The 57,671-nt window shown below is 32.0% G+C and carries 44 protein-coding genes, 5 tRNA genes, 3 rRNA genes and 2 pseudogenes (1 of these 54 cut by a window edge); 14 read left to right on the top strand and 40 right to left on the bottom strand.

Going from position 1 to position 57,671, the window contains the following annotated elements; all coding sequences use genetic code 11:
- The 3 genes from AB6T46_RS01360 to AB6T46_RS01350 form a co-directional block, all read right to left on the bottom strand.
- Window positions 1–1,093 carry the 5' portion of a Na+/H+ antiporter gene (locus tag AB6T46_RS01360; RefSeq protein ID WP_370931640.1) on the bottom strand. It extends 560 nt beyond the left edge of the window, so only the first 1,093 of its 1,653 coding nucleotides appear in the window; it begins with the start codon at window positions 1,091–1,093; the stop codon falls past the left edge of the window.
- 52 nt (window positions 1,094–1,145) lie between these two features.
- Window positions 1,146–2,510: a cation:dicarboxylate symporter family transporter gene (locus tag AB6T46_RS01355; RefSeq protein WP_370931648.1), complete on the bottom strand. Its 1,365-nt coding sequence runs from the start codon at window positions 2,508–2,510 to the stop codon at window positions 1,146–1,148.
- Between the two features lie 102 nt (window positions 2,511–2,612).
- Window positions 2,613–3,056 carry an RbsD/FucU family protein gene (locus AB6T46_RS01350; protein WP_370931638.1) on the bottom strand — a complete coding sequence of 148 codons (444 nt, stop codon included), beginning with the start codon at window positions 3,054–3,056 and terminating at the stop codon, window positions 2,613–2,615.
- A gap of 416 nt (window positions 3,057–3,472) precedes the next feature.
- Between AB6T46_RS01350 and AB6T46_RS01345 the strand changes: the two genes are divergently transcribed.
- Together AB6T46_RS01345 and AB6T46_RS01340 are read left to right on the top strand one after the other, a co-directional pair.
- Entirely contained in the window at window positions 3,473–5,242 is a 1,770-nt protein-coding gene (locus AB6T46_RS01345; protein WP_370931647.1) for a YcaO-like family protein, read from the top strand.
- A gap of 6 nt (window positions 5,243–5,248) precedes the next feature.
- On the top strand, window positions 5,249–6,373 hold the full coding sequence (locus AB6T46_RS01340) for an MFS transporter (protein ID WP_370931646.1): 1,125 nt from the start codon (window positions 5,249–5,251) through the stop codon (window positions 6,371–6,373).
- A 475-nt stretch (window positions 6,374–6,848) separates the two neighbouring features.
- Here AB6T46_RS01340 and AB6T46_RS01335 read toward each other — a convergent pair whose 3' ends face one another.
- The 3 genes from AB6T46_RS01335 to AB6T46_RS01325 all read right to left on the bottom strand — a co-directional run bounded on the left by AB6T46_RS01335 (window position 6,849) and on the right by AB6T46_RS01325 (window position 10,474).
- Entirely contained in the window at window positions 6,849–8,042 is a 1,194-nt protein-coding gene (locus AB6T46_RS01335; RefSeq protein WP_370931645.1) for a hypothetical protein, read from the bottom strand.
- A 356-nt stretch (window positions 8,043–8,398) separates the two neighbouring features.
- Window positions 8,399–8,475 (bottom strand) — tRNA-Met (locus tag AB6T46_RS01330).
- Window positions 8,476–8,872: 397 nt separating this feature from the next.
- Window positions 8,873–10,474, bottom strand: coding sequence for a peptide ABC transporter substrate-binding protein (locus tag AB6T46_RS01325; protein ID WP_370931644.1), 1,602 nt, complete (start codon window positions 10,472–10,474; stop codon window positions 8,873–8,875).
- A gap of 151 nt (window positions 10,475–10,625) precedes the next feature.
- On the opposite strand from AB6T46_RS01325, the gene AB6T46_RS01320 reads away from it, so the two are divergent.
- Window positions 10,626–11,399 carry an ABC transporter ATP-binding protein gene (locus AB6T46_RS01320; protein WP_370931643.1) on the top strand — a complete coding sequence of 258 codons (774 nt, stop codon included), beginning with the start codon at window positions 10,626–10,628 and terminating at the stop codon, window positions 11,397–11,399.
- Window positions 11,400–11,432: 33 nt separating this feature from the next.
- On the opposite strand, the gene AB6T46_RS01315 is transcribed toward AB6T46_RS01320, so the two are convergent.
- The 6 genes and pseudogenes from AB6T46_RS01315 to AB6T46_RS01290 form a co-directional block, all read right to left on the bottom strand.
- Window positions 11,433–12,716: an L-fuconate dehydratase gene (locus AB6T46_RS01315; RefSeq protein ID WP_370931642.1), complete on the bottom strand. Its 1,284-nt coding sequence runs from the start codon at window positions 12,714–12,716 to the stop codon at window positions 11,433–11,435.
- A gap of 27 nt (window positions 12,717–12,743) precedes the next feature.
- Window positions 12,744–13,590: pseudogene (locus tag AB6T46_RS01310) on the bottom strand (fumarylacetoacetate hydrolase family protein).
- Window positions 13,591–13,628: 38 nt separating this feature from the next.
- Complete coding sequence (locus tag AB6T46_RS01305; protein ID WP_370931641.1) at window positions 13,629–14,369, bottom strand: SDR family oxidoreductase; 741 nt, start codon at window positions 14,367–14,369, stop codon at window positions 13,629–13,631.
- A 78-nt stretch (window positions 14,370–14,447) separates the two neighbouring features.
- On the bottom strand, window positions 14,448–16,100 hold the full coding sequence (locus tag AB6T46_RS01300) for a Na+/H+ antiporter (RefSeq protein WP_370931640.1): 1,653 nt from the start codon (window positions 16,098–16,100) through the stop codon (window positions 14,448–14,450).
- 52 nt (window positions 16,101–16,152) lie between these two features.
- Entirely contained in the window at window positions 16,153–17,520 is a 1,368-nt protein-coding gene (locus AB6T46_RS01295) for a cation:dicarboxylate symporter family transporter (protein WP_370931639.1), read from the bottom strand.
- A 102-nt stretch (window positions 17,521–17,622) separates the two neighbouring features.
- On the bottom strand, window positions 17,623–18,066 hold the full coding sequence (locus tag AB6T46_RS01290) for an RbsD/FucU family protein (protein WP_370931638.1): 444 nt from the start codon (window positions 18,064–18,066) through the stop codon (window positions 17,623–17,625).
- Window positions 18,067–18,482: 416 nt separating this feature from the next.
- Here AB6T46_RS01290 and AB6T46_RS01285 point away from each other — a divergent pair, with 416 nt between their 5' ends.
- The 4 genes from AB6T46_RS01285 to AB6T46_RS01270 all read left to right on the top strand — a co-directional run bounded on the left by AB6T46_RS01285 (window position 18,483) and on the right by AB6T46_RS01270 (window position 21,384).
- Window positions 18,483–19,589 carry a YcaO-like family protein gene (locus tag AB6T46_RS01285; RefSeq protein WP_370931637.1) on the top strand — a complete coding sequence of 369 codons (1,107 nt, stop codon included), beginning with the start codon at window positions 18,483–18,485 and terminating at the stop codon, window positions 19,587–19,589.
- A complete protein-coding gene (locus AB6T46_RS01280) occupies window positions 19,517–20,008 on the top strand; it encodes a YcaO-like family protein (RefSeq protein ID WP_370932033.1) in 492 nt (163 codons plus the stop codon). The genes AB6T46_RS01285 and AB6T46_RS01280 overlap by 73 nt, the downstream gene beginning before the upstream one ends.
- A gap of 250 nt (window positions 20,009–20,258) precedes the next feature.
- Entirely contained in the window at window positions 20,259–21,026 is a 768-nt protein-coding gene (locus AB6T46_RS01275) for an MFS transporter (RefSeq protein WP_370931636.1), read from the top strand.
- Window positions 21,010–21,384, top strand: coding sequence for a hypothetical protein (locus AB6T46_RS01270; RefSeq protein ID WP_370931635.1), 375 nt, complete (start codon window positions 21,010–21,012; stop codon window positions 21,382–21,384). Before AB6T46_RS01275 ends, AB6T46_RS01270 begins: the two co-directional genes overlap by 17 nt.
- 478 nt (window positions 21,385–21,862) lie before the next feature.
- Here AB6T46_RS01270 and AB6T46_RS01265 read toward each other — a convergent pair whose 3' ends face one another.
- From AB6T46_RS01265 to AB6T46_RS01225, 9 genes are all read right to left on the bottom strand, one after another.
- Complete coding sequence (locus AB6T46_RS01265; protein WP_370931634.1) at window positions 21,863–22,261, bottom strand: hypothetical protein; 399 nt, start codon at window positions 22,259–22,261, stop codon at window positions 21,863–21,865.
- Between the two features lie 70 nt (window positions 22,262–22,331).
- Entirely contained in the window at window positions 22,332–22,907 is a 576-nt protein-coding gene (locus tag AB6T46_RS01260) for a hypothetical protein (RefSeq protein ID WP_370931633.1), read from the bottom strand.
- A 507-nt stretch (window positions 22,908–23,414) separates the two neighbouring features.
- Window positions 23,415–23,491, bottom strand: a tRNA-Met gene (locus AB6T46_RS01255).
- Window positions 23,492–23,675: 184 nt separating this feature from the next.
- Window positions 23,676–24,470 (bottom strand): outer membrane protein, encoded by a 795-nt coding sequence (locus AB6T46_RS01250; RefSeq protein WP_370931632.1) that lies wholly within the window; start codon window positions 24,468–24,470, stop codon window positions 23,676–23,678.
- A gap of 1,088 nt (window positions 24,471–25,558) precedes the next feature.
- A 5S ribosomal RNA gene (gene rrf, locus AB6T46_RS01245) occupies window positions 25,559–25,673 on the bottom strand.
- A 52-nt stretch (window positions 25,674–25,725) separates the two neighbouring features.
- Window positions 25,726–28,527 (bottom strand): 23S ribosomal RNA (locus tag AB6T46_RS01240).
- Window positions 28,528–28,852: 325 nt separating this feature from the next.
- Window positions 28,853–28,928 (bottom strand) — tRNA-Ala (locus tag AB6T46_RS01235).
- Window positions 28,929–29,136: 208 nt separating this feature from the next.
- Window positions 29,137–29,213, bottom strand: a tRNA-Ile gene (locus tag AB6T46_RS01230).
- Between the two features lie 156 nt (window positions 29,214–29,369).
- Window positions 29,370–30,854, bottom strand: a 16S ribosomal RNA gene (locus tag AB6T46_RS01225).
- Together the 16S, 23S and 5S rRNA genes with 2 tRNA genes alongside form the textbook arrangement of a ribosomal RNA operon.
- A gap of 571 nt (window positions 30,855–31,425) precedes the next feature.
- Between AB6T46_RS01225 and AB6T46_RS01220 the strand changes: the two genes are divergently transcribed.
- Genes AB6T46_RS01220 through AB6T46_RS01210 form a run of 3 tightly spaced genes read left to right on the top strand, consistent with a single transcriptional unit; the run spans window position 31,426 to window position 33,349 of the window.
- Window positions 31,426–31,569 carry a hypothetical protein gene (locus tag AB6T46_RS01220; protein ID WP_370931631.1) on the top strand — a complete coding sequence of 48 codons (144 nt, stop codon included), beginning with the start codon at window positions 31,426–31,428 and terminating at the stop codon, window positions 31,567–31,569.
- Window positions 31,527–33,035, top strand: coding sequence for a M23 family metallopeptidase (locus AB6T46_RS01215; RefSeq protein WP_370931630.1), 1,509 nt, complete (start codon window positions 31,527–31,529; stop codon window positions 33,033–33,035). Before AB6T46_RS01220 ends, AB6T46_RS01215 begins: the two co-directional genes overlap by 43 nt.
- Window positions 33,002–33,349 carry a M23 family metallopeptidase gene (locus AB6T46_RS01210; RefSeq protein ID WP_370931629.1) on the top strand — a complete coding sequence of 116 codons (348 nt, stop codon included), beginning with the start codon at window positions 33,002–33,004 and terminating at the stop codon, window positions 33,347–33,349. The genes AB6T46_RS01215 and AB6T46_RS01210 overlap by 34 nt, the downstream gene beginning before the upstream one ends.
- Window positions 33,350–33,794: 445 nt before the next feature.
- Here the strand turns inward: AB6T46_RS01210 and clpB are convergent.
- From clpB to infA, 3 genes and pseudogenes are all read right to left on the bottom strand, one after another.
- Window positions 33,795–36,378: pseudogene (gene clpB, locus AB6T46_RS01205) on the bottom strand (ATP-dependent chaperone ClpB).
- A 36-nt stretch (window positions 36,379–36,414) separates the two neighbouring features.
- A complete protein-coding gene (locus AB6T46_RS01200) occupies window positions 36,415–37,110 on the bottom strand; it encodes a nucleoside triphosphate pyrophosphatase (RefSeq protein WP_370931628.1) in 696 nt (231 codons plus the stop codon).
- 46 nt (window positions 37,111–37,156) lie between these two features.
- Window positions 37,157–37,375, bottom strand: coding sequence for a translation initiation factor IF-1 (infA, locus tag AB6T46_RS01195; RefSeq protein ID WP_370931627.1), 219 nt, complete (start codon window positions 37,373–37,375; stop codon window positions 37,157–37,159).
- A 352-nt stretch (window positions 37,376–37,727) separates the two neighbouring features.
- Between infA and AB6T46_RS01190 the strand changes: the two genes are divergently transcribed.
- Window positions 37,728–38,003: an XRE family transcriptional regulator gene (locus AB6T46_RS01190; RefSeq protein ID WP_370931626.1), complete on the top strand. Its 276-nt coding sequence runs from the start codon at window positions 37,728–37,730 to the stop codon at window positions 38,001–38,003.
- 1,523 nt (window positions 38,004–39,526) lie between these two features.
- Here the strand turns inward: AB6T46_RS01190 and AB6T46_RS01185 are convergent.
- The 4 genes from AB6T46_RS01185 to AB6T46_RS01170 all read right to left on the bottom strand — a co-directional run bounded on the left by AB6T46_RS01185 (window position 39,527) and on the right by AB6T46_RS01170 (window position 43,895).
- A complete protein-coding gene (locus AB6T46_RS01185; protein ID WP_370931625.1) occupies window positions 39,527–40,591 on the bottom strand; it encodes an MATE family efflux transporter in 1,065 nt (354 codons plus the stop codon).
- Window positions 40,510–40,755 (bottom strand): hypothetical protein, encoded by a 246-nt coding sequence (locus AB6T46_RS01180; protein ID WP_370931624.1) that lies wholly within the window; start codon window positions 40,753–40,755, stop codon window positions 40,510–40,512. The genes AB6T46_RS01185 and AB6T46_RS01180 overlap by 82 nt, the downstream gene beginning before the upstream one ends.
- Before the next feature lie 1,920 nt (window positions 40,756–42,675).
- Window positions 42,676–43,185, bottom strand: coding sequence for a hypothetical protein (locus AB6T46_RS01175; RefSeq protein ID WP_370931623.1), 510 nt, complete (start codon window positions 43,183–43,185; stop codon window positions 42,676–42,678).
- Window positions 43,167–43,895, bottom strand: a complete 729-nt coding sequence (locus tag AB6T46_RS01170) for an MFS transporter (RefSeq protein WP_370931622.1) — start codon at window positions 43,893–43,895, stop codon at window positions 43,167–43,169. The genes AB6T46_RS01175 and AB6T46_RS01170 overlap by 19 nt, the downstream gene beginning before the upstream one ends.
- 309 nt (window positions 43,896–44,204) lie before the next feature.
- Here AB6T46_RS01170 and AB6T46_RS01165 point away from each other — a divergent pair, with 309 nt between their 5' ends.
- Window positions 44,205–44,336 carry a hypothetical protein gene (locus tag AB6T46_RS01165; RefSeq protein WP_370931621.1) on the top strand — a complete coding sequence of 44 codons (132 nt, stop codon included), beginning with the start codon at window positions 44,205–44,207 and terminating at the stop codon, window positions 44,334–44,336.
- A gap of 19 nt (window positions 44,337–44,355) precedes the next feature.
- Here AB6T46_RS01165 and AB6T46_RS01160 read toward each other — a convergent pair whose 3' ends face one another.
- Window positions 44,356–44,508: a hypothetical protein gene (locus AB6T46_RS01160; protein ID WP_370931620.1), complete on the bottom strand. Its 153-nt coding sequence runs from the start codon at window positions 44,506–44,508 to the stop codon at window positions 44,356–44,358.
- An 868-nt stretch (window positions 44,509–45,376) separates the two neighbouring features.
- Here AB6T46_RS01160 and AB6T46_RS01155 point away from each other — a divergent pair.
- A tRNA-Arg gene (locus tag AB6T46_RS01155) sits at window positions 45,377–45,453 on the top strand.
- A gap of 96 nt (window positions 45,454–45,549) precedes the next feature.
- A complete protein-coding gene (locus tag AB6T46_RS01150; RefSeq protein WP_370931619.1) occupies window positions 45,550–46,737 on the top strand; it encodes an MFS transporter in 1,188 nt (395 codons plus the stop codon).
- Here AB6T46_RS01150 and AB6T46_RS01145 read toward each other — a convergent pair.
- The 11 genes from AB6T46_RS01145 to AB6T46_RS01095 form a co-directional block, all read right to left on the bottom strand.
- Entirely contained in the window at window positions 46,734–48,149 is a 1,416-nt protein-coding gene (locus AB6T46_RS01145) for an MATE family efflux transporter (RefSeq protein WP_370931618.1), read from the bottom strand. The genes AB6T46_RS01150 and AB6T46_RS01145 overlap by 4 nt on opposite strands.
- 36 nt (window positions 48,150–48,185) lie before the next feature.
- Window positions 48,186–48,908 (bottom strand): DNA repair protein RecO, encoded by a 723-nt coding sequence (gene recO / locus AB6T46_RS01140; protein WP_370931617.1) that lies wholly within the window; start codon window positions 48,906–48,908, stop codon window positions 48,186–48,188.
- Window positions 48,909–48,920: 12 nt separating this feature from the next.
- On the bottom strand, window positions 48,921–49,826 hold the full coding sequence (gene era, locus AB6T46_RS01135; protein WP_370932032.1) for a GTPase Era: 906 nt from the start codon (window positions 49,824–49,826) through the stop codon (window positions 48,921–48,923).
- Between the two features lie 39 nt (window positions 49,827–49,865).
- Window positions 49,866–50,552 (bottom strand): ribonuclease III, encoded by a 687-nt coding sequence (rnc, locus tag AB6T46_RS01130; protein WP_370931616.1) that lies wholly within the window; start codon window positions 50,550–50,552, stop codon window positions 49,866–49,868.
- 28 nt (window positions 50,553–50,580) lie between these two features.
- Window positions 50,581–51,384, bottom strand: coding sequence for a signal peptidase I (gene lepB, locus AB6T46_RS01125; protein WP_370931615.1), 804 nt, complete (start codon window positions 51,382–51,384; stop codon window positions 50,581–50,583).
- A 126-nt stretch (window positions 51,385–51,510) separates the two neighbouring features.
- Window positions 51,511–51,918, bottom strand: a complete 408-nt coding sequence (gene acpS / locus AB6T46_RS01120) for a holo-ACP synthase (protein WP_370931614.1) — start codon at window positions 51,916–51,918, stop codon at window positions 51,511–51,513.
- A complete protein-coding gene (locus tag AB6T46_RS01115) occupies window positions 51,915–52,403 on the bottom strand; it encodes a DUF2062 domain-containing protein (RefSeq protein WP_370931613.1) in 489 nt (162 codons plus the stop codon). Before AB6T46_RS01115 ends, acpS begins: the two co-directional genes overlap by 4 nt.
- A gap of 5 nt (window positions 52,404–52,408) precedes the next feature.
- Complete coding sequence (gene hemN, locus AB6T46_RS01110; protein WP_370931612.1) at window positions 52,409–53,752, bottom strand: oxygen-independent coproporphyrinogen III oxidase; 1,344 nt, start codon at window positions 53,750–53,752, stop codon at window positions 52,409–52,411.
- Window positions 53,753–54,002: 250 nt separating this feature from the next.
- On the bottom strand, window positions 54,003–54,581 hold the full coding sequence (gene pyrE, locus AB6T46_RS01105) for an orotate phosphoribosyltransferase (protein ID WP_370931611.1): 579 nt from the start codon (window positions 54,579–54,581) through the stop codon (window positions 54,003–54,005).
- Window positions 54,582–54,592: 11 nt separating this feature from the next.
- Window positions 54,593–56,854 (bottom strand): bifunctional (p)ppGpp synthetase/guanosine-3',5'-bis(diphosphate) 3'-pyrophosphohydrolase, encoded by a 2,262-nt coding sequence (locus tag AB6T46_RS01100; protein WP_370931610.1) that lies wholly within the window; start codon window positions 56,852–56,854, stop codon window positions 54,593–54,595.
- A gap of 72 nt (window positions 56,855–56,926) precedes the next feature.
- A complete protein-coding gene (locus AB6T46_RS01095; protein ID WP_370931609.1) occupies window positions 56,927–57,586 on the bottom strand; it encodes a uracil-DNA glycosylase in 660 nt (219 codons plus the stop codon).
- Window positions 57,587–57,671: the final 85 nt, after the last annotated feature.

The raw sequence follows: 57,671 nt of genomic DNA, 5'->3' as shown, positions 1-57,671 counted from the left end.
CAGCTAAAGAAGCAATAGAATTAAATTTTAGTAAAGTGGAAATATTTTTATTAACTAAAGTTAAATTGAACCAACGCAACTGTAATAAAATAAATAACCATATAAAACGGCATAACATTAATACAACAAATATTATGATTACACAAAAAATCAACCAAGAAAAATATAAATAATTATTAACACCATCAGGAATAGCAACACGCTGGATAATATAAGGTAATTGTTGTCCTAATAAAATAAAGATGGTACCATTAGCCGTAGATTGTACCGCATCCCATATCACCCCTCTTTTAATTCTAACTGAAGAATCTACAGCTGTAATACCTTCAGCATAAGTTACAGCAAAACCGGCTCCTACAGCTGCTAAAATACCAGATGCCCCTATTAGATCCCCTAAAAAATAAGCCGCAAAAGGGGTTAACAAACTTACTAATATTGGTGTACCAGCTTCTTCTCCAAATCTACTTGACCAAAAAATTACTAGATATGTCATAATATAAGTAACCAATATTCCAGCAAATAAACCAGCTATTGAAGACCAAATAAGTAACGCCACGGCCTCACTAGCCGAAAAATAACCTGTTAAAGCAACTGCTACAGCTAATTTCATTGAAACCAACCCAGAAGCATCATTTAATAAAGCTTCCCCTTCCAATATATCCATCAATCTTTTAGGCAAGGGTAATTTTTCTGTAATAGCAGAAACAGCTATTGGATCAGTAGGTGATAATATTGCAGCAAAAGCAAAACATATTGGTAAAGGCACAGCTGGTAATAACCAGTTAATTAATAAACCTCCACCTAAAATAGTCACAAATACTAAACCAAATGCTAAGGCTAATATTAACCATTTATCTTTTGATAAAGCCTGCTTAGAAATACGCCATCCATCTAAAAATAATAACGGCGGTAAAAATAAAATAAAAAATAATTCAGGATATAATAAAATTTGAAAATTTTCTACTGCTACTAATAAAGCTCCGCAAGCAATTTGAACTAATGGTACAGGTACAGGTATTGGTAAAGCATGTGCAACGGCACCACTAATTACAACTGCTGTAAGCAGAAATAAAACTATAACAACCGCCTCCACATGCCCTCCGTAAATATTAATATATTATTATATTATTATGATACAATCTATTTTATTTTTTTGCAAAAGTTTTTAGATTCATTTCCCCTAATAAGCGTCCACTAACTACTCCTGCTATCATAGAACCATTAACATTTAGAGCAGTTCTTCCCATATCTATTAATGGCTCTATAGAAATTAATAATGCCACTAAAGTTATAGGAAAGCCCAAAATAGGCAATACTATTAATGAAGCAAAAATAGCACCGCCTCCTACACCCGCAACACCCAAAGATGAAATCATTACAATGAATGCTAAGAAAAGGAAAAAGTTCGGCGACCAAACATCAATACCCATAGTAGGAGCTATCATAGTTGCTAACATAGCAGGATAAATTCCTGCACATCCATTCTGACCTATAGTGGCTCCAATAGATGCGGAAAAACTAGCGATACTAGAAGAAACACCCAGCCTTTTGTTTTGAGCTTCAATATTTAACGGTATCGTAGCCGCACTTGATCTACTACTAAAAGCAAAAGACAAAACTGGAAATATTTTTTTAAAGTAAGTTACTGGAGAAATACCTATAATCAATAACATAAGAGCGTGTATCATAAACATTACGAAAATAGCTAAATAAGATACAATGATAAAAGTACCTAATTTCATAATATCTGATAATGAAGAAGTCATTGCCATCTTAGTGACTAAAGCAAATACTCCATAAGGAGTTAAAGAAATTATAATTTGTACTAATTTCATAATCCAAGCTTGCAGAATGTCTATAGAAATTAATAGTTTTTTACCTAGTTCTTTATTATCATTATATAATCGCAAAGCGGCCAAACCAAACAAGATAGCAATAATAACCACACTAATCACAGAGGTAGGATTAACTCCACTAAATTCCACGATAGGATTTTGTGGAATAAAAGAAAGTAAAACATCAGGCACAGTTAATCCATCTAGTTTTTCAACGCGAGTTGCTAAATTTTTCAACATTTGTAACTCAGCAGGACCAGCTGTCAACCCCGCTGCAGTTAAACCAAAAATGGCGGTTAAAAATATACCTACAAAGGCTGAGATAAGAGTCGTAAACAATAATATAGATATTGTTAATATACCAATTTTACCAATAGAACGATTATCATATAACTTTGTTATTGCTGCTAAAATAGATGTAAAAACTAATGGCATCAACATCATTTCTAATAAACGAATATAGCCAACAGCTACAATATCCACCCAACCAATTAGTTGCTTTGTTACTTGAGTCTCAGAACCATAATACCAATTTAACAAAACTCCGATAATTATACCAAGCACTAACCCAGTAAATACACGTTTAGATAAGCTAAAGGATTTTGGCAAGAATTTAAATAAGACTAGCATAGACAAAATAAGAATAACCAGCCCTAGTATAAATTGAAAATTCATTTAAAACTCCTCAGGTAACATAGCAAACTCTATAATATTATATAATTTTACAATTTAACAAATTAAGCTATGTAATAACCACAACCACATACGCAGTCAAAACTAAGTTATCACACCTTTACGTAATAAAAAACACCCATAAGGACGGACGTCTCCTACTTGTATAATTGCAAAAGCTTGAGAAGCTTGCTTATAAAATTCAAAACGTTCAATACCAATAAATTGTTTCTCCTCCATACCTGCACTAAGAATTTTCTTTCTAACCTCTTCTTGCACTTCAGGTATTGACGCATTATCTTCAATAACTAACATTCTACGTACAGGATCTTTTACATAAGTATCTAAAGGATATACCGTTAAAATTGCTTCTATTACCTGTGCCATAGTCAACCCTGGCATTTGAATCAACTGCTGAGAACTAGTTAGCCGAGCGAGTTTTTCAGCTGGATGATTAGCATCGACTATAGCAAGATCGTCACCATGTCCCATAGCGGCTAAAACCCATAATAAATCTGCGGTTAAGATCGGTGAAATATTTTTTAACATATTAATTCCTTTAAATTTATTTAATTAACTGATATTACCTTAACTAAGATAATGATTATTTCTCAATGTCAATCGAAGCCAACTAACAAATTTAAAATATAATAATTTAATTATTAAATGCGTTATATAACTAAATGTGATCTAGCATCATGTATAAATTAATTGGTATAATATATATTTATAACCTATTTCCAAAACTATCTACAGTCTTTAAAATAATTTAATTATATATTGACAATAAAAAACCTTTATTTTATCATGAAATTATATAAATAAGAAAGGATACTAGAAATGACAAACAAAATATTTGTACAATTAACGAAAGAAGCAAAAGTTAATGTTTTCAAAGCGGCTCGCCAATCAAAACCTTCTTATGCTGAGCCAATTGGTACAAAATAATAATACACTGGGAGGCAGTGTTGATATATATAAGAGAAATTGACATAAACAATTATTCTAATATATGTAACGACATAGGTGTATTAGCAAATAATGATCTCATTAATAGAAAAATACAATCTATTAACCTAAACTCTGCTTCCCTTCGCTCTGATGGCTCTTGCTTAGATTTATCTAATATATATATATATTGTGAATCTGTTCATAATTATAAAAAAGATGACTTACGCGATATTTTGATATTTGATGAAAAAACTGTGTCTGCTGTAATTATAGATAAAAATTTGCTTACTGGGTGTCCCTATTGTTTTGATAGTAAACTTAAAACAAACATTGAGCTTTACGGGGTTAGAAAAGCAAAGCTTTATGACTCTACATCCGTTATATTTCTAACACTTGTGTTTCATTATTTCCATAATATTCCTATAGCTATTTGTAACATTATGCCAGAACAAAATTGGTCGCTAATGATGCCTTTAGCTAATTGCAATAATTGTAAAGATATTATAAGAACGCCTGATGATTTTAGAAATATATATGTAACAGAAAAAAATATTATTTCTGATAGCTCAGCTATTAAAAATAACATTACTACTGAACAGCAATCAAATAATTTTCTAGAAAATAACAGACTTTTTATTGGCTTTTCTGCAGTGATGTCGAATTTTGTGAAAATAGATGAAGAAAAAGAGGTTAACTTAATTGGCTCTCCTATATTCCTCAGTAATGAAGATAATAATTATGAAATTTCAGGAGGAAAAGGAAAAACCTTATGTCAAGCTGCAGCTAGTTGTTTAGGAGAGGGTCTAGAAAGATATTTTTTAAGTGGGATATTCTCAGAAAAAGAAATAAAAACCAACAAAGATAATCCTCTAATAATTAATATAGAGAAAGAATTTGGTTTCCCTTATCATCAACCAAACTACCACTTTAAAGAATATGAACCTAATTTAATAATAAGTTGGGTTAAATCTGAAGATTTAACCCATAACCAAGAAATTTACTTACCAAGTAATATAATTTTTTGTCCTGATATAAAATCTGAAACTTATATATCACCTTCTAGCACTAACGGTGCTGCATGTGGAGCTAATTTATATGAAGCCACAACAAAATCACTATTAGAATTAATCGAAAGAGATGCTTTTTATTTTTATGCACGAACTAATCAATCAGTAAAACACGTACCATTAGAACTATTACCACATGACATAAAAAATATTATAAACAACCATGATTGGGCAGATTTTCAAATAATGGTTTTACCTTCCCCTTTTGAAAATATTTTTGTTACTCAAACTGTACTTACAAATAAAAATAATAATGGTTCGCTAACATCTAGAGGTACTGGAGCAAATATAAATTTTTACGATAGTATACAAAAATCTATAAATGAATGTTTACAAATGTATTATTCACTATCATCAAATGAAATCATCAATAAAGCTAATCTAGATATGCGTTATTTATGGTACACAGGCGAAGCAAAAAATAAATTCAGCAATTTTTTTCATCCTAAACATTTTATCATGAAAATAAATGAATTTAACACTCATATTGAAGATGTTGTACAACATATAATTAATAGTGCTAAAAAACAAAATTTAAATGTTTACAGACATACTATATTAAATACTCCTACCTTTAGTGTAGTAAAAACTGCTATGTCACAAATAACTTCAATAGATGGTATATATTTAAAAAATAATATAAGATATCAACAGTTTGCGAAACTCTTAAATTTAAATCCTATCATTATAAATTATAACGGTTCCTTATTCATGTAGGCATCTATGAAAAAACTTTATTTATTACTTTTTTTAAACGGTTTAGCGATTGCTAGCTTTACTCCTTTTACTACCATCTATTTTCTAAATATTGGTTATGATCTAGCTTTCATTGCACTATCAAGCGCAATATTTAATATAGCAGTTACTATAGCAGAAATACCTTTTGCTCTTGTGGTTGATAGATATAACCCTAAATTATCTTTATATTTTGGTTTTATGTTACGTATAATAGGTTTTTATTTATTTACCGTTAATTTTGGTGTTAATTACATAATTTTAGGCTATATATTAACAGGTGTGGCGAATGCTGCTACGAGTGGTCCTCTTGGGGCAATGATAATAAATAATACACAAAACCAAACTTACGAAAATATAGCAATTGTAAAAAGTAGAATTAGTTTGTATGGCTCCATTTCTTCTTTATTGGGGGCAACTATAGGTTATTCATTATTTAATATTGAGGAATATTTTATTTGGCTTGCGGCAATAATATTTTTGTTATTAGCAATATTATTATTAGTCTTTATGCCAAAAATTAAAGCTGAAGGAGCAGATGAAAATAGCATGTTCTTTGTAAGAGGCGCTCTGAAATTATTTAAAATGCCAGTATTTTATATTCTGATATTTTTAAATATTGCTGCTTTTGGGCCGTTATTAGCTGCACCAGTAAAATTTAATGCAATTTCACCTAATATGCTATTATTTGGTCATTATGCCATAACTTTAACTAGTATCGTTGGTTCTAAATTATTCATGCATCTAAAATTTAAATTAACTTCTGCTAAATGGTTAGCTTTAGTTAATATATTAGCTCTGATTATGTTTAGCTTTGCTGATAATATGTTTACCATATTACTAACCTTCTCCTTAGTAGGAATAAGCCATTTATTCTTAACCTTACAAATAGGTGGGTTATTTTCTTCAAAAGTTGGTAATAAAATACGGGCTTGTTCTAGTTCAGTAATTTCCTTATCAGATTCCTTATTATTATTCATCATTGCGCCTATTATTGGTATGTTAGCTAATTATAATCTTAATTATGCTATTTTATCATCCACTTTAGTATATATGATTGTTGGTCTGATAATATTATTTAATAATAAACTATTCAAAGAAGCAAAAATTTAGATATAATATAATTATCAATAACCCACTCTATGGACAAACAGCAGAATAATTCATAAAGAATAGCAATAAAGATCTTGATATATTTATTAAAGAGAAGATAAAAAGTATTTACTACTAAGTTCCCTTACAAATTGGTATAGCAAAAATATCTTATTCCTCTGAATATAAAATACCTAAAATACCGCCACGCGCATCTTATATGTAACCACACACAATGAAGCTGAGTAAGATTCCTCAAAATCAAAATCCATAGGACGTAATTAGCAATCAACAGATGTTTGTGGTACTAGTCTTTACTTTTCAAATATATTCGAAAATATTCTTTCCTCTAAACAATTAATGATTAATACCCAAATTAACAACTGTTATTTATTCTTTAAAAATGATTAGAAAGTTACTAATAATTTTTTCTATAATAGTTTCCTATATTAAAATTTATAAAACCAGCATATTGTTAATAAGTTAGCAATATTTATTAGTTTCTCCAAAAATTATACCATTTTCGTTTATGACTTTTATTATTATCTTTGTAATTATATTTTTTTAATTTTTGATATCCGTTGATAATAGCCTTTCCACAAACTATAGCATTATCCTTTACTATAGCCATATCCGTTACTTGTGCATTGCCATAAATTTTTGCTCTGCCGTGAATTTTACTTTTACCACTAATAACTGCATTTTCATAGATTTCAGCCTGTTCTCCAATAACAGCTTTATCTCTTATTATAGCATTATTATATATCCAACTATGATCAGTTACTAAACTATTATCTTTTACTTCTGCATTACCACTAACTGTTGCACTTTCATTAACTTTAGCTTCATTTCTAATTATTGCATGATCATAAATACGTGCACTATCATAAACCATAGCATTATCTGCAATCCAACAATAACCTTGATGACTTAAGTTTTTCTCACTTGCGAGATAACCTCCAAGACTATGTTTTTTTACCTCTCCAAAATCACGTAAAGCTTTAATACGATGTAATTTCTGGTCACCGATAAATAAAATATCATCGGTTAAACAATATTTTTTATAAGTAAAATCTTCGCTACAAAAGAAAGAATTTGGTACATCTTCAGTATGGTTAATAATAGCATTAGCCATTAAAATAATGTTACCATCTAAAGTTACTTCACCATCAATAATAACATTATGACAAACACGCACATGGTCAGTTAAATTAGCTAGACCACCAACTTGAGCATTATGCATAAGCCAAACGTTACCTGAAAGTTTAGTATAACCAAATACTAAAACATTATGCATTAATCTACAATTACCCAAGATTTCAACATAATCAAAAATAGATACATTATGAGATAAAATAATATTACCTGATATAACAGCATGATCACACACTGTAACATTATCTTTAATTAATGTATTACCAGAAATTTTTGCATGACCTGAAATTTTAGCATTATCACTGATATAAGCATTATCACTAACCAAGGCATTATCGCTAATTATAGCATTACCGCTGACCCAACAATTACCCTTATGGCTCAAATTAAATTCACCAGTTACATAACCTCCGATATCACCAGTTTTAATATTAGCAAAATCTCGTACCGCTTTTATTCGATAAATTTTACTATTATTAAAGAAGATATATTCATTCGTTAAAATATATTTTTTTTCAAAAAGATTATTATCCATAATAACATTCTAGAATTAATAACTTAAAGATAGTTTAATATTATTAATTACAATATTAACTTTATCTTTTACACTAGTCAAAAATGTATTGTTGAAAAAATTATTTTCCGACGAGCAATTAATTTTACTTTGTTTAACAATTGGTATTATTGATTAATTTTACTTGATCTTTTAATACTGAGTTATAAAAAACTACGTCTGGCTAGATTCGCCTATTTGCTTTGGTCAGGATACTTTTATATTAAACCTAGCTACGGAATATAACAAAATATATAAGATGGAAGATGGAAGATGGAAGATGGAAGATGGAAGATGGAAGATGGAAGATGGAAGATGGAAGATGGAAGATGGAAGATTGGTTGCGGGGGCAGGATTTGAACCTGCGGCCTTCAGGTTATGAGCCTGACGAGCTACCGGGCTGCTCCACCCCGCGACAATTTACTATGCGAATTATAGAGTAATTTTAATATCATGTCAAATAATTACTTACTTATCTGACTATATCCCCAACTTTAAGTCTCCTAAAAAGTTATCTGATAACTTTTGTGGTTAATGTGTTAAGAAGATTTATTGATTAGTTAAATATATTTTTCAATCAAATGCTCAAAAATACCTGCTAAAATTTATAAATTAAAGATAATTTAATATTATTAGAAGATATGCTATCAAAGATAATATTATCTGTTGTGACCATATTATCTTTCCTAAAATTCACAAATGGCGAAAAAGAATAATTTTTAATATATAGCGGAAAATATGATTAATTGCAGAATTATCTATATATAGTAATTTAGCTATAAGCAGCTATCAATTGCAGACTTATTGTAAATTTATTCTAAATATAATAAATTTACTCTAGGCATCCCAAAAGGATTTTTACCTAATCCTTTAACCCACGGTTTAACTACTAAATTATTTATAGGATAATATAATGGAATGACGATTGCCTCATCTAGCAACATATATTCAGCCTTTTGAAGAAGTGCTCTTCTTTCTGCTAGATCTTTTGCAGTATAACTACTCCTTATCAAATCATCATATACTATATTACTATAAGTACTTACATTAGCACTATGACCAGTCAAGTAAGGATTTAAAAAAGTTAAAGCATCATTAAAACCAGCAGCACCACCAATAAACCAAGTTGCTAAATTACCAGCTATACATTCTTGTAAAAAAGTTTTCCATTCCATATGTTCAAGCTTAACTTCCACGCCAATATTTTTTTTATACATAGACTGAATAGCAACAGCTATTAATGGTCCAAGCTCACCACCACTTGCATAAGTCAAAGTCAAATTAAAAGGGCGATTTTTATTGAAACCTGCCTCAGCTAACAAGCGTTTAGCTTTAGCATAACGCTGTTTAGCTGTCCATTTCGCCCATTCAGGCTCAGCAAAATTTGCTCCCTTTATATTATATGGAACATAATTATAAGCTGGCTTTTGACCGGTAGCTAATATTTTATTTGTAATAACTTCCCGATCTACACCTAATTGTAATGCCTGCCTAACTTTTTTATTTGGTATTTTCTTAACATTCACACCTAAATAAAATATACCCAACCTAGGATAAACATCTAAATTCGCGGGATAATCTTTTTTGGCTCTTTCATATAAATTTTTAGGGGTATTTACATTAACTATATCTATCTCACCTATTTTAAATCTATTATAAGCTATATTATCATCAGAGATGACCAGATAAACAACCTTATCAATAGAGGTATTTTTATTATCCCAATAATACGGATTTTTCGATAAAACTACCTTTTCTTGCAAGATCAATTCATCTAATTTATAAGCTCCATTAGAAATAAAATTTTCTGGGCGCGTCCATCTATCACCATATTTTTCTATTATATCTTTACGTAAAGGTACTATGCCTGCTATTTCTATAAAATATGGAATAGATTTTTCTAAAGCAATTTCTACAGTGTAATCATCTAAAGCCTTAACCCCTAACGCACTAACTGGTAATTCTCCCTTAGCGATCGCTTCAGCATTTTTATAACCAATCTCAATTAAAGAACCAGCTAAGGGTGTAGCGGTTTTAGGATCTGCTATACGTTGAAAAGAATATACAAAATCATGTGCTGTAACAGATTTTCCATCTGACCATTTTGCATTTTTTCTTAATTTAAATGTCCAAATTTTATTATCTTTATTTGTCCAAGATTCAGCTACTCCTGGTACCATATTACCATTTATATCACGTACTACTAACCCTTCAAACAAATTTAGTAAAATCTCATTAGCGTGAGCATCCAAACTATAGGTAGGATCCAAAGTAGATGGAGAATCAGGTATAGATAACTTAAGAGTATTTTGATTATTTTTGCTATTTGCCAGAACAGAAGAGTTCCCGATAGCATATATAGACAATAAAATTACGCCACATAAAATTTTTATTAATTTAAAGATATATTGCATTTAACTCCCCTTTTAATATCCGCTCTCTTAATCAGGTTAACATAGATATCCCGATTGTCAAACCATTTTTAACCCTTGTGGAAAAGCAAATATTGTTATTATGATAAAAATATGATAAAAATAATCATAATTTTTAACTAAAGGCTAAAACATGATAAAAATTACAGGTGTTTCAAAAAAATTTGGTACAAATTTTGTAATAAAAGACACTTCTTTAGTTTTTCCGTCTAATAAATTAACTGCCATTATCGGCCCTAATGGAGCAGGAAAATCTACGTTATTAATGTTAATCAGTAGGTTATTACCCATGGATAAAGGTTGTATTTGTGTAAAAGACATGGATATATTAACCACTCCTTCCTCGACCTTAGCCAAACAATTGGCTATTTTAAGACAAGATAATCACCTGCTACCAAGAATTACTGTTTATGATTTAATTCTTTTTGGACGTTATCCGCATACTAAAGGAAAACCCAATAAAAACGACCAAGAGCATGTAGCTAGATCATTAAAATTTTTAGGATTAGAAAATTTAGCAACTAAATTTTTGGATGAATTATCCGGAGGACAACGACAACGTGCTTTTATAGCTATGGTATTATGTCAAGATACAGAATATATATTATTAGATGAGCCTTTAAATAATCTAGATATGAAACATGCTATTTCTATTATGAGATTATTAAAAAAAGCAGCTGAAGAATTAGGAAAAACCATTATTACTGTACTACATGATATTAATTTTGCCTCTTTATATACTCATCATATAGTTGCAATGCGAGATGGAGAAGTAAAATACACCGGTTCTCCTCATGAAATTATTTGTGCTGAAAAACTACATTCTCTTTATGATCTTAAAATGGATATCACCCAAATTGGTGGATGTCCATTTGCTATTTATTGTAGCTGTGAAGAAGAATGTTAATAAAAAAGCTAATTAGCTGCATTAATTAATGTATCATTTAGACATATTTTTATATAAATATTTTTCTCTAGATTGTTTTTTCATGGTAATTGAAAATCCCGCCTTAGAAGGAGGCATATAAGCAGCTCTTTTTATCACGCATGGATCTTCAAAATGCTCATGTAAATGATCTACATATTCTATTACTCGACCTTCTTTTGTACCAGAAATACAAATATAATCAATCATAGCTAAATGTTGTACATACTCGCACAAACCTACACCACCTGCATGGGGGCAAACAGGTAAATTATATTTAGCCGCCATTAATAACACTATTAATACCTCATTTAAACCACCTAGACGACAAGCATCTATTTGTACAACATCAATAGCACCCGCCATAATAAACTGCTTAAACATTATACGATTTTGACACATTTCTCCAGTAGCAACTTTTACTGGAGTTACGGCAACACGAACAGCCTTATGACCTAGAATATCATCCGGACTTGTTGGCTCTTCAATAAACCAAGGCTTAGCAAAGCTCAATTGCTTTACCCACTCAATAGCTTGCGATACTTCCCAAACCTGATTAGCATCTATCATCAATTGTCTATCATTGCCAATTAATTCTCTAGCAAGAGATACACGACGTATATCATCTTGTAAATTATGCCCTATTTTTAACTTAATATGTTTAAAACCCTCGTCTAGCGCTTCCTTAATAAGCCCTCTTAATTTATCATCATCATAACCTAACCAACCCGCTGAAGTAGTGTAACAAGGATAACCTTCTTTTTCTAATGTTATTATACGCTCTTTCTTACCAGATGCTTGTTGTTTTAACATTTGCAGCGCTTCATCTTTAGTTATACAATCAGTTACATAACTAAAATCTAAACATTTAACTAATTGCTCTGGTGACATATCGGCTACTAAACGCCAAACAGCTTTATTCTCTTTTTTTGCCCAAAGATCCCACACTGCATTAACTATAGCTCCTGTAGCCAAATGTATTGCACCTTTATCTGGACCTATCCAACGTAATTGACTATCTCCGGTAATATAAGACCAAAAACGTCCTATATCTTCTGTTATCCACTCAAGATCTAAACCCACTAATAAATGTTGCATGGAATTAATTGCTATACAACATAACTCATTACCTCTACCAATGGTAAAAGTAAGACCATGACCTTCTAAACCAAGATCCGTTTCCAATATCACATAAGCAGCTGAATAATCAGGGTCAGGATTCATTGCATCAGAACCAGCAAAACTCTGAGAGGTAGGAAACCGAATATCTTCAACGCGCATACCAATAATTTTGGTCATTTTATCTCCGCAGGTAATATTATTAAATTACTTTTTCGCATTAACCACTAATTGATTTTGCTCACCTAATCCATCAATAGCTAACTTAATTTTCTGTCCGGCTTTTAAAAATACTGGCGGGTTTAATCCTAACCCTACTCCAGGAGGCGTACCCGTAGCGATAACATCACCTGGTTGTAAACTCATAAATTGACTAAGATAAGATATTAAATAGTCTACTGTAAAAACCATAGCTTTAGTATTACTATCTTGATATCTTTTTCCGTCTACTTCTAACCATAAATTTAAATCATGAACATCAGCTATTTCATCTTTCGTGACTAACCAAGGACCTATAGGACCAAAAGTATCACAGCCTTTACCTTTATCCCAACTACCACAACGATTTAACTGATAATCGCGTTCAGATACATCGTTAATAACACAATAACCAGCTACATGCGTCAATGCATCTTTCTGCTCAATATATTTACCTCCTTTACCTATCACCACACCTAATTCCACTTCCCAATCAGTTTTAGTAGAATTAATAGGAATTTCTATATTGTCATTAGGGCCTATTATTGCGCTAGTCCATTTATTAAAAACAACTGGCTCTTCTGGTACTTTACAACTAGTTTCAGATGCATGAGCAACATAATTCAAACCGATACAAATAAATTTACCTACATTACCAACACATGCTCCTATTCTGACATCATTTGGAACTAATGGTAACCTAGTTATATCGATTTTTTTTAACTTTTCTAAATTTTCTGGTAACAATATATCACCAGCAATATCTTTAATATACCGATAAATCACGTATATTACCATTATTATCTAATATTGCAGGAAGCTCTTGCCCCTTAGCACCATAACGTAAAAGTTTCATTATTAATCCTTATTTTACTTACCTAAAATCAATAATATTTAATTACTCCAACCACCATCAATAATTTGTATAGTTCCGGTAGTATAGCTAGCAGCATCTGAAGCTAAATAAAGAACTAATTCAGCAATTTCTTCTGCTTTACCTATACGACCCATTGGTTGCCTTGAAACAAATTCATTATAAACATCTTGCTCAGTTTTATTCTGTAATTTAGCTTGCTCAGCTATACGTAACTTTAACGATGGAGATTCTACTGTCCCCGGGCAAATAACATTACAGCGAATATTTTTTGCCACATAATCAACAGCAATAGATTTTGTCAAACCAATCACAGCTGCTTTACTAGCAGAATAAGCAAAACGATTAGATACACCTTTAACACTAGAAGCAACAGAGGACATATTAATTATAGAGCCTGAGCCATTTTTTAACATACAAGGTAAAAAGGCTTGTATCATATGAAACATTGATTTAACATTTAAATTAAAAGATAAGTCCCAATCTTCTTCATTACATTCTAAAATTGTTCCATTGTGTACATAACCAGCACAATTAAATAGTACATCTATAGTTTTAACTTTTTCTGCTAATTCTTTTATTTTATCTACGCACATTAAATCTAAACAAAATTTTTCAGACGCATCTAATGTATTAAGAGTCGTTTGATTAATATCTACTGCAATTACATAAGCACCATGTTTAACGAATAATTCCACACAAGCACGACCAATACCTTGCGCTGCTGCTGTAATTAACACTCTTTTTCCTTTGAGATCCATATTTCTCTCCAATTACCTGTTATCACATAACATAATCTCGCAACAGCTAAATACAATAATTTATTAATAAATACATAATTAAATATTAGACATTTTAGTAACTTTTGCCTCTTGCAGATCTACTTCACGTAAAAAGTTATCCATACTTTCTTCCGATATTTTTTTATTTTTATATAACTGAAAATACATTTTTCTCTCAGCTTTTAAACCTATTACTCTTATTTTTTTTTCATATTGCAAAATTAAATTAACGTCCTGTTTTTGATCAGAAGCTGCTAACAGATCATCATGTTTTTGTTTATAACTTTCAATCACTCTCAAACTAGCTATATTGTATAAATCACCTCGACCATGTTTTAAATTCGCCCAATTTTGCACTGATTTTTCTACTGCTAAAATCGCGGCTTCTGTAGCTGCTATTCTAGCTGCTTGTTCTAATTGTGCTTCATTAGAACCTTCAATTGTAAAGTTACTATTAGCTAATAAAATAGGTAACGCAAAGGTTGCAACTATAAGTGACAAAATAATCACACCTGCCGCTAAAAAAATAATTAAATCCCTATCTGCTAATGGTAAACCATCATTCAGGACAAACGGTAAAGTTAACACACCAGCTAAAGTAATAGTACCTCTCACACCAGCTAAAGAAGCAATAGAATTAAATTTTAGTAAAGTGGAAATATTTTTATTAACTAAAGTTAAATTGAACCAACGCAACTGTAATAAAATAAATAACCATATAAAACGGCATAACATTAATACAACAAATATTATGATTACACAAAAAATCAACCAAGAAAAATATAAATAATTATTAACACCATCAGGAATAGCAACACGCTGGATAATATAAGGTAATTGTTGTCCTAATAAAATAAAGATGGTACCATTAGCCGTAGATTGTACCGCATCCCATATCACCCCTCTTTTAATTCTAACTGAAGAATCTACAGCTGTAATACCTTCAGCATAAGTTACAGCAAAACCGGCTCCTACAGCTGCTAAAATACCAGATGCCCCTATTAGATCCCCTAAAAAATAAGCCGCAAAAGGGGTTAACAAACTTACTAATATTGGTGTACCAGCTTCTTCTCCAAATCTACTTGACCAAAAAATTACTAGATATGTCATAATATAAGTAACCAATATTCCAGCAAATAAACCAGCTATTGAAGACCAAATAAGTAACGCCACGGCCTCACTAGCCGAAAAATAACCTGTTAAAGCAACTGCTACAGCTAATTTCATTGAAACCAACCCAGAAGCATCATTTAATAAAGCTTCCCCTTCCAATATATCCATCAATCTTTTAGGCAAGGGTAATTTTTCTGTAATAGCAGAAACAGCTATTGGATCAGTAGGTGATAATATTGCAGCAAAAGCAAAACATATTGGTAAAGGCACAGCTGGTAATAACCAGTTAATTAATAAACCTCCACCTAAAATAGTCACAAATACTAAACCAAATGCTAAGGCTAATATTAACCATTTATCTTTTGATAAAGCCTGCTTAGAAATACGCCATCCATCTAAAAATAATAACGGCGGTAAAAATAAAATAAAAAATAATTCAGGATATAATAAAATTTGAAAATTTTCTACTGCTACTAATAAAGCTCCGCAAGCAATTTGAACTAATGGTACAGGTACAGGTATTGGTAAAGCATGTGCAACGGCACCACTAATTACAACTGCTGTAAGCAGAAATAAAACTATAACAACCGCCTCCACATGCCCTCCGTAAATATTAATATATTATTATATTATTATGATACAATCTATTTTATTTTTTTGCAAAAGTTTTTAGATTCATTTCCCCTAATAAGCGTCCACTAACTACTCCTGCTATCATAGAACCATTAACATTTAGAGCAGTTCTTCCCATATCTATTAATGGCTCTATAGAAATTAATAATGCCACTAAAGTTATAGGAAAGCCCAAAATAGGCAATACTATTAATGAAGCAAAAATAGCACCGCCTCCTACACCCGCAACACCCAAAGATGAAATCATTACAATGAATGCTAAGAAAAGGAAAAAGTTCGGCGACCAAACATCAATACCCATAGTAGGAGCTATCATAGTTGCTAACATAGCAGGATAAATTCCTGCACATCCATTCTGACCTATAGTGGCTCCAATAGATGCGGAAAAACTAGCGATACTAGAAGAAACACCCAGCCTTTTGTTTTGAGCTTCAATATTTAACGGTATCGTAGCCGCACTTGATCTACTACTAAAAGCAAAAGACAAAACTGGAAATATTTTTTTAAAGTAAGTTACTGGAGAAATACCTATAATCAATAACATAAGAGCGTGTATCATAAACATTACGAAAATAGCTAAATAAGATACAATGATAAAAGTACCTAATTTCATAATATCTGATAATGAAGAAGTCATTGCCATCTTAGTGACTAAAGCAAATACTCCATAAGGAGTTAAAGAAATTATAATTTGTACTAATTTCATAATCCAAGCTTGCAGAATGTCTATAGAAATTAATAGTTTTTTACCTAGTTCTTTATTATCATTATATAATCGCAAAGCGGCCAAACCAAACAAGATAGCAATAATAACCACACTAATCACAGAGGTAGGATTAACTCCACTAAATTCCACGATAGGATTTTGTGGAATAAAAAAAGAAAGTAAAACATCAGGCACAGTTAATCCATCTAGTTTTTCAACGCGAGTTGCTAAATTTTTCAACATTTGTAACTCAGCAGGACCAGCTGTCAACCCCGCTGCAGTTAAACCAAAAATGGCGGTTAAAAATATACCTACAAAGGCTGAGATAAGAGTCGTAAACAATAATATAGATATTGTTAATATACCAATTTTACCAATAGAACGATTATCATATAACTTTGTTATTGCTGCTAAAATAGATGTAAAAACTAATGGCATCAACATCATTTCTAATAAACGAATATAGCCAACAGCTACAATATCCACCCAACCAATTAGTTGCTTTGTTACTTGAGTCTCAGAACCATAATACCAATTTAACAAAACTCCGATAATTATACCAAGCACTAACCCAGTAAATACACGTTTAGATAAGCTAAAGGATTTTGGCAAGAATTTAAATAAGACTAGCATAGACAAAATAAGAATAACCAGCCCTAGTATAAATTGAAAATTCATTTAAAACTCCTCAGGTAACATAGCAAACTCTATAATATTATATAATTTTACAATTTAACAAATTAAGCTATGTAATAACCACAACCACATACGCAGTCAAAACTAAGTTATCACACCTTTACGTAATAAAAAACACCCATAAGGACGGACGTCTCCTACTTGTATAATTGCAAAAGCTTGAGAAGCTTGCTTATAAAATTCAAAACGTTCAATACCAATAAATTGTTTCTCCTCCATACCTGCACTAAGAATTTTCTTTCTAACCTCTTCTTGCACTTCAGGTATTGACGCATTATCTTCAATAACTAACATTCTACGTACAGGATCTTTTACATAAGTATCTAAAGGATATACCGTTAAAATTGCTTCTATTACCTGTGCCATAGTCAACCCTGGCATTTGAATCAACTGCTGAGAACTAGTTAGCCGAGCGAGTTTTTCAGCTGGATGATTAGCATCGACTATAGCAAGATCGTCACCATGTCCCATAGCGGCTAAAACCCATAATAAATCTGCGGTTAAGATCGGTGAAATATTTTTTAACATATTAATTCCTTTAAATTTATTTAATTAACTGATATTACCTTAACTAAGATAATGATTATTTCTCAATGTCAATCGAAGCCAACTAACAAATTTAAAATATAATAATTTAATTATTAAATGCGTTATATAACTAAATGTGATCTAGCATCATGTATAAATTAATTGGTATAATATATATTTATAACCTATTTCCAAAACTATCTACAGTCTTTAAAATAATTTAATTATATATTGACAATAAAAAACCTTTATTTTATCATGAAATTATATAAATAAGAAAGGATACTAGAAATGACAAACAAAATATTTGTACAATTAACGAAAGAAGCAAAAGTTAATGTTTTCAAAGCGGCTCGCCAATCAAAACCTTCTTATGCTGAGCCAATTGGTACAAAATAATAATACACTGGGAGGCAGTGTTGATATATATAAGAGAAATTTACATAAACAATTATTCTAATATATGTAACGACATAGGTGTATTAGCAAATAATGATCTCATTAATAGAAAAATACAATCTATTAACCTAAACTCTGCTTCCCTTCGCTCTGATGGCTCTTGCTTAGATTTATCTAATATATATATATATTGTGAATCTGTTCATAATTATAAAAAAGATGACTTACGCGATATTTTGATATTTGATGAAAAAACTGTGTCTGCTGTAATTATAGATAAAAATTTGCTTACTGGGTGTCCCTATTGTTTTGATAGTAAACTTAAAACAAACATTGAGCTTTACGGGGTTAGAAAAGCAAAGCTTTATGACTCTACATCCGTTATATTTCTAACACTTGTGTTTCATTATTTCCATAATATTCCTATAGCTATTTGTAACATTATGCCAGAACAAAATTGGTCGCTAATGATGCCTTTAGCTAATTGCAATAATTGTAAAGATATTATAAGAACGCCTGATGATTTTAGAAATATATATGTAACAGAAAAAAATATTATTTCTGATAGCTCAGCTATTAAAAATAACATTACTACTGAACAGCAATCAAATAATTTTCTAGAAAATAACAGACTTTTTATTGGCTTTTCTGCAGTGATGTCGAATTTTGTGAAAATAGATGAAGAAAAAGAGGTTAACTTAATTGGCTCTCCTATATTCCTCAGTAATGAAGATAATAATTATGAAATTTCAGGAGGAAAAGGAAAAACCTTATGTCAAGCTGCAGCTAGTTGTTTAGGAGAGGGTCTAGAAAGATATTTTTTAAGTGGGATATTCTCAGAAAAAGAAATAAAAACCAACAAAGATAATCCTCTAATAATTAATATAGAGAAAGAATTTGGTTTCCCTTATCATCAACCAAACTACCACTTTAAAGAATATGAACCTAATTTAATAATAAGTTGGGTTAAATCTGAAGATTTAACCCATAACCAAGAAATTTACTTACCAAGTAATATAATTTTTTGTCCTGATATAAATCTGAAACTTATATATCACCTTCTAGCACTAACGGTGCTGCATGTGGAGCTAATTTATATGAAGCCACAACAAAATCACTATTAGAATTAATCGAAAGAGATGCTTTTTATTTTTATGCACGAACTAATCAATCAGTAAAACACGTACCATTAGAACTATTACCACATGACATAAAAAATATTATAAACAACCATGATTGGGCAGATTTTCAAATAATGGTTTTACCTTCCCCTTTTGAAAATATTTTTGTTACTCAAACTGTACTTACAAATAAAAATAATAATGGTTCGCTAACATCTAGAGGTACTGGAGCAAATATAAATTTTTACGATAGTATACAAAAATCTATAAATGAATGTTTACAAATGTATTATTCACTATCATCAAATGAAATCATCAATAAAGCTAATCTAGATATGCGTTATTTATGGTACACAGGCGAAGCAAAAAATAAATTCAGCAATTTTTTTCATCCTAAACATTTTATCATGAAAAATAAATGAATTTAACACTCATATTGAAGATGTTGTACAACATATAATTAATAGTGCTAAAAAACAAAATTTAAATGTTTACAGACATACTATATTAAATACTCCTACCTTTAGTGTAGTAAAAACTGCTATGTCACAAATAACTTCAATAGATGGTATATATTTAAAAAATAATATAAGATATCAACAGTTTGCGAAACTCTTAAATTTAAATCCTATCATTATAAATTATAACGGTTCCTTATTCATGTAGGCATCTATGAAAAAACTTTATTTATTACTTTTTTTAAACGGTTTAGCGATTGCTAGCTTTACTCCTTTTACTACCATCTATTTTCTAAATATTGGTTATGATCTAGCTTTCATTGCACTATCAAGCGCAATATTTAATATAGCAGTTACTATAGCAGAAATACCTTTTGCTCTTGTGGTTGATAGATATAACCCTAAATTATCTTTATATTTTGGTTTTATGTTACGTATAATAGGTTTTTATTTATTTACCGTTAATTTTGGTGTTAATTACATAATTTTAGGCTATATATTAACAGGTGTGGCGAATGCTGCTACGAGTGGTCCTCTTGGGGCAATGATAATAAATAATACACAAAACCAAACTTACGAAAATATAGCAATTGTAAAAAGTAGAATTAGTTTGTATGGCTCCATTTCTTCTTTATTGGGGGCAACTATAGGTTATTCATTATTTAATATTGAGGAATATTTTATTTGGCTTGCGGCAATAATATTTTTGTTATTAGCAATATTATTATTAGTCTTTATGCCAAAAATTAAAGCTGAAGGAGCAGATGAAAATAGCATGTTCTTTGTAAGAGGCGCTCTGAAATTATTTAAAATGCCAGTATTTTATATTCTGATATTTTTAAATATTGCTGCTTTTGGGCCGTTATTAGCTGCACCAGTAAAATTTAATGCAATTTCACCTAATATGCTATTATTTGGTCATTATGCCATAACTTTAACTAGTATCGTTGGTTCTAAAATTATTCATGCATCTAAAATTTAAATTAACTTCTGCTAAATGGTTAGCTTTAGTTAATATATTAGCTCTGATTATGTTTAGCTTTGCTGATAATATGTTTACCATATTACTAACCTTCTCCTTAGTAGGAATAAGCCATTTATTCTTAACCTTACAAATAGGTGGGTTATTTTCTTCAAAAGTTGGTAATAAAATACGGGCTTGTTCTAGTTCAGTAATTTCCTTATCAGATTCCTTATTATTATTCATCATTGCGCCTATTATTGGTATGTTAGCTAATTATAATCTTAATTATGCTATTTTATCATCCACTTTAGTATATATGATTGTTGGTCTGATAATATTATTTAATAATAAACTATTCAAAGAAGCAAAAATTTAGATATAATATAATTATCAATAACCCACTCTATGGACAAACAGCAGAATAATTCATAAAGAATAGCAATAAAGATCTTGATATATTTATTAAAGAGAAGATAAAAAGTATTTACTACTAAGTTCCCTTACAACAAATTGGTATAGCAAAAATATCTTATTCCTCTGAATATAAAATACCTAAAATACCGCCACGCGCATCTTATATGTAACCACACACAATGAAGCTGAGTAAGATTCCTCAAAATCAAAATCCATAGGACGTAATTAGCAATCAACAGATGTTTGTGGTACTAGTCTTTACTTTTCAAATATATTCGAAAATATTCTTTCCTCTAAACAATTAATGATTAATACCCAAATTAACAACTGTTATTTATTCTTTAAAAATGATTAGAAAGTTACTAATAATTTTTTCTATAATAGTTTCCTATATTAAAATTTATAAAACCAGCATATTGTTAATAAGTTAGCAATATTTATTAGTTTCTCCAAAAATTATACCATTTTCGTTTATGACTTTTATTATTATCTTTGTAATTATATTTTTTTAATTTTTGATATCCGTTGATAATAGCCTTTCCACAAACTATAGCATTATCCTTTACTATAGCCATATCCGTTACTTGTGCATTGCCATAAATTTTTGCTCTGCCGTGAATTTTACTTTTACCACTAATAACTGCATTTTCATAGATTTCAGCCTGTTCTCCAATAACAGCTTTATCTCTTATTATAGCATTATTATATATCCAACTATGATCAGTTACTAAACTATTATCTTTTACTTCTGCATTACCACTAACTGTTGCACTTTCATTAACTTTAGCTTCATTTCTAATTATTGCATGATCATAAATACGTGCACTATCATAAACCATAGCATTATCTGCAATCCAACAATAACCTTGATGACTTAAGTTTTTCTCACTTGCGAGATAACCTCCAAGACTATGTTTTTTTTACCTCTCCAAAATCACGTAAAGCTTTAATACGATGTAATTTCTGGTCACCGATAAATAAAATATCATCGGTTAAACAATATTTTTTATAAGTAAAATCTTCGCTACAAAAGAAAGAATTTGGTACATCTTCAGTATGGTTAATAATAGCATTAGCCATTAAAATAATGTTACCATCTAAAGTTACTTCACCATCAATAATAACATTATGACAAACACGCACATGGTCAGTTAAATTAGCTAGACCACCAACTTGAGCATTATGCATAAGCCAAACGTTACCTGAAAGTTTAGTATAACCAAATACTAAAACATTATGCATTAATCTACAATTACCCAAGATTTCAACATAATCAAAAATAGATACATTATGAGATAAAATAATATTACCTGATATAACAGCATGATCACACACTGTAACATTATCTTTAATTAATGTATTACCAGAAATTTTTGCATGACCTGAAATTTTAGCATTATCACTGATATAAGCATTATCACTAACCAAGGCATTATCGCTAATTATAGCATTACCGCTGACCCAACAATTACCCTTATGGCTCAAATTAAATTCACCAGTTACATAACCTCCGATATCACCAGTTTTAATATTAGCAAAATCTCGTACCGCTTTTATTCGATAAATTTTACTATTATTAAAGAAGATATATTCATTCGTTAAAATATATTTTTTTTTTCAAAAGATTATTATCCATAATAACATTCTAGAATTAATAACTTAAAGATAGTTTAATATTATTAATTACAATATTAACTTTATCTTTTACACTAGTCAAAAATGTATTGTTGAAAAAATTATTTTCCGACGAGCAATTAATTTTACTTTGTTTAACAATTGGTATTATTGATTAATTTTACTTGATCTTTTAATACTGAGTTATAAAAAACTACGTCTGGCTAGATTCGCCTATTTGCTTTGGTCAGGATACTTTTATATTAAACCTAGCTACGGAATATAACAAAATATATAAGATGGAAGATGGAAGATGGAAGATGGAAGATGGAAGATGGAAGATGGAAGATGGAAGATGGAAGATGGAAGATGGAAGATTGGTTGCGGGGGCAGGATTTGAACCTGCGGCCTTCAGGTTATGAGCCTGACGAGCTACCGGGCTGCTCCACCCCGCGACAATTTACTATGCGAATTATAGAGTAATTTTAATATCATGTCAAATAATTACTTACTTATCTGACTATATCCCCAACTTTAAGTCTCCTAAAAAGTTATCTGATAACTTTTGTGGTTAATGTGGTTAAGAAGATTTATTGATTAGTTAAATATATTTTTCAATCAAATGCTCAAAAATACCTGCTAAAATTTATAAATTAAAGATAATTTAATATTATTAGAAGATATGCTATCAAAGATAATATTATCTGTTGTGACCATATTATCTTTCCTAAAATTCACAAATGGCGAAAAAGAATAATTTTTAATATATAGCGGAAAATTAAATAAATATTCTAATCTTAAAAAGATATGTTCAGAAAAACCATATTCAACACCTAAACTTACTAAACCTGAAATAGTAAAATTATCAATTTTACTGCCATCTTTATTATAAGATAACATCGAAAAATTACCTCCTATCATAATAAAATTATTAAATTTTTTATAATGATAACTTAACCCACCTAATAAATTACCTGATATAATTTGATTAAAATATCCTAAACAAGCAAGATTAGATTGTTCCTCAGCTTTATCAGCAGATTTTTCTGTAAAAATTACCTTATAATCTATGTTATAAATATTAGGGACAAGCATATAATTTAATGAAACTTCTTTTTTAAATAAAATATTTTCCTTTAACGATAAATTACGGCCATATAAAAAATTTATATTGAAATTATTTTGTGATGCTCGTGGAAAAAAGTAACTACTTTCATAAGAACTATAATTATCTGTACGAGCAGATTGCAATATATGCAAACCTTTAAATGATATATTAGAAAAATTAAACCCAACCGCTATATATTTGCCACTCCAGTCAAAATTAGGCTTTTTATTAACTGCTACAACAAAATTAGCACTGAACAAAAAAAGATTAATTATAATTAAAACAATAAAGGAAAATTTAATATTAACTGATAATAATTTTATCAAAAAACTACCTTTATTAAATCTATAAGCTATATATGCTATATTAGCTAAATAAAGAAATATATAAATATCAGGATCTATTAATCTATATTAAGCATAACTATATCAATATATATTAGCAAACCGTAAGGTTAGTATTTACCATAAAATTAACAGATAATAGAAGAACAACAAGGAGATACAACCCGTTGGTATAATTATATTCAATATGCTATTAACCCAACGTAACAAATTTAAATAATAATTGCGATGAAAAAACTCAGCACGAATATCATAAAATACGGCAATTAATATTTTAAAACTCTCATTGTTATTCTTATAAGTTGAAGTTCACTATTAAGATTCTAACTTAGAATGTTAATCTTTTTATAAATCTATAATACTAAGGTTTTTGTTTAGTCAATTCATAAATATCTTTAGCTATTTCTACTGCTACAGATATAGCCTCAACTTTGCTATTTTTTTCAACAACTTTACCCCTACCAGAACACAGCTAATTGTATGTTATTAAATATTCTCTGCTAGCACGCCATCTTAAGTTACAGAATAAATACTTATAAAAAGTATAGGTATAATTAATAAAGCAAATAACTTTACTTAACTTATTAACTAACTTTTATCTAATTAAAATCAATTTTATATATTACCAATAATAGCTAACAGTTAATATAATAATGCTGTAGCAACAACCTCCTAGAAAGGATTATCTCTTAGAGGTTGTCATAAATAACCATCTATAACTTATATATCCGCGGTAGTTATCGTAACAACATTAGCTTATTGCAGATAAAATAATAATCATTCATCAGTTTTTATTACTATCTCGATGCAGAATATATTTAATTATTAAGTGATAATGATATCAAAATAATATTAATTTTAGGTAGTTTTTGTTAAAAAATTTAATCTTAAAACAGCTTAATAAGCTAACTTAAAATTTAATATTAAGTTGCTTATCTCCAAGCTAAATAAATTTTAAACCGTCTAAAGCAAATATTTTAGATAACAAAAAAGCTATTAAAGTTAACTTTAATAGCTTAATCTGTAACTAATTATCTAAATATCTATAAAAATTGATATGATATTATTAGACCTGGCAGCGACCTACTCTCCCGTGCCTTAAGACAAAGTACCATTGGCGCTGAAGCGTTTCACGACCGAGTTCGGAAAGGGATCGGGTGCAGTCACTTCGCAATAACCACCAAGTCTAAAAATATCATATAGAAGCTGATCTTAATAAAAAGATATAAGAAATGAGATGATCAAGCCTATCGAACAATTAGTACTAGTAAGCTTCATGTGTTACCACACTTCCACACCTAGCCTATCAACGTGGTAGTCTTCCACGGTTCTCAAGGGAATACTAGTTTTTAGGTGGGTTTCCCGCTTAGATGCCTTCAGCGGTTATCCCTTCCGTATATAGCTACCCTGCTATGCGGCTGGCGCCACAACAGGTCCACCAGAGATACGTCCATCCCGGTCCTCTCGTACTAGGGACAGATCCTATCAATATTCCTACACCCACGGCAGATAGGGACCGAACTGTCTCACGACGTTCTGAACCCAACTCACGTACCGCTTTAAATGGCGAACAGCCATACCCTTGGGACCTGCTCCAGCCCCAGGATGCGATGAGTCGACATCGAGGTGCCAAACAACCCCGTCGATATGGACTCTTGGGGGTCATCAGCCTGTTATCCCCGGCGTACCTTTTATCCGTTGAGCGATGGCCCTTCCACTCGGGACCACCGGATCACTATGACCGACTTTCGTCTCTGTTCGACTTGTATGTCTCACAGTCAGGCAGGCTTATGCCATTGCACTCGACGAACGATTTCCGACCGTTCTGAGCCCACCATCGCACGCCTCCGTTACTCTTTAGGAGGCGACCGCCCCAGTCAAACTACCCACCATACACTGTCCTGGTTCCGGATAACGGAACGCAGTTAGATACACATGTTAACAAGGGTGGTATTTCAAGGATGGCTCCACCTAAGCTGGCGCTTAGGTTTCAAAGCCTACCACCTATCCTACACATGCCAACACGTATACCAGTGTAAAGCTATAGTAAAGGTGCACGGGGTCTTTCCGTCTAACCGCAGGAACCCCGCATCTTCACGGGGAATTCAATTTCACTGAGTCTACGTTGGAGACAGCGGGGAAGTCGTTACGCCATTCGTGCAGGTCGGAACTTACCCGACAAGGAATTTCGCTACCTTAGGACCGTTATAGTTACGGCCGCCGTTTACTGGGGCTTCAATTCAAGGCTTGCACCTCTCCTTTTAACCTTCCAGCACCGGGCAGGCGTCAGACCCTATACGTCGTCTTGCGACTTCGCAGAGCCCTGTGTTTTTGGTAAACAGTCGCTACCCCCTGGTCTGTGCCACCTCCTTATGGTTGCCCATAAAAAGGTCACGCTTCTTCCGAAGTTACGCGTGCAATTTGCCGAGTTCCTTCAACGTAGTTCTCTCAAGCGCCTTAGTATACTCTACTTGTCCACCTGTGGCGGTTTAGGGTACGGTCAATAATGTGGGAGCTATTTCCTGGGACATCTTCACTGCAAAATCAATCCAATAAGATTTTACAATTTACGATATCCGTCACTACCCACTGGCCCACGAATATTAACGTGGTTCCCATCGACTACGCCTTTCGGCCTTGCCTTAGGGACCGGCTAACCCTGCTCAGATTAACTTTAAGCAGGAACCCTTGGACTTTCGGCGAGGGAGTCTCTCACTCCCTTTATCGTTACTCATGTCAGCATTCTCACTTCTGATACCTCCAGAACGTCTCACGACTATTCCTTCGCAGGCTTACAGAACGCTCCGCTACCATATGCTATGCATATCCACATCTTCGGTGTATGGCTTTAGCCCCGTTACATTTTCGGCGCAAAGACCCTTATTTAGACCAGTGAGCTGTTACGCTTTCTTTAAATGATGGCTGCTTCTAAGCCAACATCCTGGTTGTTTTGGGATCTTCACATCCTTTCCCACTTAGCCATAACTTGGGGACCTTAGATGGTGGTCAGGGTTGTTTCCCCTCCACGATGGACGTTAGCACCCACCGTGTGTCTGCTAATCAGTACTTCCAGGTATTCGGAGTTTGGTTAGGTTTGGTAATCCGGTGAGGACCCCTAGCCCATCCAGTGCTCTACCCCCTGGAGTATTCAATTAACGCTCTACCTAAATAGATTTCGCGGAGAACCAGCTATTTCCGAGTTTGATTGGCCTTTCACCCCTAGCCACAAGTCATCCCAATCTATTGCAACAGATACGGGTTCGGCCCTCCAGTAAGTGTTACCTTACCTTCAGCCTGCTCATGGCTAGATCACTCGGTTTCGGGTCTAATCTAACGAACTGAACGCCCTATTCAGACTCGCTTTCGCTACGCCTACACCTATCGGCTTAAGCTTGCTCGCTAGACTAAGTCGCTGACCCATTATACAAAAGGTACGCCGTCACCCAGAACGAATCTTGGGCTCCGACTGTTTGTAGGCATCCGGTTTCAGGTACTATTTCACTCCCCTTGTCGGGGTACTTTTCACCTTTCCCTCACGGTACTATGCGCTATCGATCATGCACGAGTACTTAGGCTTGGATCGTGGTCGACCCATGTTCAGACAGGATTTCACGTGTCCCGCCCTACTCTAGGAACATATAAATTATTACGCGTACGAGACTATCACTCTCTTTGGTTAAACTTTCCAGATTATTCCACTTTAATTTATATATCCACTGGCCTGATCCGCGTTCGCTCGCCACTACTAACGGAGTCTCTATTGATGTCCTTTCCTACAGGTACTTAGATGTTTCAGTTCCCTGCGTTCGCTTCTTACACCCTATATATTCAGGTGTAGATACCTTATACTAACTGCTAAAAATCTAAATAGGAGAAATCCCCTACTTAGATCTTTTAGCAATTAAAGGTGGGTTGCCCCATTCGGAAATCTACGGATCAAAGGTTATTCGCACCTACCCGTAGCTTATCGCAGCGTATCACGTCCTTCTTCGCCTGTGCATGTCTAGGCATCCACCAAATGCCCTTTTGACACTTGATCATTCTCATTTCTAATATCTTAATATTAACAAAAAGACCAGCTTCTTGAGATATATTCGGTTCTGACAGTTATACAGAAATCATGGTGCATTCCTTGAGCTCGGAATGCGACATTACTTAATTATTAAGTAATCCAAATATATCTTCTATTCAATTTTCATAGAGCTTCTACTCATAGATATGAAGTAGCCAATAATCAAATAATAACTATAGTAATCTAATTATTATTTAATAATATAACAAAACTTAAAGAATCGGTATATAACATAAATAACATATTCAAAGAAAAACTACAATAGTTATACCTAGATAATAATTTATAATTATGGTGGAGCCGGACGGGATCGAACCGACGACCCCCTGCTTGCAAAGCAGGTGCTCTCCCAGCTGAGCTACGGCCCCTAATCTTTATTTTATAATTTTCATTATAAAATTAATAAACTAAATAGCTTTAGAATAAGTAACAATATCTAATAAATAGATAAAGCTAGCTAAAATGCAACTAATATAAAATAATCAGGAAAGATAATAATTATATAAAGCATAAAGCTAGCTTACTAAATACAAGAATATTTTAAATTAGTGAGCACTATTGTTAGAACTACACTTATGGTGGGCCTGGAAGGACTTGAACCTTCGACCTCACGCTTATCAAGCGCGCGCTCTAACCAACTGAGCTACAAGCCCAAAAGCAATAAAATACAAGGCATAACATTCTTTTGATTACAGGATACTTCATCGGAAAGAGAAACGAAGACGGCATAACAGCTTTATTTGTCAGATCTTACGATCTTTGTCTAAATTAAGAAAATAATATCTAATGAAAATTATTTTCTTCCTTAGAAAGGAGGTGATCCAGCCGCAGGTTCTCCTACGGCTACCTTGTTACGACTTAACCCCAGTCGCTGACCCTACCGTGGTTGCCTGCCTCCTTGCGGTTAGCTCAGCACCTTCAGGTAAAACCAACTCCCATGGTTTGACGGGCGGTGTGTACAAGGCCCGGGAACGTATTCACCGTGGCATGCTGATCCACGATTACTAGCGATTCCAACTTCATGCACTCGAGTTGCAGAGTGCAATCCGAACTGAGATGGTTTTTGGAGATTAGCTTAGCCTCGCGACTTCGCTGCCCATTGTCACCACCATTGTAGCACGTGTGTAGCCCAGCCCGTAAGGGCCATGAGGACTTGACGTCATCCCCACCTTCCTCCGGCTTATCACCGACAGTCCCCTTAGAGTGCCCAACTTAATGATGGCAACTAAGGGCGAGGGTTGCGCTCGTTGCGGGACTTAACCCAACATCTCACGACACGAGCTGACGACAGCCATGCAGCACCTGTCTCCGACCCAGCCTAGCTGAAGAAATTCATCTCTGAAAATCATAGTCGGGATGTCAAGGGCTGGTAAGGTTCTGCGCGTTGCTTCGAATTAAACCACATGCTCCACCGCTTGTGCGGGCCCCCGTCAATTCCTTTAAGTTTTAATCTTGCGACCGTACTCCCCAGGCGGGAAGCTTAATGCGTTAGCTGCACCACCGAAAGTTAAACTTCCAACGGCTAGCTTCCATCGTTTACGGCGTGGACTACCAGGGTATCTAATCCTGTTTGCTCCCCACGCTTTCGCGCCTCAGCGTCAGTGACAGACCAGTGAGCCGCCTTCGCCACTGGTGTTCCTCCGAATATCTACGAATTCCACCTCTACACTCGGAATTCCACTCACCTCTTCTGTACTCTAGACACCCAGTATCAAAGGCAGTTCCGAGGTTGAGCCTCGGGATTTCACCCCTGACTTAAGTGTCCGCCTACGCGCCCTTTACGCCCAGTAAATCCGAACAACGCTAGCCCCCTTCGTATTACCGCGGCTGCTGGCACGAAGTTAGCCGGGGCTTCTTCTCCGGTTACCGTCATTATCTTCACCGGTGAAAGAGCTTTACAACCCTAAGGCCTTCTTCACTCACGCGGCATGGCTGGATCAGGCTTGCGCCCATTGTCCAATATTCCCCACTGCTGCCTCCCGTAGGAGTCTGGGCCGTGTCTCAGTCCCAGTGTGGCTGATCATCCTCTCAGACCAGCTATGGATCGTCGCCTTGGTAGGCCTTTACCCTACCAACTAGCTAATCCAACGCGGGCTCATCCAAATCCGATAAATCTTTCCCCCGAAGGGCACATACGGTATTAGCATAAATTTCTCTATGTTATTCCGTAGATTTGGGTAGATTCCCACGCGTTACTCACCCGTCTGCCGCTCACAGTAAACTGTGCGCTCGACTTGCATGTGTTAAGCCTGCCGCCAGCGTTCGTTCTGAGCCAGGATCAAACTCTCATGTTTAAAAGTTTAATTTGGCTATAATCTGGTCACGCTTATTAAATTGACGAGAACATTATTTACACCATATATATATAAATAACTTAATCAATGATAAATCAATGATCAAATATCAACAAATATACGTCAATACTCTCTTAAACGTGGCAGACATAATGTCTTTGCTCTAAAAATAGAGCAGCTGCTTATGCCGCCTACGTTTCTCTTTCCATATTCACTTTTCATAGAGCAATCCACCTAAATAACATTCGGTGGAAAAAAAAAGCCGAGCAATAAAGCTCGGTAATTCCAATCAGTCATTAAACAAATTATAAATTAATCAATCAACGACATACACACTTATAGCTAATTCAATAACAATTTGTCAATAAAATTATATAACTTTTTTATAAGTTTTCCACACAAGATGTTTAATTAATATTTAAACACTCCAACAAAGAACCACTTAAACCAAACAATAAAGACGAATATAATTAATATTGGGGGTTTTAATTGAAAAACTTCCTTTTTATAATATATTCCGCTATAATAACAAAACTTTGAGACATAATATAAGTTTGAGGATAGTTCTTTAATGAAAAAATATCAAAAAGATATTAATCTTTGGGATCAAAATCCTAATCAAATAAGAATTAATCAACAAAAAAATATTTTATCTCAAACTCCAGATTTCAGATGGAGCAAACAACATCCCTATCCCGATGGGCAGGAGGTATAGTTGTTGCTGGCGGAATAGCTTTAATCCTAACTTTTTTAGGCTTTTATACTATATTTAATTCTAATCCTGTAAATAATATTTATTATTCTATCTCTAAAAATATAAGCACCGCTAATACTAAAAAAAACGCGCAAGCAGTAAAAGAAAATAGAATTTTACAACCTTCTGCAATAAATAGCGGTATATTTACAAAACGTGATTTTGCTCCTCTATCGCCTTCTAAAACAATTAATAGTCAGTTATTACCACAACCATTTCAACTATTAACTCTTAATTTAAGTACACCCGTACAAACACAGTATGATTATCCTAAATATGATGCAAATAAAATATTTCGAAGAAACTCGCTAACAATTGAAAGTGAGAATTCCACTAAAGAATATGAAAATATCGATCAAAATATTACTTTAAATTTACATTCTATTGACAAAAGTCTCTTAAGTATAGCTAATTCCTATAGCTATACCAACGAATCTATAATTAACGAAATAACTGAAACTGTCTTCTCTAACGAGAATAAAACGCCTTTAGTAGACAATCTATTAAATGTTCGAATCGTACCCGAAAATGTTAGCCTTGCGGCTTCACAACTAACAGCTACTAGAAATAGTTATAAAAGCTATAATATATTTCAATCTATCTTAAGACCACAATCTATAACCAATATTTTACAACAACAAAAAATAGCTTTATCTGCAGCACAAATCACGCAAATTGAAGCTTTATTACTAAAAACAACAAAAAGCAAGCTAATCCAATCTGATACAATCGTACAAATCATTGTCGAATCATTTAATGAGAAAACAAAGACTCTAGCAAAAATTAGTTTGTATAAAAATAAAGTAAATCAAATCAACATTGCTTTAAATAAAGATGGTAATTTCATTCTAGCTAAACCTCACACTATTACACCTTTATTAAAACATGAATTAAATAAAGCACATCTATTATCTAGTAAACATAATCAGAAAACTGAAAAAATTAATCTCTATGATTCGATCTACCAACATGCCTTAGCAAGCGGTCTTTCCGTTACTGCTATTACTCCAATAATTGAAGCACTAGCTAAAAGAATTGACTTAAAAAGAACAGTACAACCTAACGAACAATTAAAATTATTTTACCAAATACCTAAATCATGGCAAGAGACTCAGAAACAAAAAAAAACTAATATATCTTTATTAGATACCAACATTTTGTATTTTTCTGCTAAGTTCGGTTCAGAAAATTTATCTTATTATCGTTATCGATTACCTGATGGAAAAGTTGATTATTATGATCAATATAGCAAAGCTATTGGTTTATCCATTTTACGCAAACCGGTTGAAAATGCCCGTTTTAGTTCGCCGTTTGGTATGCGACGCCATCCTGTATTAGGATATGTACGACTACACACAGGAGTAGACTGGGCCGCGCCCCGCGGCACACCTATATGGCCGCTGGTGATGGAGTTATTACTAGAATAGCGCCGCTTCTTAATGGTTATGGTAACCACATTGTTATTCGTCATGACAATGGCTACATCACTTCTTACTCTCATTTATCTAAATTTGCTAAAGATTTAAAAGTTGGTATGAGAGTTAAACAAAGGCAAGTTATTGGTTATGTAGGAACTACCGGACTTTCTACCGGCCCTCATTTACACTATGAAATCTTAGTAGAAGGCCGTCGCACTGACCCAATGCGAGTAAAACTGCCAGATGATAATCCATTAAGCGATGAAGACAAAAACAAATTCATCCAAGAAAAAGAAATCATAGACCAAATTTTAAATATTTAAACAAATTATAGAATATTATATTAACTTAATAGCGAATCGACATCTTTCACGTCAATAAGCCTATTTGGCTAATTTGGATTCACCATTTAATGATCTCTTACTTAATTAATTATTATGCAGAAGTTTGATGATTCTTTTCATGCTCTTAAGCAATATAAAATCACATCCTTTTGTAACTAACATATCATATACCACATGAAATAAGGTAACTTTTACATAAAACAGACTATCAATTATATAAAACCACCTATCTATCTACTTAAGCTTTTATATGGTAAATGTAGCTTAGTAGATAGAAAACACATCTTAATAATCACTGAGCGCGTCACAGCTGATAATAATTTAAATTATTAAGATAATATAAACTCATCAATGAAAAATAAATCATAGATCTAAATTTCAAGAATTAATCAACTTCTACAATATTCTATTATCTTAATAATGATTAGTTATTATTAATGGTAAAGGTCAGATCACCATCTTTGACACCAATCACCACATCTTGATTCTCTTTTAACTCACCCCTTAATAACTTTTCACTCAATGGATCTTGCACCAACCTTTGAATAGTTCTTTTTAGTGGTCTTGCCCCATATGCGGGATCATATCCTTTTATAGCTAACATATCATAAGCCTCAGGAAGTAAGGTAACTTTTATATGTCGATCATTTAATAAATTCTGTAATTTATCAAACTGAATCTTGACAATTGCACCCATATCACTTTTTCTAAGCCGATGAAATAAAATTACTTCATCAATTCTATTTAATAACTCAGGTCTGAATAGTGCCCTTACCTCTTGCATTACCTCTTCTTTAACTTCATTAGCACTCTGAGTGTCTTCTAAATTTGTTAAATAATGAGCACCTATGTTAGAAGTCATTATTATAATAGTATTTTTAAAATCTACTATTCTACCATGACTATCTGTTAATCTACCATCATCTAATATCTGCAATAAAATATTAAATAAATCCGGGTGAGCCTTTTCTATTTCATCAAATAAAATAATTTGGTAGGGTCTTCGTCTAACTGATTCCGTTAAAACACCACCCTCTTCATAACCAACATATCCTGGAGGCGATCCAATTAATCTAGATACAGAATGTTTTTCCATATATTCTGACATATCCAAACGTAGCATTGCAGACTCATCTTGAAATAAAAATTGAGCTAATACCTTTGTTAATTCAGTTTTTCCCACTCCTGTTGGCCCTAAAAACATGAACGATCCTAAAGGTCTATTAACATCTTGCAATCCAGCTCTAGAACGTCTAATCGCCTTAGACACGGCTTCAACCGCTTCATTTTGTCCTACAACTTTTGCTTCAATTATTTTTTCCATTTGCAACAAACGTTCTTTTTCACCTGTTAACATACTATCAATTGGTATTCCAGTCCAACGAGATACAACCTGAGCAATATTTTCTGACTTTACTTGCTCTTGTACCATTGCTATATCATTATTGTTATTTTCTTCATCTAATAATTCTTTTTCCAACTTAGGTATTTCTCCGTAGGCTAGCTCTCCTGCTTTTTGAAAATTACCCTCTCTCTGAGCTGATGCCAGTTGATTCTTAGCGTCATCTAACTTTTTTTGAATTTCAGCAACCTTGCCTAAACGATTTTTTTCTGCCTGCCACTTAGAGGTTAAATGATTAGCTTTTTCTTCTAAGTTAACAAGCTCCAACTGTAACTTTTCCAATCTTTGCTTAGATGACTCATCCTTCTCTATCTTTAATGCCTCACGTTCTATTTTTAACTGCATTATTTTTCTATCTAGTTCATCTAATGCCTCTGGTTTAGAATCAATCTGCATGCGAACTCTTGAAGCAGCTTCATCTATTAAGTCTATAGCCTTATCTGGTAAATATCTATCACTTATATAACGATTAGATAATACGGCTGCTGATACTAAGGCAGAATCAGAAATTTTAATTTTATGATGTTGTTCATATTTTTCTTTGATACCTCTTAATATGGATATAGTATCTTCAACGGAGGGCTCTACAACATAAACGGGTTGAAACCTTCTAGCTAATGCGGCATCTTTTTCTATATATTTACGATATTCATCTAATGTTGTCGCCCCCACACAACGCAATTCGCCTCTAGCTAACGCCGGTTTTAATAAATTCGATGCATCCATTGCTCCATCGGTTTTACCAGCCCCCACAAGAGTATGTAATTCATCTATAAATAGAATAATTTCGCCGTTTGCATTTTCAACTTCTGACAATATAGATTTAAGACGTTCCTCAAATTCACCTCTATATTTAGCTCCAGCTATTAATGCTCCTAAATCAAAAGATAATAATCTTTTATCTTTTAAACTTTCTGGAACATCTTTATTAATTATCCTTAAAGCTAGTCCTTCTACTATAGCCGTTTTACCAACCCCGGGCTCGCCAATTAAAACCGGGTTATTTTTTGTACGTCTAGATAACACTTGTATTGTTCTACGTATTTCCTCTTCTCTGCCAATAACTGGATCTAGCTTACCATCTTTTGCGGCTTGAGTTACATCTTGTGTATATTTTTTTAATGCATCATAAGAATTTTCCATGGTGGGACTATCCGCTGTTCTTCCATTACGTAAATTGTTAATCGAATCACTTAAAGCTTTATCATTATAATTTATTTGCTCTCTAATATTTTTTTATCGCTATCCTTATTTAAATTAATTAATAAAGCCTGTAATAACCTTTCTACGGTAACGAATTGATCTCCGTGTTTATTGGCTATTTCTTCTGCCTTTAAAAATGCTTGCTGTAATGCAGATGAAATATATAATTGACCGCCTGTTACCTGAGGTACTTTATCTAACTGCTGTTGAATATTTTTTTTTTAAGGATATTAACATTAATATTTGCCTCCGTAAGCAGGTTCGCTGAAAATCCTTCGTTATCATCTAATAAAACTTTTAACAAATGGATTGGTAAAATTTGTTGATGATTATGAGACAAAGCGTAATTTTGTGCAGCTTGTATAAACCCTTGGCAACGTTCTGTGTATTTTTGTAAATTCATATTCTTCTCTTATCCTCCTAGCATGATAATAGAATATCATACCTTTGTTCTAATAAAATATATAAAAATACTCAGTTGAAATAACAAGATATCATAAATCTTTATAATTAAAAAAAAAAACTGCTTTTCTAATAATTTAGCAGTTTCGTAAAGAGGCAATCCTACTACACCCGTATAAGAACCAGATATAAAAGAAACAAATTTACCTGCTTGACCTTGGATAGCATAACCACCAGCTCTAGAATACCATTCATTAGTGTCTAAGTAATTTTCAATATATTCTTCACTTAACGGCATAAAGGTTACTTTGGTTTCTACTAATTTTGAATAAATTTTTTTATTTTGCGCAATAACGCATATAGAGGTATAGACGTTGTGTGTCCTACCTGATAATATTCGCAAGCAATTTAACGCTTCTTTTTTTGTTGTTGGCTTAAATAAAATTTTTCTTTTTACTGCTACTATAGTATCAGCAGCTAACACTATTGCTCCCTGCAAATGCTCCATTTCTTGTAAATTAGCTTGCGCCACTTTAGCTTTAGCACAAGCTAATCGTAAACTTAAATTCCAAGGACTTTCAAAAAATTTAGCTTTTTCCTCAACCGCAGGAGAGTGAATGTGATCTGGAGATATTCCAATTTGTGTTAATAACTCAATTCGTTGCAAAGATGATGAAGCTAAAATTAATTTTTTATTATTTTTTAGCAAACCATTATTTTTTTCTTCAATCATCTTCTCAAGCTCCTATAATCAATATAAGGATAAGATAGTGCGAAGCTTATTTATGACGATATGTAATGCGACCTTTCGTTAGATCATATGGTGTCATTTCCACAGTAATTTTATCACCAGCCAAAACTCTAATACGATTTTTACGCATACGTCCAGCAGTATGAGCTACAATTTCATGTCCATTTTCTAACTGCACTCGAAACATTGCATTAGGCAATAATTCGGTAACCACACCTGAAAATTCTAATACTTCTTCTTTTGCCATTTATACCCTATCTAATCTATTTAATTAAACCCCGAGGTTACTTAATAACATATTTTATTATTTATAATAAGAGTTAATGTTAAAAAAAACTACTTGTTCCGCAAAAATATTACCGAATTACTAACAAATTCTTATAAATATACCCTAACTTCTTTATTCTAAGATTAAACCTTGAAAATAAAATTAATTAATAAAAATTAATTGGCTTATAAAAAGTCATAGGAGTATATTGCTTTTACATAAAATTTGTCTTATTTTGACACAAATATAAAAAATGTTTCAGTAAAAATGAATTATCTCAATAGATGTTTCGTTATTTCGGGTTAATTTTCTTATTATATGGATAGTCTATGTGAATATGGAAATAAAACAATTAAAAATCTGGCTTAATAAAAAGCTATCCGAAAAAGGTCATGGTAGCAAAAAAAATTTAGCAGAGTTTCTAGGTATCTTACCTTCTAGCTTAACAAGCATGTTGCTAGCTTCAGATTCTGGACGAAGTATAAAAGCGGATGAATTAATAAAAATTATAAAATTTCTAGGGGAGATTCCTCCATTTTTAACGGAAGAGACAGAATTTATTAGTTTATTTTATCAAGCAAACCAAGAAGTAAAAAACGCAATTTAACTATTCTAAAAAATTCCATCCCAGCAAAAGACTAAAATTACAATTTATCCACAATATTTTATAATCAAATAAAAGATTATGTACTAAAATGGATCATTAAAACCCGAATAAAACATTGGATATAAAAAAATTCTTGAATTATTTCATATAAAATGAAATAATGCCCACATTATATTATGTAATAGGATTATCATGCATATTAAAAAAAGAACCAACAAATTTTTGCACAATTTTGTAAATCCATAGATGATATGCTAGAAGAACTCAAAATAGAAATTAAAAATGGTGCAGAACCCGTAAAAGTAATTGAAGAAATTCAAGAATCTTTGGCCGCCTTAATAAAGGCTAGCGAAAACTAAGCAAAACACGCTAAGAGTGATCTTAATTATTTTAATAATTAAGTTTACCCATCCTCGCAGTAGAAATGTCCTACGCGAGGTAACAAGGTAAAACGAAATATACTATTTTTCTGAGATTAAATTAAAAAACTTTTACTAGCTTTTTTCTATGAGTCTTATTGGGAGTGCAAGTCACAGGTATAACAATAGCACCCCAATTTTACCCGCTCTAAAAACATCATAATTAAGTATAACTTAACAAAAATTTATCTCTTATAAGAGATAGTGATCAAACATAATGCTTAAAACAATTCATTACCTAAATTCATTAAAAAATATAAATATATTAAAACCAAAATTAATAACCAAGATATAAAAGAAATTTATCTGGAGCTAAAAAAATAGTTGTAAATATAATAGGTACACAATTGTAACTAATGCAAAATATTATTTAAAATTAAAAAAACATCATAGATATGCCTATTACTATGTTCTAAAAATCTAAAAGCTTAAAAGTAAACATTATTGCTACTGTCTACCATTGACCAATTGCTAACATCTATTAATAAAAAGTATTTGCCTAATTGCTGATTCCTTTCAGGAAGTTCATTAGGAAAAAAATTTATTATCCAATATTTTACTTTAAAAAGTGAAATAGAAAATTCCTTTATAAATTATTAAGAAAATCCGTCGAGACAGAAAATTGGAAATGGTCTTTTAAAATTTTATACTAAAGATCCGCATCTGAATACTGTACAGAAAATTTAAACATAAATTACATAAAATTATAACTAAAAATTCCATTCCTAATCTTTCATTAGAGGAAATAGAAATAAATGAAAGTATAGAGTTAAAATACATATAAAGTTCCTGTAACTGCCGTGGTTGAAGAAATTGTATAACAAATACTTTATTAAAATATTTTTTTAGAAAACTGATTTAGGTATTTCTTCTTCCTTAATCAAATATTTCGTTAACTATTTAGATGTTTGGAAAGTAAAATATGGATATCTTTTAATTAAAGATAGTTGTGTTTTACTAGGTGCAGGTGTATATGTTTATCCATTTTCGACTCCTAGCTAACACACGTCACGTTTTATCAAAGCGCCCACACGCATATAATTAAAAATTGAAACAATTAAACTCGCACTAATCATACCAAGCCAATAGCCAAAAAAACCATAGTTAAAAAATTGTGCTAGTAGTGCACCCCCCCACCAAACCTATCCCCCAATAGCTAGCGGTTACCACGATTGTTGCCCAAAATGTATCCAGCAACCCCACTAATATACCATTAAGCATAGTACCTAAAATACCAAATGCAATCGATAATAAAACAAACGGAAGTAGATGCCACGCAAAATCAACAACAGCAGTGTCTGAAAGAGCAAATATACGTGTGAGAAGAAAATTATAAGAAAAATATACCACGCCCGATAAAAGTAAAATATAGATAAGCGCAAATATGGTAACGCTTTTTCGCAGCTGTTGCAAAGCCGCAGAATTATTATCAGCTCTATACCACGCGGCTAGTGTTGTTGAGGCACTAGATATCCCTAAAGCGACGACAGAAATCAACATATCAAGACGCATGCCAATGCTGTGAGCTGCTAGAGCCTCTACCCCATAAACCGCAATCATAAAAGCTATAAAAGAAGGAAACCCCTCCGCAATAAAAATACGTATACCAATAGGTAAGCCTATCACCAGTAATTTAACTATACGCGCTATCTCTAGCTTTGGCCACCAATAATTAAAGCGCAAGGAGCGAAGAATAGAGCTACGCGATAAAATCATTACTGCAGCAAGTACAATCAAAACACGAATTATACTACTAGCAATTCCAGCACCCAAAACGCCCAAGCCGGAAAAGGAATTAAAACCAAAAATAAGGGGCCAAGCAATAAGAAAATTCAAAGGTATGGCCGCGAGCATAACCCAAGTTAAAGGTTTTGGATTACCAATTGCTGACATTAAGCCACGGCAATTTACATAGAGATAGAAAAACACCACCCCCATAGCAGCGCCCATATTATACTCCTGCGCACTATAAACAATTTCCTCATCTTGTCCAAACAGACGCAAAATATTCCCCGTATTGAATAAAATCACCATGCTGATCATACCAATCAACACACTAAGCCATAAGCCTTGATCAAACCATGCTTTCAAATTCTCTGGCTCTTTCCTTTGATGGCTTTCTGCAAGTTTTGGTACAACGGCAGTAATAATACCAAGCCCCAGCAACATAACAAAACTAAAAACAGGCTGAGCGCTAACATAGTGCCGCTCAGAGCCACAACACCCAAATGCGCCACAAGAGCTGCATCGGTGAAGGGAATCATCATTTGCGCAACAAACCCCACAGCCAAAGGAATACCAAGTGCAAGCAATTTCTTCATCATAGCAAACATGATGCGATATCCTTCTTGCGTAACAAGACGGTTACGTCATCAGCATTCAAAGAAAATTTATTAATTTTTTTCATCAGCGCCTGCCATTATAATCCTAAGTAAAGAATGAATAATTAGTACTCTTTACGCAAAGCGGCGAGTCCCAATTCTTAAAAAAAGCGCAATGCTCCGCTAGCCGTCCACTTCAGCACACGCATTTTTTGTACGACATTATGTCCCCAAACAACTACAGTTGTTGATAAAACGTCGAGAGCATGACTTAGTTCGTCTGGTATCTCCATTTTCAATATTTTCCACCACCGTTTTTGAAAAATTTCATGACACAAGAGTTGATACCCCCTAGGAAACCAATCTTTGGCAACAAAAAACCACTTAAATACCCTAATAAACCAGTTTAACTAACAAATAATTTTAATAAAACATTATTGATATATTATTAAATAATTATTTTAATAATATATGTCACACTTAGCTTATAATTATAAATTTAACCCTAATAGTTTAATATTTTAATTATTCTTAGAAATTTAAATATTAAACACAGCTTAAAATTAATTTAAAAGCTTGCTGAACGCTTTTTAATCTTTTTTATTATCTTTTTTTCACCAAAAAATAAAATTTGATTGCTAAAAATATGTTTATTTTAATTAAAAATAAGTTTAATGCTCTTGTAATTCTAAAAAAAAATTATAGAGCTACTTTTAACCTAACTATAATCATCTCACATCAACTTACCATTTTAAAAATATTCAATACACTATTACAATATATTCTATTAAATAGCTGTTTTATTTCACGTGTTAAAAAAGAGAAATATTAATTTAAAGTTTTGCATCATATAAGTCATAAGCTGATTGCATAGCTAACCAATATCTAGATATACTAATCCCTGCTTTTTCAAGACATATTGCTAAGTTAGGAGTTATATTAGCATGTCCATTAAAAATACGTGATGATGTTACTCTTGTTTATTTTAAATAATTGGCTACACCAGTTATTGTTAGTCATAAAGCTTCTATAACATCATATTTAAGCGATTTTCCTGGTTGCGGTGGTTTATATACCATATTATTAACTCCTTATAATTAATAATACTCAACTAGTTCAATGTCTGTCCTATAAATTTAAAGTTACCAATTTTAGCTCCCCCGAACAACATAATAATTTTTAAGTTTCCTACTAAAGAATGTGAACCAAAACCAACAAAATTCACATTTTGAAAAAAGTTAGCTTGCTCTAAAACAAAAAGTATATGTCCAATTCTATTAACCTGAGCTGGGCTGCCTTCCTCAGTAGAACCATGTCATAAAAAGAGATAAACAACACAAAAGTTGTTAATTTAATAAAAACTCTAGTAACTAAGAATTATATATGTACTATTTTAAAAATTTTCTTTTGGTATAGTTAAAAAATAATAATTTTAAACAATTTTTACACTTACTTTTTTCCATAGCGTAAGATTTAAGATGATAAACACGATAACTGTTAGTGTTAAGCTATCACCATTCTATACTATTCCACTAACTCGTTCGATAATTAATCCTATAAGAAGATTCCAAAGAAAACGCATTATATTTGTGCCAGTGATCACTCCAATTGCTAATGCCATAATCCACCAGTAAAAAAGACCCCGATCACGATTACAATGAAAGCACCTGTAAATATCTCTGAGCATTGCGCCTTTTATTAAGCCTTCAAAAGCGTCATCTATAACTTTCTGCTAACTATGATTTTAAGCATTGTTGTACTCAATATTTTGCGCCTATATATTTAAAGATAAGGCTAAAGACGCACATAGAATCATTAAAAAAATATTATATTTTTCATTATCTATTCGCTTTCAAAAATTAAACTAAATAAAAGGAAGTTTGTCTTCAAATGTCTAGAAAGCCTTGTTACTAACTTTTATAATCCTACGTTCTAAGAAACTCCATTTATTCTATGCTGAAAAGTTAGTACCGCTGAATATACCGAAAACACCAAACCAATAAGACCACTTAATATAAACACAAAACTAATAGATGTAAGTTCTGATAACATAGCACCCATTATAGGACCGGATACCAATAGTGCCATTTGCATACTGCTTATACTGGAAGTAATAGTTCCAATGCTCTCGATAGGAGATTCTATCTGCACAGTTGTACCAAATACTAGCGTAGTAACTGTATAAAAAAAACCGTTAAGTCCCCACAATAAACATAGAAAGTAAACTTGGAATGAAAATCCATTAATTGCTAAAACTCCTGGTATCAAAATAGTCAAGCTAAAACCAAATAAAGAAAATGAAGTTAGATGAAGAGCATATTTACGCTTAAAAAATTTTGGAAAAATTATACCCGCAACCATACCTCCGATAGCAGTACAACTTATGACCATACCAAATACAGAAGCGGCGAAACTTTCAGATCTTAAAAAAAGAGGAAACAAAGAATCGTAAAGAGATAATACGAGTGTCTGTACCACTGATGTAAGAAAAAGAAACTTAAATAGTTTTTTTTTTGTTGTAAAAGAGAATATAGTGCAAAGATACTAGCCTTTGCTTTTGATGACCTCATTTTTGCTATATGTCTATGATAAAATTTAATAAAATATATTTGAGGTAGACTAAGTAAGCATAGTAAAACTGATATAAGAAACGAATTCATACCCATTGATAAAATAATAGCAGCTGTGACTAAAGGAGCCAAAATCTTTGTTAATTGGAATGCAACCGTCATAAAGCTGTTGTTTGCAACTAACTGCTTATCATTTAAGATTGCCCGTAATAAAAATTGCCCTGGTGCTACCCCTAATGTATTTGCGATCCCCTTAATGAATACCATAAATATGAAAAAATATACATTCGGAGCGAACATAAGACTTATAGCAACTATTAGTTTAAGAAAAACTGAAGCATATAAGATAATAAATGGATCCCGGGAATCTGAAAAGCGACCTATAAATACCCCAAAAATTACTCCTGGCAAGCCATACAATGCAGTAGCATAACCAATTTCCATTGCACTAACTTCAAAAGTATACGTCAGAATAGACAATATTAATGTGAAATCTGTAATTGCTATCGCAAACGATAAAATATTTAGCGAAAGCAGGTGAGCATATGCTTTCACTCTAAAAGGATTTTGATCTTTTTCCATTATTTACCTATATTTTTTAACAAAATCCCTACTTAGAAAACATTTCATTAGCGACGAAACCGTACAACAAGGGTTCTTGAGAAAATTATATTAAGTCCGATGAAATATTGATAAATTGTTTTCTTTGAAGTTTCAATATACATTACATAGAACTTCGCCCGATGTTATTTATTAAAATTAGTATAACACCATAAAAAATTCTATCAAAAGTTTTTTAAAATATACCTGACTAAAATTTACCTCTTCTAATAACGAAAACTGTTAACCTAACCAAACAGCAAAATTAAAATATTAACAACATAACATAATATGTTAACATTCTCTGATTATGGCGGAATTGCTCTAGCTATTTTAATTAATGTTACACCTAGAGCAACAATAGAAGTAACGGCAACTAATTTACCTATTCATTTTGTTTATTTGTCTTGTTCACATCTATAACAATCTACACATTACAACACTACGATTGAACTTTTATTCCACGTGACAAAATTTTAAAAGTAGCGTAAATAATAGCTAATTCTCGTGGTATTGACTTCTCTTGTACTGTCAAAAATACTCTTTTATTTTTCTCTGTTATTTTACCATCACCACTTACAAACTTTAGCGTCAATTTCATTACGACTTAATAATTAAGTATCTAATTATATATTGATAACATCTAATCTTTATATTCTAAATAAATTACAGCAAATAAATACAATTATCAAGTTTAGTCATTACCGTCCCCACTTACGCCAAGCGTTACGAATATTAAATTAGATTTTATTAATGTCATTCTCGACCGTTTGACTTATTACAATCGATGTTAATGTTTCTTATCTTGCTTATTTCGTTAGTTTGTTAGGTTGGTATAGTAAATATAACTCCTAGATATGAATAAATGATAACTAAAAAATATAATTATAACTGTAATAAAGAATAGCAACAACATAAGCTAAGGTGATGATCATATTAACTATATTGTAGAACAAAATAAATTTTGATATTCATTAATTGTTTTTATAACATAAAAAAATATACTTTTAATATTTATACTATTTACTAACAATAGATTTAATTATTAGTGTAAATATATTTTTCAAATCAGAATATTAATGAAAAATATTTAAAATTATCTATAGTCATGGTAGAATATATGTTGCAAGCAATTACTATCCGCTGCACTCTATTAGTATGTAAAGTCTTTGCCAGTGTAGTGCTTTGGTTTGAATAGTACAATATAGGAGACATCTACTTTGACTAAATATCGTCGTATTATCCCCCTAGCTATAGGGGTTTTTATAATATCATTTTTTATAACCTACTGGATAACGGGTTTTATATTTGATTAAGCTTATAAAAGACCTTGGAAATATTGATCTTTGTATAATATAGCCATTAAGTCACAATTAATAAAATTAATATTTGTGGGAAAAATGATGAATATTTTACAATAATCTTGCAAAAGTATAAAAAAACCTTTAACAAGAGTAGTGTTAGCGCCCGTAGCTCAGCTGGATAGAGCACCAGACTACGAATCTGGGGGTCAGAGGTTCGAATCCTTTCGGGCGCGCCATTTTCTTATATAAATTCATTTAATTTATATTATTAGTTATAACTATAATTTTAAATAATGAATAAATTCGTTCCGTTACTGAAAAAGGCTATGTGAATGTTTACTACATATCGTAATATCTTCACCTCAAAAGGCTCTTTTTCTTTTTCCATGGCAGGACTAATAGCTAGATTGCCATCGTCTATGATGACATTATCTATCATCACTATGCTAGAAAGAGAACTAGGTAATTATACTATCCCTGGAATTATAGCTGGTATATTTGCTTTTACATTAGCTCTTTCTTCACCCGTTATTGCTCGTTTTTCAGATATATATGGACAAGGTAGAGTAGGAATAATTTTTGGTACAAGTTCTTTACTAGCATCATTATTATTTTTATTTAATCTATATTTAAATGGTCCATTATTTATCTTATTTATTCTAGTTTTTATAATGGGTTTTAAACCAAATTATGGTGCTTTTGTTAGAACTAGATGGTCAGAAATATTTCGTGGAAAAAAACAACTACATACGGCTTTTTCATTTGAAGCAGTAATAGATGAAATAGTATTTATTATAGGACCGGCTCTAGCTGTTTATCTAAGTGTTAATATGTTTTCTAGCGCTGGATTATTAGCCGCTCTATTTTTTCTTTCTACTGGAGGTTTATGGTTTTGTTTACAAACCAATAGCGAACCCAAAATAAAAAATACTTTAAAAATTAGTCCTAAGCCTTTAATATATATGCCATCTATACAAATTATATTTTTAATAACCGTAGCGGTAGGGACAATTATTAGTTCATGCGAATTAGTATCTGTAGCTTTTGCAAATAAAATAGGAGATCCAGCTAAAGCTAGCTATGCTTTAGTAGCTTATGCGGTGGCTTCACTTATTTCTGGTTTATTATTTGGTATGGTAAAATGGAAAAAACCTTTAAATGAACAGCTTATGTTATTCACGATAGCAGTTTTATTACTAGCTATACCACCGCTATTTGTTAATAGTTTATGGCAATTAATTCTTGCTTTATTTTTAGCTGGCTTTGCATGTGCGCCTTTACTTATTTGTTGTTTTTCTGTAGTTGAAAAAATATCTCCACCAGCTCAATTAACTGAAGGAATTGCCTATGAAGGATCTGGTATTGGTATTGGAGTAGCTCTAGGTTCGATTACTTCAGGTCGTTTAATTGATCTTATGGGCGCGCAATATGGATTTTTAATTGCCATTATTGCATCAGCAGCAGCATTGTTATTACTTTTTTTAACTTCAAATAAATTAAAAAAAGCTTTAGATAACTAATGTTTACCAATTTTCAATTTTTTACGCCAACCACCTGATTTATATAATATATAAGCTAATACCATTAATATAAATGAACTAACCGGAAAACTTAACCATATAGCATCAGCTTTTAAATAAGGGTAACTAATGTAATAAAATGTTAACCTCACTGGAAAAAAGGATAAAAATAAAATCAATAAAGGTCCTATTACATAACCATTAGCTCTCATAGCCGCAAAAAACACTAAAGCAGCACCAAAAAATAAAAAACTCCAAGAAGCCCATAATTGAATATGTTGCCCCATAGCTATTGCAGGATTAGCTTGTAAAGTTTTTATTCCTCCTAAAAATAATGATAAAATTTTATCATTAAAAATAAGCAATAATGATAAAAATACAGTAGTGACAAATAAAGATAAAGCTATTCCAGAGTAAGTAATTTTATTAACTCTGTCCCATGCTCCAGCTCCAATATTTTGCGCAACCATAGCACTAACAGCGGCACCTACGCCTATTGCAGGCATTTGCAAATAAGACCATAATTGTTGAGTAGCACTATATGCTCCACTAGCTATCACCCCTTCAGCATTCACTAAAGCAACCATAATTAAAGCAGAAGCCGACATTAAAATCAACTGAGCGCCCATAGGTATCCCGCGCGTGAGTAAAAACATTAATACTTCTTTTCTAGGCAACAGATAATGTAAATGCTCCCAATCAAAACTTAAATAAGATTTTTGTCTTGAAATATAAAACAGCATAAGCATTAAACTACTATAAGACGCGATTACCGTAGATAAACCTGATCCAGCTATTCCTAACTGCGGAAATCCCCATAATCCTGCTATTAATAATGGATTTAAAATTGCATCTATTAAACAACTAAAAGCCATAAAGTAAAAAGGTGTAACAAAGTCACCCCCTCCTCTTAGCCCCATAGATATCATTATAGTAATTATACTTGCAGGCAAAGCCCAAAGCATAATATGCGCATAAGTTTTAGCCATAGGCAACACATCTACTGGTGTGGCTAACACATGAAAAATATTATCTAAAAATATCTCTCCTAATATTACAATAATTACAGATAAAACCACGCAAAACCCTAGAGCAGACCCAAAAGCCTGCCGGGCTCCATCTTCATCCTTTTTACCTAAAGATTGTGCAACTAATACGGTAGCAGCTATTCCAAAACCAAATACTAATGATAAAACCATAAAGAAAACTATGTTAGTATTAGCTGAAGCAACTAAACCTTTTTCAGTCAGATATTGTCCGATCCACATAGCATTAATAGAACCGTTAAATGATTGTAACATATTTCCAAACACGGTAGGTAAAGATGATAAAATAAGCGTCTTTACAATAGGTCCACTCGTTAAATTACGACGTCTAGAAAAAGTCTTTTTCATTTGTTCAATTTCTGCCATAATTTCTCCATAGTCAAATTTATGTCAATGTCCTTGCTAATTTGTGGCTAAGATTTTAACGATTTTTTCTCTAATATCTGGTGGTTGTTTTTTCTGTCTCTGCCATTCATATTTATCTATAAAATATCCTGTTATTTTTAAAGCATTTAAAATATCTATATTAGACTTAGGGCGTAAATTAATATTTAATAAAAATTCTGGTAAAAAAAATAATTTATCTTTCCATGGCTCCCCGATATTTTGACAAACTGCATTACCAGTTTTAGGTGACACATAAGTTAAACCCTCTTTCTTACCAGTTACTGCACATTTTGAAAAAGGTAAACCAAACCCCAAATCCTCTAATAATTTTAATTCTAACCTAGCTAAAAATTCTCCTAATATATATTTCTTATCGAAAAAAGAAAAAGATGTTAAAAATAATGAATAAATAACCGGGTAAGCTTCTCGCTCAGGCAAACAACGTAAATAGATAGCTATCAACTGTACGTAATATAAATTAATAGCAGAAGACATAATTTGTCCAAAAAAATAAGTAATTGGCTCTACCGTAAAACTTCCTAGTTGTTCTTCTGTTCGACATTTATAATCTAACGAAACATAATTACCCAATTGCAATAACGGTTGTTTCTTCTTAGAAGTTCCACCAAATACTATTCCTTTATAAAATCCATTATTCTTTGTCAGCACTTCTAATAAGATATGATTTTCCCCTATAAGCTTTTTTCCTACAATTATAGCTTCATCTTGCCAAATCATACTTAATAACCCTTACAAATTTAGCCCCATTTCTTTATATCTTTCAGCATCAGATCTCCAATTTGGACGCACTTTTACAAATAAAAATAAATGTACTTTTTGCTTCAAAAACTCAGATAATTCTAAACGCGACGCTTGACCTATAGCTTTTATTGTTTCACCATTATGCCCTAAGATTATTCTTTTTTGATTTTGTCTTTCCACATAAATTACTTGTTGCACCTTAACTGAACCATCCTTTTTTTCTTCCCATATTTCAGTTTCCACAGTAGCTGCGTAAGGTATTTCTTCATGAAGTCGCAACAATAATTTTTCTCGAGTTATTTCAGCTGCCAAATAGCGCAAAGGTAAATCAGATATTTGATCTTCTGGATAATAAAACGGACCTAAAGGTAAATGCTCAGCTAGATATTTAATTAAATCTTCACAACCTTCGCTAGTCAAAGCAGATATCATAAAAGTATCTTGAAAATTTACTTTTTGATTTAACTCATTAGTTAAAGCTAATAATTTTTTACGATCTATTTTATCAACTTTGTTTAATACTAATAATTTTCTTTTTTTATTATTAACAATTCCTTGTAGAAGCTCTTCCACATTAGAAGTTATACCTGTAACAGCATCAATTAATAATAAAATAATATCAGCATCTTTTACTCCTTGCCAAGCAGTAGAAACCATAGCTTTATCTAGATTTTTACCTGGTTTAAAAATTCCAGGTGTATCTACTAAAATAATTTGGCTTTGCTGATATTGGACTATGCCCCTAATAAGACGCCTGGTTGTTTGCACCTTATGAGTAACTATAGAGATTTTTTCACCTACTAGCTGGTTAATCAAAGTAGATTTACCAGCATTTGGTGCACCTATCAAGGCTACAAATCCTGAACGTGTAACAACATCTGATTGATTATTTATATTCTTTTTATCTTCTAACTCATCCACAACATTACTTTCTCAATTTTCCCATACTTTTTCCCTAATAAGCATATTTTTTGCTGCATCTCGTTCTGCCATTTTTTTAGAATTTCCTTCACCTTCAGCCGGAGCAACACCTTTCACTCTAACTTCTATCTTAAAAAAAGGATCATGATCTGGTCCTTTACGTTCTAATAAACGATATAAAGGTTGTTCAGATTTACATTTATGAGCCCATTCTTGTAATTGAGTTTTTGGATCTCTTCTTTCTGCTCCTTGTTGTAAAGCGCGCTTTTCCCAATATTTTTTTACAAAATTATAGACAGCTGGTAAACCATCATCTAAATAAATTACAGCTATTAAAGCTTCTAAAACATCCGCATAAATATTAACAGATCTAGTACCTTTTAAAGCTTTAACATCCGCACCTAATTTAACCACTTTAGACAATTCTAATTCTTGAGATATCTGATAACACACCTCAGCATTAACTAACCCATTTAATCTTACAGCTAACTCACCCTCTGTTGCCTCAGGAAATAATTTAATAACTAATTCGGCGATAGCTAAACCTAAAATCCTATCTCCTAAAAATTCTAGCCTTTCATAATTATTACCTTTTTGAAGACTAGAGTGGGTAAGAGCTATCTCTAATCTTTGTAAATTTTTAAATTTATGCCCTATCTTTTTTTCAAGCTCTATTTTATCACTCAAGCGCAAATTCATTATACTAACATATCTTTCCTATTACTTATCAACGTTCATCTTTTAAGTTAGTTTCCACATCACCATAAGTTAAATTACTAACCCAAGTAAACAACCTATTATAACGAATAGCAAGAGGCCATTTCCATATTTCCCATATGCGAGCAACATCATTTAAAGATAAAAATATTATATTAGCCTTACCTATGAAATTTTCATATGGAACAAATCCTACCTCAAATCGACTATCAAGAGAGTTATCTCTATTATCACCTAACATAAAATAATGTCCTTCAGGTATTCTATAAACTTTAGTATTATTCGCAATTGACTCCGGAAAAATATAAATACTATTATAACTTACTCCATTAGGTAATGTTTCTTTATATAATTCCACTGGTCCATTAATATCTGTCACATCTTTATCATTTAAATCAGGCAGTTTTTGCCTTTCAATTGCTTTACCATTAATATAAATTAGCCCATTAATTAACTGAACAGTTTCACCAGGTAATCCTATTACTCTTTTTATATAATCAACTGAATTATCTGAAGGCAACCGAAATACTGCAATGTCTCCTCTTTTTGGTTCACTACCCCAGAGACGCCCCGAGAAAAAATCAAAAGTCACGGGAATAGAAAATTTAGAATATCCATAAGCCATTTTAGAAATAAATAAATAATCTCCTACTAGCAATGTAGGACGCATAGACCCCGAAGGAATTTTAACCGGCTGTATAATAAAGCTTCTAACTATTAATACTATCAAAGCAGCATATAATAAAGCTTTTATATTGCCCCAAAAACCGTCATTTACTGCTGTTTCTTTTTTTACTTTTTTCTTTAACGACATTTTATATCCACCAAAATTATTACCTTGCTTACCATATAACAAAAATAATAGAGTTACGAGCGTAACTCATAAATTTACCCAAGTATTTTAAATAACTTAATTACCAATATAACTTAATTTAGTTAATTATTTTACCGCCTCAATAATTACAAATGCTTGCACCCATGGTTTATCATCCGTTATTGTAACATGTGTTATATATTTGTAATTTTCTGGTAATTTAGTTAATAATATCTCTTCAGCTACTCTAGAGATTTTTAATATAGGCTGTCCAGAATTTAAATTAATCGTTTGAAAATCTAACCATGAAACACCTTGAGCTATTCCTACTCCTAAGGCTTTTGCAGCAGCCTCTTTAACAGCAAATCGTTTAGCATAAAAAGCTATAGGATCCTTATATTTACCGGCTAGGGTTTTTTCATCTTCGGTAAAAATCCTATTAATAAATTTTTGACCATACTTATGAATAATCTCTGCGATCCTCGTTTGATTAAGAAAATCACTACCAATACCTAATATCATATTTATTTTCACTTTTTAATCTTATGTTGAACTTTCTTTACTAAAGAAAGAACTAATAAATAAAATATAATAGCAAATAAAATTCCTAAAAATAAGGATCCAAACATTATATATCTAAAAATAGAATCCCAAAAATAATAAAAATCTAATGTCTGCAACATTTGCCATATATGACTAACCGATAAATTACTTATCTCCTCATTTTTAACGTTTATATCTAATACATTAAAAAAATATTTACCTACATGATAACAGGCACTTAACATAATTGGCAAGGTTAAAGGATTAGAAACCGTAGTACCAATAACAGCAGCGGTAATATTAGCAGAAAAAAACCACGTAAATAACACAGCTAAAAAAATATGAAAACCAAAGAATGGTGAGAAAGCAAAAAACACCCCAATAGCAACACCTAAAGCTATTTTATGAGGACTAGTCTTAAGCCTCAATAAAGGCTCCCAATAAGATTTAATTATTTTATTCCAAATTTTTTTCATGTTAATTAAATAGCCGGACTAAATTTAGCGGTTATCTTTTGTCTGAATTGGTCAAATAAAACGGCGACTGCTCGCACAAATGGGCGACCTACTTTAGTTACCTTAATTATACCGTCAGAATATTCCACTAAGCCATCATCTATCAACGTACTCAACTGTTCAATTTCTTTCTTAAATAATTCCAAAGGAGCATAGTCAGTTAGCGAAACTTGGAAATGACACATTAAGTTTTTAATAATTCCTGCTCTAATACTATCTTCTCCTTTAAGAATATAGCCTCTTACAATAGGTAATTTTTCTGCTTTAATAGATTTTTCATAACTATGAAGATCTACAAAATTTTGTGCATAGCCCAACGGTAATTGTGATATAGACGAAGAACCTAGGCCTAACAAAATATTATTGTTATCATCCGTATAGCCCTGAAAATTTCTATGTATTTTTTTACTTTCCAAACCTTTAGCCAACTCATCATCAGGAAGAGCAAAATGGTCTATACCTATCGACACATAACCTTGTTCTAATAATATTTTTTCAACTAAATCTGCTTGTTGAAAGCGCTCTAGCGCCTTAGGTAAAATTTCTGTTTTTATCAACCGTTGGTTAGCTCTACGTTGCGGTAAATGCGCATACCCAAAGCAAGCAATTCTAGATGGTTTTAATTCAGCTACCAGATTACAAGTTTCTGTTAAACTTTCCAAGGTCTGATAAGGTAAACCATAAATTAAATCAAAATTTATAGCATTGATATTTCTTTCTCGAACCAAGGTTAAAGCCTGCCTAACAGAAGCTAAAGACTGTATTCTTCCAATTGCTTCTTGAGTTTTCAGATTAGTATCTTGAATACCAAAACTCACTCTATTAACTCTCATTTTCACTAAAGCATCAGCAATTTCAGCTGTTAAAGTTCTTGGATCTAACTCTATTGCATGAGCTAAATCATCCTTTAAAAGAAAATGCTCCTGTAACGCATCCATTACATATAATAAACCAGACGATCCCAATATTGAAGGAGTACCTCCGCCCCAATGAATATGAGAAACTTTCAGAGGTTTTTTTAAATAATTACGATAAAGAGCAATTTCTTTTACTAACAATGTGGCATAACTATGTATAACTTCTTCGCGAATAGCTGCTTTAGTATGACAACCACAATAATAACAAATTTCCTTACAATAAGGTACATGCAAATATAATGATATTTCACGCGGTTCATTATCATTAAGTTGCGTCAACCATTCAGCATAAACTTGCTCATTAACCTCATTACAAAAATCTACCGCTGTAGGATAAGAGGTATATCTAGGTATAGTCTGAGTTGCATAAAATAAAAGTTTCTCTTGTTTCATAATTTACCATTTAAAAGCATAATTGATATTGTTTTAATCTATTTCACTAACTAAAAGCTAGTATTATTTTAATATTTCATTAACAAGATCACTGCTTCATAGTTTAATTGCTTCAATCTTTCACAAATATGTGACCCAATCAAACAGTTAAATAAGTAGCTTCAACATAATCACATAAGTAAACTAAATGCTACCCTAAATTTACCTCTCTAGCAGATGTAACGAGGATAGAGAGACTCTATCAACATTATTAAAGATGACGACTTCCTGGTTTAATGGCCTCAATCTGACGCAAATCTTCTGGCAAATCATTAGGTTGATAAGCAGGAACATCATATTCACATAATGGAATGAATGGAACTCCTAAATTTACCCTACCTGCTGACCTGTCAATAATAGAAGTTGCTCCTATAACCTCTGCTCCAAGATCCTGCATACATTTTATAGTCTCTTTTATGGATAAACCAGAAGTTACTATATCCTCAACAACAACTACTCTTGCACCAGGGTTAATAGCAAATCTCCGCAATTGAAATTGTCCTTTTTCACGCTCTACCCAAATTGCTGGTACTTTCATATGACGTGACATTTCATACACAGGAATAATAGCTCCTACTGCTGGAGCAACTAAATAATCTATATTTCCCCAATTAGCTTCTTTTACTTTTTCGGCTAAAGCTTTCATTAATTTCTCTGTTTTATCTGGATACATAAAAACCCGTGCTTTTTGTAAAAAAATGCGACTATGTAATCCAGAAGTTAAAATAAAATGCCCCTCTAATAAACCACCAGATTCTTTAAAAATATCTATTACTTCACTTACATTCATTTATGTATTCCTTATTTCTTAAACGGTATTTCATCAAAAACTCTAATTACCTCACGTACAGATTCTACAATTTTTAACCTAGATATTAAAGTATTTAAATTTGCTAAATTCCATACTTTTAACTCTATAAATATTTCATAGAAATCCTCAGCTAATTTATTAAGTACAATATTTTTAATATCAACGTCATGCTCAAAGATTATTGTACTTAATTGTGATAAAAGTCCTACATTATCGGCGACTATAATTCTAATAACAGCAGCAAAACGATCCTCACTATCTTTGGATAAATCCCATCTAACATCAACCCATCGTTCAAGATCATTTTCATATTTTGTTAAAGCAGTTGACTGAATAGGATAAATAATTATTCCTACTCCAGGCTCTAAAATACCAACAATTCTATCTCCTGGAACCGCGCCACCAACACCAAATTTAACCGGTAAATCTTTATTGTGTCCTTTAATAGCTAATATCTTATTTGTTTTACTATTAAGATTATCTTTTTCATAGAAATTAACTGATAGTTTTGATTTATCATCATTTTGCCTTTCAGTTACATCTGTTAGAGAAAGATTATTTTTTACTTTACTTGCGTAATATCTTTCTTCCTTATAATTAGGATAAAGCGCTTTTAATACATCAACGGGTGTTATCTCACCACAACCAACACTAATTATAAGATCTTCAATATTTTGTTTATCTAAACGCGCTAGTATTAAGCCTAAACTTTCTCTGGAAAAAATTTTTTCTGCTTCAGAAAATTTTTTTTCTAATAATTGTGTGCCTAAAGCTTCATATTGTCGCCTAGCTGCAGCCTTGCTAGCGCGTCTAATAGCTGCACGCGCTTTACCCGTAGTAGCCAAAGCCTCCCAACTCGGAGAAGGTACAACAGATGGCGAACATAATATTTCCACTTCATCCCCATTACATAAATCACTTGCTAGCGACATTACGCAACCATTAATTTTTACACCACTGCAATGATTACCTATTTGAGTATGCACAGCATAAGCAAAATCTAACGGTTTAGCTCCATAAGGTAACGATATCAATCTTCCACGTGGAGTAAAACAAAAAACTTGATCTTGGAATAACTCCAATTTTGTATTTTCTAAAAATTCCTCAGGGTGCGCTCCATCGGATAAAGATTGTATTGTTAACCGCAACCAATTATATAATCCTTTTTCATCATTTTTAGAAAAAGGTGATAAATCTGCATTGGCTCTTTCCTGTAAAGATGCATCTTTATAAAATGCATGAGCAGCCACACCATATTCAGCTATTTCATGCATTAAATTAGTTCTTATTTGCAATTCTATTCTTTGACGTGAAGGACCTACTATCGTCGTATGAATAGACTGATAACCATTCTGCTTAGGAGTAGATATATAATCTTTAAATCTTCCTGGAACTACAGACCAATTAACATGAATGACACCTAACGTTTTATAACAATCCTCTTTATTTTTAACTATAGCCCTAAAACCATAAATATCAGACAATTGTTCAAATGACAAAGCTTTACGTTGCATCTTACGAAAAATAGACCATGCGGCCTTCTTTCTTCCGTATACAACGGCTTCAATACCTGCTTTCTTTAATTCCACAGCTAAACTATGTTCAATCTCATAAATTAAATTTTGATTTTTATACGTCATCATAGCTAATTTATCTTGGATTAGCTGCCATGCTTCAGGGTTAACATATCTAAATGATATTTCTTCTAACTCCTCCCGCAGATCTTGCATCCCCATTCTTCCAGCTAAAGGAGCATAAATATCTAACGTTTCTTCAGATATTCTAAGTCTTTTATCTAACCTAACAACGTCTAAGGTACGCATATTATGTAATCTATCGGCAAATTTAACCAATAAAACTCTTACATCATCACAAACTGCTAATAATAATTTCCTTAAATTTTCTGCTTGTGCTATTTTATGAGAAATAAAGTCTAATTTTTGTAATTTTGTTACCCCTTCGACTAATCTTCCTATTTCTTTACCAAATAATAAATTTAATTCAGCTTTTGTAGCGCTAGTATCTTCTAGAGTATCATGCAATAAAGCTACCGCGATAGTTTTCTCATCTAAGCGCATATCTGTTATTATATTAGCTACTTCTACAGGGTGAGAGAAATAAGGCAAACCAGAAGCTCGTTTCTGTGCTCCATGTTTGCGTAATCCAAATTCATAGGCTTTTCTGAGTAGTTCTTCATTTACATCAGTTTTATATGATTTAACCTTTGCGATTAACTCGCAACAACTCATCATGCCATGCCGCTCCTAATAACTACTTGAATATCCATGGATATTAGCATTTTTCTTGCTAAGATTACAAGAATTTTAACTAATTAAACTTTTTGCTCTGCTAAAAATATCCTCAAACATTTGTGTAGTGAGCCTATTAGTTTGAGTATTGTAACGCGAGCAATGGTAACTAGATAAAATATATTTATTCTCAAATTGACCTAAAGCCCCATGTTTAAATGGATAGTCTTTAATTTTTAGCTTCAAGATTTTTAATAAACTATTATGAGCAATAGTACCCAAAGGTATAATAACCTTTAAGTTAGGTAAATTTTCAATCAATGAAGCTAAAAAACCTCTACAATTATTAATTTCATCTGTCGTTGGTTTATTTTGTGGTGGAACACAACGCACCGCATTGGCAATAATACAATTAACTAATTGCAAATTATCATTTGCATCAGGATCATAATCTCCAATAGCAAAACCATATTTTCTTAAGGTATTATATAGTAATATACCAGCATGATCTCCAGTAAATGGTCGCCCTGTGCGATTAGCCCCTTGTAACCCTGGTGCTAAACCTACAATTAAAATTTCACTCTGATAAGGCTGATTAACTGGTAAAAAACTAGTTATAGGAGCATTATACCAATCTGGGTTTTTCAATTGCTGCTGTTGCAAAAAATTATATAACCTTATACAAATTTTACAAGGTATATTAGGAACCAAAATATTATTATTTACTTTCCTCATTACAAATCACATAATTATACTTTCGGTGACATTTTACATTTTTTAAGAAAAAATACTAGTAAAAAGAATAAAAATAAATTATATT

The organism is Bartonella sp. DGB1 (assembly GCF_041345015.1).
Lineage (GTDB): Bacteria > Pseudomonadota > Alphaproteobacteria > Rhizobiales > Rhizobiaceae > DGB1.
The sequence above is the reverse complement of the archived record's forward strand: the minus strand, read 5'-3'. Positions and strand labels throughout refer to the sequence as shown.

What these genes read in the sequence shown, in the direction of transcription:
- AB6T46_RS01355 (WP_370931648.1), bottom strand. Translation starts at nt 2,510, where the DNA reads ATGAATTTTCAATTTATACTAGGGCTGGTTATTCTTATTTTGTCTATG.
- AB6T46_RS01350 (WP_370931638.1), bottom strand. Translation starts at nt 3,056, where the DNA reads ATGTTAAAAAATATTTCACCGATCTTAACCGCAGATTTATTATGGGTT.
- AB6T46_RS01340 (WP_370931646.1), top strand. Translation starts at nt 5,249, where the DNA reads ATGAAAAAACTTTATTTATTACTTTTTTTAAACGGTTTAGCGATTGCT.
- AB6T46_RS01335 (WP_370931645.1), bottom strand. Translation starts at nt 8,042, where the DNA reads ATGGATAATAATCTTTTTGAAAAAAAATATATTTTAACGAATGAATAT.
- AB6T46_RS01325 (WP_370931644.1), bottom strand. Translation starts at nt 10,474, where the DNA reads ATGCAATATATCTTTAAATTAATAAAAATTTTATGTGGCGTAATTTTA.
- AB6T46_RS01320 (WP_370931643.1), top strand. Translation starts at nt 10,626, where the DNA reads ATGATAAAAATTACAGGTGTTTCAAAAAAATTTGGTACAAATTTTGTA.
- AB6T46_RS01315 (WP_370931642.1), bottom strand. Translation starts at nt 12,716, where the DNA reads ATGACCAAAATTATTGGTATGCGCGTTGAAGATATTCGGTTTCCTACC.
- AB6T46_RS01305 (WP_370931641.1), bottom strand. Translation starts at nt 14,369, where the DNA reads ATGGATCTCAAAGGAAAAAGAGTGTTAATTACAGCAGCAGCGCAAGGT.
- AB6T46_RS01295 (WP_370931639.1), bottom strand. Translation starts at nt 17,520, where the DNA reads ATGAATTTTCAATTTATACTAGGGCTGGTTATTCTTATTTTGTCTATG.
- AB6T46_RS01290 (WP_370931638.1), bottom strand. Translation starts at nt 18,066, where the DNA reads ATGTTAAAAAATATTTCACCGATCTTAACCGCAGATTTATTATGGGTT.
- AB6T46_RS01275 (WP_370931636.1), top strand. Translation starts at nt 20,259, where the DNA reads ATGAAAAAACTTTATTTATTACTTTTTTTAAACGGTTTAGCGATTGCT.
- AB6T46_RS01270 (WP_370931635.1), top strand. Translation starts at nt 21,010, where the DNA reads ATGCATCTAAAATTTAAATTAACTTCTGCTAAATGGTTAGCTTTAGTT.
- AB6T46_RS01265 (WP_370931634.1), bottom strand. Translation starts at nt 22,261, where the DNA reads ATGGTTTATGATAGTGCACGTATTTATGATCATGCAATAATTAGAAAT.
- AB6T46_RS01220 (WP_370931631.1), top strand. Translation starts at nt 31,426, where the DNA reads ATGAAAAAATATCAAAAAGATATTAATCTTTGGGATCAAAATCCTAAT.
- AB6T46_RS01215 (WP_370931630.1), top strand. Translation starts at nt 31,527, where the DNA reads ATGGAGCAAACAACATCCCTATCCCGATGGGCAGGAGGTATAGTTGTT.
- AB6T46_RS01210 (WP_370931629.1), top strand. Translation starts at nt 33,002, where the DNA reads ATGGCCGCTGGTGATGGAGTTATTACTAGAATAGCGCCGCTTCTTAAT.
- AB6T46_RS01200 (WP_370931628.1), bottom strand. Translation starts at nt 37,110, where the DNA reads ATGATTGAAGAAAAAAATAATGGTTTGCTAAAAAATAATAAAAAATTA.
- infA (WP_370931627.1), bottom strand. Translation starts at nt 37,375, where the DNA reads ATGGCAAAAGAAGAAGTATTAGAATTTTCAGGTGTGGTTACCGAATTA.
- AB6T46_RS01185 (WP_370931625.1), bottom strand. Translation starts at nt 40,591, where the DNA reads ATGTTGCTGGGGCTTGGTATTATTACTGCCGTTGTACCAAAACTTGCA.
- AB6T46_RS01180 (WP_370931624.1), bottom strand. Translation starts at nt 40,755, where the DNA reads ATGTTTGCTATGATGAAGAAATTGCTTGCACTTGGTATTCCTTTGGCT.
- AB6T46_RS01170 (WP_370931622.1), bottom strand. Translation starts at nt 43,895, where the DNA reads ATGGAAAAAGATCAAAATCCTTTTAGAGTGAAAGCATATGCTCACCTG.
- AB6T46_RS01165 (WP_370931621.1), top strand. Translation starts at nt 44,205, where the DNA reads ATGTTAACATTCTCTGATTATGGCGGAATTGCTCTAGCTATTTTAATT.
- AB6T46_RS01150 (WP_370931619.1), top strand. Translation starts at nt 45,550, where the DNA reads ATGTTTACTACATATCGTAATATCTTCACCTCAAAAGGCTCTTTTTCT.
- AB6T46_RS01145 (WP_370931618.1), bottom strand. Translation starts at nt 48,149, where the DNA reads ATGGCAGAAATTGAACAAATGAAAAAGACTTTTTCTAGACGTCGTAAT.
- recO (WP_370931617.1), bottom strand. Translation starts at nt 48,908, where the DNA reads ATGATTTGGCAAGATGAAGCTATAATTGTAGGAAAAAAGCTTATAGGG.
- rnc (WP_370931616.1), bottom strand. Translation starts at nt 50,552, where the DNA reads ATGAATTTGCGCTTGAGTGATAAAATAGAGCTTGAAAAAAAGATAGGG.
- lepB (WP_370931615.1), bottom strand. Translation starts at nt 51,384, where the DNA reads ATGTCGTTAAAGAAAAAAGTAAAAAAAGAAACAGCAGTAAATGACGGT.
- AB6T46_RS01115 (WP_370931613.1), bottom strand. Translation starts at nt 52,403, where the DNA reads ATGAAAAAAATTTGGAATAAAATAATTAAATCTTATTGGGAGCCTTTA.
- hemN (WP_370931612.1), bottom strand. Translation starts at nt 53,752, where the DNA reads ATGAAACAAGAGAAACTTTTATTTTATGCAACTCAGACTATACCTAGA.
- pyrE (WP_370931611.1), bottom strand. Translation starts at nt 54,581, where the DNA reads ATGAATGTAAGTGAAGTAATAGATATTTTTAAAGAATCTGGTGGTTTA.
- AB6T46_RS01100 (WP_370931610.1), bottom strand. Translation starts at nt 56,854, where the DNA reads ATGATGAGTTGTTGCGAGTTAATCGCAAAGGTTAAATCATATAAAACT.
- AB6T46_RS01095 (WP_370931609.1), bottom strand. Translation starts at nt 57,586, where the DNA reads ATGAGGAAAGTAAATAATAATATTTTGGTTCCTAATATACCTTGTAAA.